Origin of the sequence: Kribbella sp. NPDC050281, assembly GCF_040655855.1 — a bacterium.
GTDB lineage: Bacteria > Actinomycetota > Actinomycetes > Propionibacteriales > Kribbellaceae > Kribbella.
Genome location: NZ_JBFAKS010000009.1, coordinates 115343 through 170763, shown reverse-complemented (window position 1 = coordinate 170763; position 55421 = coordinate 115343). Strand labels below are relative to the sequence as shown.

The window sequence follows — 55421 nt, the reverse complement described above, 5'->3', positions numbered from 1 at the left end:
GCAGCAGCGCGATCGGCTGGGGTGTGCTGACGGCGACGACGCTGAGCTTTCTCGGCCTCGGCGTCCGGCTGCCGGCACCCGACTGGGGGAGCGACTTGGCCGCCGGTGCGACGAACCTGGCCGACGCCTGGTGGCTCTCGACCTTTCCCGGCCTGGCCATCATGGCCACGATCCTGCTGGCCAACTTCGCCGGTGACCACCTGATGCGGGTGCTCGACCCGCGCGAGGGCGTGCGGTTCGGCCGCCTGTTCCGGCTGGTCGCCGCCCGGCGGTCCGCTACCCGCGACGGAAGGGACGACAGATGAGCCTGCTCGAGGTCAGCGGCCTACGGACCGAGATCGACACCCGGCAGGGCCGGATCCGTCCGGTCGACGGGGTGAGCTTCTCCGTCGAGGCGGGTCAGACCCTCGGCCTGGTCGGGGAGTCCGGGTGCGGCAAGACGATGACCGGCCTGTCGATCCTGCGGCTGCTGCCGCCCGGCGGAACCGTCACCGGCGGGTCCGTCCGCCTTGACGGCGAGGAGCTGACCGGCTTGGACGAGCCCGCGATGCGCCGGTTGCGCGGTCGCCGGATGGCGATGATCTTCCAGGACCCGATGACCTCGCTGAACCCGGTCCGCACGATCGGCAGCCAGCTGCGCGAGGCGTACCGGATCCACGTCGGCGGCAGCCGCGCGGCGGCGACCGCGCGGGCCACCGAGGTGCTCGGACTGGTCGGCATGCCACGGCCACGGGAACGGCTGGGTGACTACCCGCACCAGCTGTCCGGCGGGATGCGGCAGCGGGTGATGATCGCGCTCGGCCTGATGTGCGAACCGAAGCTCCTGATCGCCGACGAACCGACCACTGCGCTCGACGTGTCGATCCAGGCGCAGATCCTGACCCTGATCGACGACCTGAAGTCGCAGCTGTCGATGGGAGTGCTGCTGGTCACGCACGACATGGGAGTGATCGCCGAGTACGCCGACCGGGTGGCGGTGATGTACGGCGGCCGGATGGTCGAGCAGGCCGGCGTCCAGCAGTTGTTCGAGGCACCCCGGCACCGCTACACGAAGGCGCTGCTCGCTGCGATGCCGACGCTGGAGCTGGACCGCGGCACAGAGTTGTCCACCATCCCCGGAGCACCGCCGAAGCTGCTGGACCCCGCGCCGCAGTGCCGCTTCGCGCCGCGGTGCGCCTTCGCGCAGGAGGATTGCCGCCGTACGGACCCGGCCCTGGTGGAGGTGACACCGGGCAGCGATCACCTGCACGCGTGTTTCCATCCGACCGCGGAATCCCCTGCGCGGTGGGAGCCGGAGGTACGGCGTGTGCGGAGCGGAGCCGAGCCGCGGACGAGTGAGACCCTGGTCCAGCTCTTCGACGTGCACAAGAGGTTCGGGCTGAAGTCGCAGCGGCCGTTCGGGCCCAGGCGGGCGGTGCACGCGGTGTCCGGGGTGACCTTGAGCATCGGGGCGGGTGAGACACTCGGCATCGTGGGGGAGTCGGGCTGCGGCAAGACCACGATCGGCCGGATGCTGGTCGGGCTCGAACGTCCGAGCAGCGGGTCGGTCACCTTCGACGGCCGCGACTTGACCGCTCAGAGTCCGGCTGTACGACGGCGTCGCCGGCGGGACCTGCAGATGATGTTCCAGGACTCCGCGGCCGCCCTTGACCCTCGGATGACGGTCGCCGGACTGATCGAGGAACCACTGATCGCCCAGGGCGTCGGCACGCGCCGCGAGAGGCGCGACACCGTGCGCGAACTGCTGGACGCGGTGGGCCTGCCGCCCGAGGCCGCGCAGCGCTACCCGCACGAGTTCTCCGGTGGGCAGCGGCAGCGGATCGCGATGGCCCGGGCGCTGGCGCTGCGCCCGCGGGTGATCGTGGCCGACGAGCCGGTGTCCGCGCTCGACGTCTCGGTCCAGGCGCAGATCCTGAACCTGATGCGCTCGCTGCAGGACCGGTACGGCCAGACGTACGTGGTGATCTCGCACGACCTGTCGCTGCTGAAGTACCTCGCCGACCGGATCGGCGTGATGTACCTCGGCCGGCTGGTCGAGCTGGGGCCGAGCGAGGACGTCTACGGTGCGCCTCGGCACCCGTACACGGCAGGACTGATCAAGGCGATCCCGTTGCCACCAGCTGCCAAGGCCGACCAGCCCGAGTCACGTCAGGAGCAGTCGGGACCGGTGCGGTCCGTGGGACTCGGCGGCGAGCTGCCGTCCGCGATCGATCCGCCGAGCGGTTGCCACTTCCGGACCCGTTGTCCACTGGCCACCGAGCGCTGCGCCACGGAAGCACCGGCGCTCACCGCCGGCGACGGCCTGCACGCGGTGGCCTGCCACCACCCCCTGACCACCGAACTCCTGACACCGGCGAGGTAGCGGATGACCATCCACGACACCACCCACAGACTCGACCCCACCCCGCGGACAACTGTCGACGTGTTCACCGCGGAACGTGCACCGGTGCTGACCGTCGACCCGGGCGACACCCTCGTCGTACGGTCGCTGGACGCCTCCGGCTACCTCGAGCCGCAGACTACGCCCGGGGAGAAGCAGCCGACGATGTTCGCCGAGTCGCGCGGGCACTGCCTGACTGGCCCGATCGCGGTGCGGGGTGCGCGGCCGGGCGACCTGCTGGCAGTGCGGCTCCTGTCGCTGACCCCGGATCCGTGGGGCTGGACCGTCGCCGGTGCGCTCGAGTCCCCGATCACCGAACGACTCGGGATCACCGGGCAGCCGCCGTCCTGGCTGCTGTGGGATCTGGACGCCGAGGCCGGCACGGGGACCTGCAACGCCGGCTTCAGCCGGCAACTGGCGCCCTTTCTGGGCGTGATCGGCGTTGCTCCGCGGGCCACCGGCGAGCACTCGACCATCCCGCCCCGCACGGTCGGTGGCGGCAACATCGACTGCAAGGAACTCGTCGCCGGGTCGACGCTCTACCTGCCGCTCGCCGTCGCCGAGGCGATGCTCAGCCTCGGCGACGGGCACGCGGCCCAGGGCGACGGCGAGGTCGGGGGGACCGCTATCGAGTGCCCGATGACCACCACCTTGGCGCTGGACCTGGTCCGCGAGCCGCCGCCGCTGCGGTCGATCCACGCGGAAACCCCGGCGGGACGGATCACCTTCGGATTCGACCCCGATCTCGACGTCGCGATGGGCGACGCGCTGGACGCGATGGTGTGCTGGCTGGAGGTGATCCTCGACGTGGACAAGAGCACCGCCCTGGCCCTTGCCAGCACCGCCGTCGATCTCAGGATCACCCAGGTCGCGAACCAGACTTGGGGCGTGCATGCCGTGCTGCCGACCGGAGTACTGGTGTGATGGCCTGGCCGGTGGAGACCGGGGTGTTCGCGCTGGGGGACCTGCCGGTGGAACGCGGCGGCGTCATCCGCGACGCCGGGCTGGCCTGGCAGACGCACGGCACGCTGGCGCCGAGCCGGGACAACGTGATCGTCTATCCCTGCAGCTACGGCGCGACGCACGAGACGCAGGACTGGCTGATCGGGCCCGACGGGGTGCTCGACCCGGAGCGCTGGTTCGTGGTGATTCCGGACATGTTCGGCAACGGGTTGTCGTCGAGCCCGTCCACCGACCCGGACTACCCCTCGCTGGTGACGATGGCGGACAACGTGCACGCGCAGTACCGGCTGCTCACCGAGGCGTTCGGCATCACCCAGGCGCACGCGGCGTGCGGGTTCTCGATGGGCGCCGGCCAGGCCTACCACTGGGCGGCGCTCTACCCGGACTTCGTCCAGCGGGCGATCGTCGTGTGCGGCAGCGCACGTACGTCGCTGCACAACCGGGTCTTCTTGTCCGGGCTGCTCGGCATCCTGGAGGCGGCGCCGGAACACCTCGGCGACGGGCGGTTCGGCGCGGAGCCGGTCGCGGCGAACAGGGCCTTCGCGCACGTGTACGCCGGCTGGGGCTGAGCCAGGACTTCTATCGCGCCCGGTTGTTCGAGACCCTCGGCTTCGCCGACCTGGACACCTTCCTGCAGGTTGACTGGGTCGACCGGTTCGCGGAGGGACGCGCGGCCGATCAGTACGCCCAGGCCCTGACCTGGCTGGCGGCCGACATCAGCACACCGTACGACAGTGACCTGGACGCCGCGCTGGCGGCGATCACCGCCCGGGTCCTGCTGATGCCTTCGGCAACCGATCTCTACTTCCGGACGGCGGACAACGAGCTGGAGCTGGCCGCGTTGCGCAAGGCGGAGCTGGCCGAGATCCCGAGCGTATGGGGTCACCGGGCCGGATCACCGCGCGACAGCCCGGACGACCTCGCCTTCCTCCGCCGGCACGTACGCGGCTGGCTCGCCGACTGAAAGGACCACCATGAGCATCGCCGACTCGTCTTACCGCATCCTGCCGCCCACGCTGGACGGGCGGATCCCGTTCGCCGACGGTGAGACCTGGTTCCGCGTCACCGGTGACCTGTCCAGTGGCGTTACGCCGCTGGTCGTCGCGCACGGCGGTCCCGGCGCCACGCACCAGTATCTGCTGTCGCTGACCGCATTTGCGGATCCGGATGGGCCTGCGCGGCCGGTCGTGCACTACGACCAGTTGGGCTGCGGGAACTCGACGCACTTGCCCGACGCCGACCCGTCGTACTGGACCGTCGAACTGTTTCTGACCGAGCTGGAGAACCTGGTCGCGCTGCTCGGGATCGCCGACAACTACCACTTGCTGGGTCAGTCGTGGGGCGGCATGCTCGCCGCGGAACACGCCGTACGGCGTCCTGCCGGGCTGAGACGGCTCGTCATCGCGAACTCGCCGGCGTCGATGCCGTTGTGGCTGGAGGCGGCCGCCTCATTACGGGCCGGACTCCCGCCCGTGATCGACCAGACCCTCCGGTCGCACGAGGAGGCCGGGACCACGGACTCCCCGGAGTACGAGGCCGCGATGACGACGTTCTACGACCGGCACGTCTGCCGGGTGGTGCCGAACCCGCCCGAGGTGCGCGCGGCGTTCGCGGCACTGGAGGAGGACCCGACGGTCTACCACACGATGAACGGGCCGAGTGAGTTCCACGTGGTCGGCAGTCTGCGCGACTGGAGCATCGTAGACCGGCTGGCGAACATCGACGTGCCGACGCTGGTGATCTCAGGGGCGTACGACGAGGCGGCACCGGTCGCCGTGATTCCGTACGCGAAGCTGATCCCGGACGTCCGCTGGGAAGTGTTCGAGTACTCCAGCCACATGCCGCACGTCGAGGAGCACAGCCGGTACGTCTCGATGGTCGAGTCCTTCCTGCGCGGCCGTGACTGACTCGAGAGGCTTGAGCTCGACCGCGTTGGCGGCCTCGGCTAAGGGCGCGCTCGGACCCAGGTCTTGTCGGGGGTCAGGTAGTCGGCCAGTGTCAGCCCAGCTTCGGCCAGTTGGGCTGACAGCTGGTCGTCGCTGAGGTTCTGGGTCAGGATCCGCTGCGACCACGAGCGATCGCCGATCGTGTGGGTCAGCGTCGCCGCCTGGCGGCCGCCGGGGAGCTCCTCGACGTCGGAGACGACCAGGCGGCGGTGCTCGTTCTCCATCACGGTGGTGCCACGAATCATCCCGGGGATCTGCTGCTGGAGCAGAACCGCCCCGCTCGGGCGGACGTGGTGAGCGCAGGTGCGCAGGAGGCGCAGGCGTTCGTCGTCATCGGCGACGTTGATCAAATACGACATCATCAGCACTACGTCGAAGCGGCGGTCCAGCCGCAGGTCGCCGATCGTCGAGCAGATCGTCTCGGTCTCGGTGACGCGCGCGACCATGTCCGGTGATTCGTCGACCGCGACCACCCGATGTCCGAGCGCGAGCAGCGGCCGGGTGATCCGCCCGGTGCCGCAGCCGAGCTCGAGGATGCTGCTGCCCGGTTCCATCGCGGCGTTGATCAATTCGTCCTCACCGTGCGCCGGTGTGGCCTCGTAGAGTTCTATTGCGCTGCCGTCCGGTGTGTGCGGCCCAGGTCCGGTCCCACCTTGTCCGACTCTCATGCCAGCAGGCTTCACGAATCGGCCGGGAGTCGCCAGACCTTCGGTCCACACCGAAAGAAGGGGAGAGCGATGCGGCCCGTCGTACCGGTGGAGCTGCTGGCGCACCTGCGCCGTGCCCGGGATGTTGCCGATCGCAACTATGCCGAGCCGCTCGACCTGGCTGGTCTGGCGGCCGCCGCCGGTGTGTCGAAGTACCACTTCCTGCGGTGTTTCGCGGCCGAGTACGGCGAGACGCCGATGCAGTACGTCACCCGCCGGCGGATCGAGCGGGCCACCGATCTGTTGCGGGCGACCAACCTGACCGTGACCGAGGTGTGCGGCCTGGTCGGGTACAGCAGCCTGGGTTCGTTCTCGCAGCGGTTCACCGAGCTGGTCGGGATGACACCGACGCAGTACCAGCGGACCCGGACGGGTGCGCGGATCCCAGGCTGCTTCGTGTTCATGCTCGGACTGAACTCCGCAATTCCGGAGAAGCACGCCGGGGCTCCCGGGGCCTACCGTCGTACCGATGATGAGGAGGAACAGTGATCACCAACGTCAGTTTGGTCACGGTCTATGTCAATGACATCGACGAGGCGAAGGCGTTCTACACCGACAAGCTCGGGTTCGTGGTGGGGGACGACATCACGCTCAGCGAGGACTTCCGGTGGTGCACGGTGCACCAGGCCGACCATCCCGAGCTCGAGCTGGCGCTGATGCTGCCCGGGCCGCCGATGGACTCCGAGTCCGCGGATTCGATCCGCCGGATCATGGCCAAGGGCTCGATGCATGGGTTCGGCATGGCCACCGACGACTGCCACAAGACCTTCGCCGAGCTGGTTGCCCAGGGCGTCGAGTACATCCAGGAGCCGTCCGATCGCCCGTACGGCGTGGAGGCGGTACTGCGCGACAACTCCGGCAACTGGCTGGTCCTGGTCGAGCAGAGGCCCTACACCGCGACGGACTTCACTTGACCTCGAGTCTTTGTGTCAATACATTTGGTACAAAGACTCGAGGGAGACGCAGATGGACGTGGTGTGGCTGGTGGCGATGATGGTGATGGCTACAGGTCTGATGTGGACGCAGCGCCGGAAGGCGGCGCAGACCGAGGTCAACCGGTTGGTCGGCCGCGGCGGTCTGCCGCCCGAGCCCGATCTCGTCGGATGATCATCACGGTTGACCCGGGCGCGGCCAAACCGCCGTACGAACAGGTGAAGGACCAGATCGACGGGCTGATCCGGGCCGGTCAGCTGGCGCAGGGCACGCGGTTGCCGACGGTCCGGCAGTTGGCGGGGGATCTTGGGCTGGCGGTGAACACGGTGGCCCGGGCGTACAAGGAGCTCGAGGCCGATCGTCTGGTCGAGACCCGCGGGCGGAACGGGACGTTCGTGCTCGCCTCCCGCAGCCGGGTCGACGACGAAGAAACCCGCGCCGCCGCCACCGTCTTCGCCCGAGCCGCCCACCGAGCCGGCCTCAGCCAGGCCGAAGCCACCGAAATCCTCCACCGAGCCTGGTAAACGGACCGTGGCAGCCGCGGATGTGGCAGTGTGGAGGTATGGGTGGGGGCGGGCTGGGTACCCTCGGTGCCGCAGTTCCCGGGGCGCAGGAGCGGAAGGCCGATGGCCGGGACGCCCGTCGGCGGGTGTCGCGTCGTTCGCACGGCCAGTGGGAACCGTCACCTGATCGACCCGATCCGCTCGACATTCTTCAGGCCCAGGCCGCTACCCGGGATCCGGTGCTGGTTCCGGTGCGTTACGGCAGGATGCTGGCCTCGCCGTTCGCGTTCTTCCGCGGCGGCCCGGCGATCATGGCGAACGACCTGGCCGGTACGCCGAGCAGCGGCATCACCGTCCAGGTGTGCGGGGACGCCCACCTGGTCAACTTCGGCCTGTTCGGAACACCGGAGCGCGACCTCGTCTTCGACGTCAACGACTTCGACGAAACCCTGCCAGGCCCGTGGGAATGGGACATGAAACGGCTTGCCACCAGCGTCGTCGTCGCCGCCCGGCAGAACGGCTTCACGCTGAAGCAGCAGCGCCAAGCGGCACGCGACACGGTCCGCGAGTACCGCGAAGCCATGATCACGTTCGCCGAGCTGGCGACGCTCGACCTGTGGTACCTGCATCTGTCGTCGGCGCAGCTGATCGACTTCATCGGCCGCCTCGAAACGGAGTTCGGCACCACGGCGCCGAAGCTGACCCCTGCCAGGCTGGACAAGGTGTTCGCCAGGGCGAAGTCGCACGACAACCTGCGTGCGTTCGCCAAACTCTGCGTGCGCAGCGGCGCCGGTGTGCAGCTGGCCAGCCACCCGCCGCTACTCGTCCCGATCCGCGAGTTGTTCACCGCGGCGGACGCAGACCGAATCACTGCCGGCATTCGGGAGGCTGTCGACGACTACCGGCACACGCTGACCGACGACCGCCGAGCTTTGTTCGACCAGTTCGAGATCGTCGACATGGCGCGCAAGGTTGTCGGTGTCGGCAGCGTCGGCACCCGCTGCTACGTCGTACTGCTCCGCGGCAAGGGGGGCCATGACGTGCTGTTCCTCCAGGTCAAGCAAGCCGAGGCCAGCGTCCTGGAGCCGCACGTCGCCGCCAGCGAGTTCCCGCAGCACGGCCGGCGCGTGGTCGCCGGACAACGGCTCCTGCAGTCCCTTCCCGACATCTTCCTGGGCTGGACGACCGGACCACGGGGCTACGACTACTACGTGCGCCAACTGTGGGACATGAAAGGCTCGATCGACCCCGCCAAGCTCACCCCCGGCGGCCTCGGCGTGTACGGCGGGATGTGCGGCTGGACCCTCGCCCGCGCCCACGGCCGGGGAGGCGACGAGATCGCCATCGCCGGCTACCTCGGCAAGTCCGAGGTCTTCGACGAGGCCATCGCCGACTTCGCCCTCACCTACGCCGACATCAACGCCCGCGACCACAACCGCCTCGCCGTAGCAGTAGACGCCGGCACCATCCCCACGATCCGCGAAACCTGACATGTCGGTTGCAGGAGCCGCGTAGCACGCGCGCGGACCCCAGCGCGCGGGCGGTAGGCCGCAACGCGTGGGAGAGAACGCGGTCTCTCGGAAACGATTCCAGATTCTTGGGGGAACGGTGTAGTGAGCTCTGTACACAGTGTCGTGGGGTTGCTACTGTCCCGCCTGATTTGACATCGATGTCAACGACAGGGAGTGGTCACGATGGTGTCGAGACGAACGTTCCTGGCGGGCAGCGGTGCAGTGACCGCGGGTGGGTTCGGACTGGTTCCGGCCCTCGCATCCAGCGCACATGCTGCGACTTCATCGACGTCCGGCAGCCCCGCTCGGCTGCTGCCGGTGTTCAGCCGCCCGAAACACCTGGATTACGGCGACGTCAGCAAACTCAGCGGTGGGGACCAGACATTGCTGACAACGTTGCAAGGCGTCGTCAACCGTACCGAGCCCGAGCTGTACTTCCTTTACGACACGGGAACCATGAGCACGCCGGACGCCAAGTGGCTGGCCGACATGCACGTGCCCACCAAGCTGTACAAGAACCCGCTGGACCTGGTCGCCAAGTACCGCAACCGCGTCCGCGGTGCGATCGTGTACGACCCCGCCGTACCCGACTCGCTCAACGTCGCCACAACCCTGGCCGGCTTGGAGAATGCCGTCGTCGCCGACGCGGACCAGGTCAAGGCGCACGGTCTGCGGATCGTGAAGGACCTGCGCGGGATGTTCGACGAGGACCGGGTGAAGACCTACCGGTGGCAGCTCGACAACCTGTTCCCGCGGGTCACCCACAAGTTGCTCGCCGGCCTGCCACCAACCAGGGTGGTCCCGGTCGAGAACGTCCAGTGGACGGAGATCGCCCGCGAGACCCAGCAGATCCGGGACTCGTCGAACAAGGGCAACTACGACCTCGACGTCTCGGCCAAGCTCGGCAAGGGGGCCGTCTTCGTCCGGTTCCAGGACTCGTTCACCGACGACGGCTGGGGCCCCTCGGTCTCCGAGGTCACGGTCAAGGCGAACGGCACTGAGATCGCGCACTTCCTGCCCGGCACGCCGGAGGAGGAGCCGTACCTGTTCGACGGCGTCAACTCGTCGATCGGCGGGGACGCCAACCGCTTCAGCGACGGCGGTGGCTACTTCATCTACCGGTTCGAGCCACCGGCCGGTACGACGTCCCTGGTGGTGACCGTGACGATGTGGAACCAGTACCTGGTCACGGCCACCGATACTTCGCCCACCCGCATCGAGCCGTTCCCGTACTTCCGCGACTACGTGGTGGCCACCAAAGCCCTGGTGAGCTGGCTGCCACCGGCCGGTGAGACCGGCGAACTGCTCATCGAGCACTTCGCCAAGTGGCCGACACTCGCGCCGTACATGGGCTGGTTCGCCAACGACGTGTCGGGCGAGTGGGACGGTGTCGACCTCGCCTCGCAAGGTGGTTCGCCCGTCATCGCGGCGGACTTCTACATGAACGGCACCGTGCACTCCGGGTTCACGGCGCCGATCTCGGACAAGGTCCGGCCGATCCGGCGGATCAGCAAACCGCAGAACAAGGTCTACCTGACACTGACGTTCGGTGAGGGCGACAACATCCAGTACTGCCAGCGCCACATGCGCGACCTGTGGGACGACCCGAAGCGGGGCGAGGCACCGGCCAACTGGACGATCAGCCCGTTGCTCGCGGAGACCGGGCCTGGGTTGTTCAGCTACTTCCAGCGGACCGCGACCGCCAACGACCTCTTGGTCTGCGGCCCGTCGGGCGCGGGCTACACCTACCCGGGATCATGGGCGGCCGATCAGTTCCCGCAGTACCTGCAGCTGACCGGCTCGATGCTGCGGACCACCGGGATGGACCTGGTGTACTCGTACAGCAGCCGCGAGAACGACAAGTGGATCCTGCTCTCGGAGGAGATCGCCCAGGGATTCGCGAAGTACACCCCGCTGAAGGGGATCATGCAGACCTGGGACGGCGATCTGCTGGCGGTCCGTCAGGGCGGTCTGCCGATCGTCGGGCAGTGGGGTGCTCCCGGCAAGGCAGGGGAGTACAAGGCCGCGCTGGACGCCCGGGTCGCCCAGTGGGACGGCGCGAGTCCGTTGTTCATCTCCGGCGGGATCAACGCGTGGTCGTGGACCCCGTCGGACATCGCGGAGTTGGCCGCTCTGCTCGGCGATCCGTACGAACTGGTCCTGGCGAACGCCTTCTTCGACCTGCTCAACCGCGTGCTGGTGTAGCCGAACGCGACGCGGTCGCCCGGGAGGAGGATCCGGGCGACCGCGGGGGTGGGGTCTGTTACCAGTGGTGTGCGACGTCGAGCACGACTCGGGTGCTGGACCCGGGACCGGCCAGCGTGAAGACGCGGAACGGGAGCCTGGCGCGGACGCCGACGCCGATCGTTGTCTGCCCCTCGAAGCTGCCAGCGATCGCGACCTGGCGGAAGGTGCTGTAGCCCGCCACGTTGGACAACTCGCGCGGCTTGGCCGGGTTGTACGTCGGACGACCGGCCGCGTCGTACGCCGGAGCGCGGACGACGAACTGCAGCTTCGCGCCACCGCGCAGCGGGACGAGGGCGCCCTCGCCGTCGGTGTAGACGTTCGGGACGTAGCGGACGTCGTACCCGGCCACGCGGCCGCGGATGTCGACGACGAGCCGGTCGTAGCAGGCGTGCCGTCCGGTGCGGACGGCGGTGACAGGTGCCTGCGTCATCCTGCTGTTTGCCTCGGGCAACGATCCCCAGCCGCTCGGGCAGGACGTGAGCGCAACGGCTGCGGCCGAGGTGGCGCGGGGGGCGGAGGCCGAGTTGATGACGGCGGGTGCGGCGATCGCGGCCGCGGGGATCGCCATGACGGCGACTGCGGCAAGGATCGTCTTGCGAGTGATGCGGTGGATGTTCATGATGTGTTCCCCCCTTTGAGGACACTTACTTGGACGAGACCAGTGGCCAACTGGTTGGCTTTCGAGCCTGGTGATTTCAGGTAGTCGATCGGGCACTATGTGCGGATGACCCCTGATGAGCTGCTCGACGTGTTCCACCGCCGGATCCGGCTGCCTGACGCGGACACGATCCCCGGCTGGAAACAGGAGCACGACGGTCTGGTGCACCGGTCGTACGTCGAGGGGCCGGACGGGGCCGGGTTCGTCGAGACACCGCGCGGCCTGGGCGACGATCCGGACGCGGTGATCGCCGGCCAGCTGGAGTTCTTCCGCGAGCGCGGCCTGCCGTTCGAGTGGAAGACGTACGCGTACGACGAGCCGGCCGACCTCGGTGACCGGCTGGCCCGGGCAGGGTTCGTCAAGGGCGAGCCGGAGACGCTCATCCTCGGCGAGGTGGACCGGGTCCTGCAGCGGCCGTCCGCGTTGCCGTCGAAGGTGCGGTTGCGGGAGGCCGACGGGCCGGGCGACTACCACCGGATCGCGGTACTGATGGACACGCTGTGGCACAACGGGCTCGAGCGGATCGAGGAGCGGCTCGCGGCCGAGGCGCGGATGTTCCCGGATCGGTTGTCGGTGTTCCTGGTCGAGGACGCCCTGAAGGGACCGGACGGGCCGGCGCTGACCGCGGCGTGGGTTCGGTTCCATCCGGGCACCGGGTTCGCCAGCCTCTGGGGCGGCGGGACGTTGCCGGAGTGGCGGCGGCAGGGGCTGTACAGCGCGGTCCTCGCGCACCGGGCGCGGCTGGCGAAGGAGCGCGGCTACGAATTCCTGCGGGTGGACGCGTCCGAGGACTCCCGCCCGATCCTGCAGAAGCTGGGTCTCTACGGCGTCACGACCACCACGCCGTACGAGTGGGAACCAGGTAGCTGACGGCGCCGGGAGCTGACACCCGGGGGTGTGCTACGGAACGACGGCGCGACGCTGTACGTTGCGGTCATCATGGCACTGAAAATCGCGTCACGCTTCCGCCGGCTGCTGCAGCGCCCCGGTTCGATCGATCTCGGCCCGTACGAGCGGCTCACCCAGCTGGTCGGTGAGGCGGAGGAGTCCGTCCTGGCTCTGACCGACGAGGAGCTCACCGAGGCGGTCGGCGAACTCCGGACGACCGGTGGCCTGCACGAGGACGAGCAGATCGAGTTCCTCGCGCTGGCCCGGGACGCGGGCAACCGGGCGATCGGCGAGCGGGCGTTCGACGGCCAGGTCGTCGGCGCGCTGGCGATGCTGCAGGGCCGCGTGGTGGAGATGGCCACCGGTGAGGGCAAGACGCTGGCCGGTGCGATCGCCGCCGCCGGATACGCGATCGGCGGCCGCAAGGTCCAGATCCTCGCGGTGAACGACTACCTGGCCCGCCGCGACGCCGAGTGGATGGGCCCGGTGTACGAGCTGCTCGGGGTCACCGTCTCGCACATCGGCCAGGCGTCCACGCCGGACGAACGGCGTACGGCGTACGAGGCGGAGGTCTGCTACGTCCCGGTGAGCGAGGTCGGGTTCGACGTACTGCGGGACCGCCTCGTGAACGACGTCGCCGAGCGGGTCACGGCCGAGCTGGACGTGGCGCTCGTGGACGAGGCCGACTCGGTGCTGATCGACGAGGCCCGGGTGCCACTGGTGCTGGCCGGCGCGACCCGGACCGAGGAGCTCGACGAGGACGTCGTCCAGCTGGTCCGGACGCTGCGCGCCGGGGTCGACTACGAGATCGACGGCGACGGCCGGACGGTAGCGCTGACGGACAGGGGCACCGACAAGGTCGAGGCGGCGCTCGAGGGGATCAACCTGTACGAGGACGACAACCTCGACCGGCTGACCCAGATCAACGTTGCGCTGCACGCCGAGGTGCTGCTGCGCAAGGACGTCGACTACCTGGTCCGCGACGGCAAGGTCAGCCTGATCAACAACAACCGCGGCCGGATCGCCAAGCTGCAGCGCTGGCCCGATGGTCTGCAGGCCGCGGTCGAGGCCAAGGAGGCCGTGCCGGTCAGCGACTCCGGTGAGGTGCTGGACAGCATCACCGTGCAGGCGCTGGTCAAGGGCTACAAGACTCTGTGCGGCATGACCGGTACGGCGGTTGTCGTCGGGGAGTCGCTGCAGGAGTTCTACGAGGTCGACGTGGCCGTCGTACCGCCGAACAAGCCGAACATCCGGGTCGACGATCCGGACCGGCTGTATCTGACGGTCGAGCAGAAGAACGTGGCGCTGGTCGAGCACATCGCCGAAGTCCACGAGGCGGGCCGGCCGATCCTGATCGGCACCCACAGCGTCGAGGAGTCGGAGCAGCTGAGCGACCGGCTCGAGGCGGCCGAGATCCCGCACGTCGTACTGAACGCGAAGAACGACGCCGAGGAAGCGGCGATCATCGCCGAGGCCGGCGTACCCGGGACGGTGACCGTGTCCACCCAGATGGCGGGTCGCGGAACCGACATCCGGCTCGGTGGCCGGGACGAATCGCATGACAAGGACAAGGCCATCGAGCTCGGCGGCCTGTACGTCGTCGGCACCGGCCTGCACGCGTCGCGACGGCTGGACGACCAGCTGCGCGGCCGCGCCGGACGCCAGGGCGACCCGGGCGGATCGCTGTTCTTCGCCAGCCTCGCCGACGAGCTCGTCACCCGGTACTCCGTTTCGTCCGGTCTGCGGCCGCATCCCGACGAGGCTGGCCGACTCACCGACCGCAAGTCGCTCGGCGTCCTCGAGCACGCGCAGCGCGTCGCCGACGGCGCCAACGCGGAGCTGCACCGGACCACCTGGTCGTACCACCGGCTCACCGGGCAGCAGCGCGCCATCCTGCTCGACACCCGCGAGAAGGTGCTCACCGAGGATCTCGCCGCCACCGAGCTGGCCGAGAAGGCCAAGGAGCGGTACGACGAACTCGTCGAAGAGGTCGGCGAGGACACGGTCAAGGACGCGGCCCGGCGGATCGCGCTGCACCACCTGGACCGGCGCTGGACCGACCACCTGGCGTACCTGGCCGACCTGCGCGAAGGCATCCACCTGCGGTCGCTGGCCGGCGGCATCGTGCACCTGAAGCCGATCGACGAGTTCAACAAGTCGGCGATCGCGTCGTTCGACACGCTGATCGCGGACTCGTGGACCGACGCGGTCGAGACGTTCAAGACGGCGGAGATCACGTCGGAGGGGCTGGACGAGGCGGCGTCGGGCGTGCCGCGGCCCACAGCGACGTGGACGTATCTGATCAACGACAACCCGTTCGGCACCGAGGCGGACCGGATCCTCGGGCGGCTCCGGAACGCGATCAAGCCCGAGTCCGTGGCTGAGGCCGAGGAGATCCTTCCGGAGGAGTTCGACGAAGACGAACTCCCGGAGGAGTTGCGGGACGCGGACGACGAAGCCGATGACGACGAGCTTCCCGAGGAACTGCGGGACGCCGACGACGAGGAAGAGCCCAAGGACAGCAAGAAGTAACGGGCCCCCCGACTTTGGTCTAAGGCGTGGTCCGAAGGGCTCGGTAGGGGCAGCCGTCGGCCCGATGCCGGGTGATGGCTTCCTGGGCGAGTCTCGGGTCATGTCCTCCCGGTCCGGCCGCCCGTGGCTCCTCGTTCTCGATATTGCGATCCCAGTTGCGCTGTTCTACGGCCTGCGAGCTGCCGGCGTGAGCAACGTGACCGCGCTGCTGATCAGCACCGTGCCGGCGTTGGTCAGCTCGATCGCCTCGCTCGTACGCCAGCGCCGTGCCGACCTGGTGGGTACGGCGGTGATCTTCAGCCTGGTCGGGAGCGCGGTCGTAGCGTGGCTGGGTGGGGATGCTCGCGTCCTGCTCGTGCGCGGGGCCTGGATCAGTCTCCCGTTCGCAGGCGTGACGCTGTGGTCGCTCAGGCATCCTCAGCCGCTCTGCTACACCTTCACCCGGGCGATCATGCCGAGGCGGGCGGCCATCATGGACCGCCTGTACGACGAGGACCCGCGCTTCCGGCTCGCCTGGCGCCGGATCACGGTGCTCTGGGGGATCTTCTCGATCGTCGACGCGGTGATCCGAGTCGTGCTCACGTACACGCTGCCGCTGTCCGTCGTACCGGCGCTCGAGCCGGTGATCACGGTGGCCACCATCGTGGCTCTGCAGATCCCGACCCACGTGCTGCTTCGGCGCAGCGGGACCATCCACTTGGTCTTCGGCCCGCGGCGATTCGTGGACGAGGCGGAGCGCTCCTGACCTCGACCGATCCGAGTGTCGGTGCGGTTCGTTAGGCTCAGGGCGTGAGTGACGGTCTATTCGATCTGCCAGGTGCGCCTGCCCCTGCTCGTGGGGGTGGCAGCCTCGCCGACGTCGACCACACTGCCGCTCCGTTGGCCGTGCGGATGCGGCCGCGAAGTCTGGACGAGCTGGTGGGGCAGCAGCACTTGCTGGCCCCTGGGTCACCGCTGAGGCGGCTGGTCGAGGGTGATCAGCCGATGTCGCTGCTGCTCTGGGGTCCTCCCGGCACCGGCAAGACGACGATCGCGGCGGTCGTGTCGCATCAGACCAACCGGAAGTTCGTCGAGCTGTCGGCTGTCACCGCGGGTGTGAAAGACGTCCGGCAGGTGATCGACGGCGCCCGCCGTGAACTCTCCAAACCCTCGGGAACAGTGGAGACGGTGCTGTTCATCGACGAGGTGCACCGGTTCACGAAGGCGCAGCAGGACGCGCTGTTGCCAGGTGTCGAGAACCGCTGGGTGACGCTCGTCGCCGCGACCACGGAGAACCCGTTCTTCTCTGTCATCTCCCCGCTGCTGTCGAGGTCCTTGCTTCTCACCCTCGAGTCGCTCACCGACGACGACATCGCCGTACTGCTGGATCGGGCGCTGACCGACGAGCGCGGGCTGAATGCCGAGTTCGAGTTGGCCGAGGACTCGCGGGCGCACCTGCTCCGGATGGCCGGGGGAGATGCCCGCCGTGCGCTGACCTATCTGGAAGCTGCGGCCGGTGGTGCACGGGCCAAGGACGCCAAGGTCATCGACCTGAAGACGCTGGAGACGGCGGTCGATCGGGCCGCAGTGCGCTACGACCGGGCCGGGGATCAGCACTACGACGTGGCGTCGGCGTTGATCAAGTCGATTCGTGGTTCGGACGTGGACGCGGCGATGCACTACCTGGCCAGGATGATCGAGGCCGGGGAGGACCCGCGATTCATCGCGCGCAGGCTGGTGATCTCGGCCAGTGAGGACATCGGCATGGGCGACCCGACCGCGCTCGGTGTCGCGGTCGCCGCGGCCGACGCGGTGCAGTTGATCGGTATGCCCGAGGCGCGGATCAACCTTGCCCAGGCAGTCGTCGCGCTCGCCCTGGCGCCCAAGTCCAACGCGGTCATCATGGCCGTCGACGCCGCCATCGCGGATGTGAAGGCGGGGAAGGTCGGCCCGGTCCCTCCGCATCTGCGCGACGCCCACTACGCGGGGGCGAAGAAGATCGGCCACGGCAGCTCGTACCAGTACTCGCACGACGACCCGCGCGGCATCGTCCCGCAGCAGTACGCGCCGGACGTGATCGACGGCACCGACTACTACAAGCCCACCCGTCGTGGGGGTGAAGCGGCGTACGCGGACCGGGTCGCCAACATCCGCAAGATCCTGAGGGAGCGCAAGTGAGCCGGACCACCGAGCACGTGGACGCCTTCAACCACGCCGTCACCAGCGGTGAGTGGGACACGTTCGCCCAGCGTTTCGCCGCCGACGCCCGGATGTCGTTCGTGGGTGTCCCGGCCGGACCGTTCGAGGGCCGTACGGCGATCGCCGCGGCGTACCGGGAGAACCCGCCGACCGAGACGATGACTCTCGACGGAGCGGACGGCGACACCGTGAAGTTCCGCTGGGCCGGCGGCGACACCGGCACGATGGACCTCAGCTGGGCACCCGACGGAACCGTGCAGACACTCACCGTCAGCTTCGACTGACTACGGCGGGGGCCTGCTCAAGCGGATGAACCAGGTCGGTAGGCTTCCAGACGACCTGGGGGTGAAAGGCTCGTCGTTTTGAGGCAGTACAACCCTCCCTTCGCCCGTCATCGAAAAACCGGAAGACCGACCGCACTGAAGATCGCCGGACTCGCGGCGATCGTGCTCGTGCTGGCCGGCCTGCTGATCTTCGCGCCGCTCAAGTCACCTGACTCGACCAGCAGCACACCGTCGATCGCGGCGTCGTCGCCGAGCACCTCCACGCAGACGGCGTCCGAGTCGCCGTACGGCGACTTCACGGGATACCGGCCGCACCACGGACCGGCGAGTCCCATGCAGGAGCCCACGGCCAGCAAGGAGAGACTCGCCAACCCTGCGGCGGGTTGGTTCACCCCGACGCAGCCCGCGGCGACTCCGATTGCACCTGAGCCGCCGTGGTCACCATCAGCGTCGCCGCGGTCGACCTCGCCCGCGCCGACGAAGCCCTCCTCGACACAGCCGCCTGGCCGGCCGGCCAGCCCTGCACCGTCGCAGCCGTCCTCGACCCAGCCGACCACACCGACCCAGCCGACCACACCGAGCCCGAGCACCCCGCCCTCGACCGATCCCGGCACCACTCCAACGGAGCCAAGCACCACGCCGACAGAGCCGAGCACCACTCCAACGGAGCCGAGCCCGAGTACGCCGGAGCCGAGCAACACCCCGGCGGACCCGACGCCGAGCCCCTGACAGCGGCCATGCCAGTGCCATGCCAGTGTCATGCGCACCGACCCGCGGATGACGCGGTTTGGTGGGCGACTGTGATGTGAGGGATGGTGTCCTGGAGCGGAGTGCGACTACGCCGCGCGATAAGGTCGGGCGGTCCACGTGGTCGCAACGGGAAGGTGGATCGTTTCCATGAGCGTCGGTGAAGTCGCCGGGTTGATAGCCGCCTGCGCGCTGCTCATCCTGGTGGGCCTGCTGGCCTATCCGATCCTGAAGCTGGGCAAGGTCTTCGACGAGACCCGGATCCTTGTGAAGGGCGTCTCCGACGAGACCGTCCCGCTGCTCGGTGAGGTGACCACCACCGTGTCGACGACCAACGCTCAGCTGGCCAAGGTCGACACCATCACCGACAACGCGACCACCGTGACCACCAACGCGGCCGCACTGATGTCGCTGTTCTCGGCCACCGCCGGCGGCCCGCTGGTGAAGGCTGCCGCTTTCACGTACGGCGTGCGCCGCGCACTGGGCGAGAGCCAGCGCCGGGATGTGTCCCGGCGGGTGAAGGAAGAGATGAAAGCGGAGCGCAAGGCGCGCAAGCGAGGTGACGTCCGGTGAAGCGGATCTTCTGGTTGATCATCGGCATCGCTGTCGGTGTCTATGCGGTGACCCGGCTGAAGAAGCGGGCCCAGGTGCTCGCGCCGGAGGGCCTGCAGGAGTCCGCGGCCAAGCTGGCGGCGGCGGTCCGGCACTTCGGCGACCAGGTCCGCGAGGGCATGGCCGAGCGCGAGACGGAGCTGCGTGACGCGCTGGGCATCGACACCGCACCCAACCCAACTGACACGACGCAGCGTGAGGATTACCGGTAACACCCATGGAAACCAGTGAGATCAGGCGGCGGTTCCTGAAGTACTTCGAGGACCGGGGCCACACCGTGGTGCCCAGTGCGCCACTGCCGTCGCCGGACCCGAACCTGCTGTTCAACGTGGCCGGCATGGCCCAGTTCGTCCCGTACTTCGTCGGCCAGCAGACGCCGCCGTACCCGCGGGCGACCAGTGTGCAGAAGTGTGTCCGCACCCTCGACATCGACGAGGTCGGCAAGACCACGCGGCACGGCACGTTCTTCCAGATGAACGGCAACTTCTCCTTCGGCGACTACTTCAAGGAGAAGGCGATCGAGTACGCCTGGGACCTGGTCACCCGGTCCCAGAACGACGGCGGCTACGGCTTCGACGAGTCGGTCCTGTACGCGTCGGTGTACTACGACGACGACGAGGCGATCGACCTGTGGAAGCGGATCGCCGGTCTGCCCGACGACCGGATCGTCCGCCTCGGCATGAAGGACAACTTCTGGTCGATGGGCATCCCCGGCCCGTGCGGCCCGTGCTCGGAGATCCTGATCGACCGCGGCCCGGAGTTCGGCGCCGACCGGGACTGGGAGGCGGGCGACCGCTACCTGGAGTTCTGGAACCTGGTCTTCATGCAGAACATCCGCGGCGAGGGCGGCGGCAAGGACGGGTACGAGATCCTCGGCGAGCTGCCGAAGAAGAACATCGACACCGGTCTCGGCCTCGAGCGCGTCGCGTACCTGCTGCAGGGCGTCGACAACATGTACGAGATCGACGAGATCTACCCGGTGATCGAGCGGGCCGCCGACCTGAGCGGCCGCAAGTACGGCGCCGACCACGTCGACGACGTACGGTTCCGGGTGGTCGCCGACCACGTCCGCAGCGCGCTGATGCTGATCGGCGACGGCGTGAACCCCGGCAACGAGCAGGGCGGCTACGTGCTGCGCCGGCTGCTCCGCCGCGCGATCCGCTCGATGCGCCTGCTCGGCTACGAGGACCCGAGCCTGGTCGAGCTGCTGCCGGTCAGCCTCGAGCAGATGAAGAAGTCGTACCCCGAGCTGGAGCCCGACTTCGGCCGGATCAGCCAGGTCGCGTACGCCGAGGAGGAGGCGTTCCGGCGTACTCTCACGGCCGGGACGAGCATCTTCGACGTCGCCGTGCGCGAGACCAAGGCCGGCGGTGCGCACCAGCTCGAGGGCTCGAAGGCGTTCCAGCTGCACGACACCTACGGTTTCCCGATCGACCTCACCGTCGAGATGGCCGCCGAGCAAGGCCTGCAGGTCGACACCGAGGGCTTCAAGTCCCTGATGAAGGAGCAGCGCGAGCGGGCCAAGGCGGACGCGCGCGCGAAGAAGGCCGGTCACGCGGACACCTCGGGCTACCGGGAGCTGCGCGAGAAGGGCGTCACCGAGTTCACCGGGTACCAGGAGCTGTCCAGCGACTCCCAGGTCCGCGGCCTGCTACGTGAGGGCGTCGTCTCCGACGCCGCCGAGCAGGGCGAGACCGTCGAGGTCGTGCTGGAGAAGACGCCGTTCTATGCCGAGTCCGGTGGCCAGATCGCCGACGAGGGCCTGATCGTGGCCGACGGCGTGAAGCTGAAGGTGCTCGACGTCCAGCGGCCGGTCAAGGGTCTGATCGTGCACAAGGTCGAGGTCGTCGAGGGAGTACTGCGGCCCGGCCAGGAGGTGCACGCCGAGGTCGACCACGAGTGGCGCGTCTCCGCCTGCCAGGCACACTCCGGCACGCACGTCGTGCACGCGGCGCTGCGGCAGGTGCTCGGCCCGAACGCGCTGCAGAGCGGTTCCTACAACAAGCCCGGCTACCTGCGGCTCGACTTCGCCTGGTCGTCGGCGCTGGACCAGTCCACCCGGTCCGAGATCGAAGAGGTCGCGAACCTCGCCGTCCGCCAGGACCTCCCGGTCTCTGCGCAGTACATGTCGCTGCCCGAGGCAAGGGATTGGGGCGCGCTGGCGCTGTTCGGCGAGACGTACGACGAATCGGTCCGCGTCGTCGAGATCGGCGGCCCCTGGTCGCGTGAGCTCTGCGGTGGAACGCACGTCAAGCACTCGTCGCAGGTCGGTGCGCTGACCATCACCAGCGAGGCGTCGGTCGGTGCCGGTGTGCGCCGGCTGGAGGCGTTCGTCGGCATGGAGGCGCTGCACTACCTCGGCCGCGAGCGCGCGCTGATCCGGCTGCTCAGCGAGAACCTGAAGACCCGCCCGGAGGAGCTGCCCGCGAAGGTGGCGGACCTGTCCGAGCGGCTGCGGGCCGCGGAGAAGGAGCTCGAGCGGGTCCGGGCCGGCCAGGTCCTGGCCGCCGGCGCCGAGCTCGCGGCGAACCCCAAGGACGTCTTCGGAGTCCAGTACGTCGGCCATCGCGCTCCGGACGGTGTGAACGGTGGCGACCTGCGCAAGCTGGCGCTGGACGTGCGCGGCCGGATGCCGGCCGACAAGCCCGCGGTCATCGCCGTACTCAGCGTGAACGACGGTAAGCCCGGCGTGGTGATCGCCCTCAACGACACGGCCCGCGAGTGGCGGCTGAAGGCGGGCGACCTGGTCCGGGTCGCGGCCGAGAAGCTGGGTGGTCGCGGCGGCGGCAAGGACGACGTCGCACAGGGTGGCGGCACCGATCCGGCGGGTGCCGACGACGCGCTGAGCGCGGTGGAACACACCGTCGGCCAGTTGGTCACGGGTTGACCCTGATGGTCCGATCGGCACACCCGGGGGCACGCTGATGCGCCGGGGCGTGCGGCTCGCGCTGGATATCGGGGACGCCAGGATCGGCGTGGCCAGCAGTGATCCGCACGGAATTCTCGCCACTCCGGTGGAGACGGTCCGCCGTGGCCCCGGGGATCTCGATAGGATCGCTGCACTCGCCGCCGAACTGGAGGCGTTCGAGATCGTGGTCGGTCTGCCCCGCTCCCTGTCCGGGGGCGAGGGGCCGGCGGCGGTGAAGATCCGGGAGACGGCGGAACAGGTGCGAGACAAGGTGCGGGAGGGGAACTCGGGGCCGGAGGTGCGGCTGGTGGACGAGCGATTCACCACCGTCACCGCCGAGCGGATGCTGCGCGAGCGGGGAAAGAAGGGTTCCAAGCGACGCGCGGTGGTCGACCAGGCCGCGGCGGTCGTGATTCTGCAACACGCGCTCGACCTCGAGCGCGAGTCCGGCAACCCGCCCGGGAGGCCCCTGTGAACAGACCATCGCTGGACGAAGATCTGAGCGAGAGCGAAGACCTGGGCGCCGGCCTCGGGCTGCGATCGGAGGGCCGGGTCGAGCGCCGGGCGAACCGCCGTAAGGCCCGCGCGCGGCGCGGGTTCGGCTGCTTCGCCGGACTGGTCTCGCTGCTGGTCGTCGGCGCGCTGGTGGCCGGCGCCGTGATCGGCTTCGGCAAGGGCAAGGACGCGCTCGAGCAGATGTTCGCCGCGCCGGACTACAGCGGCGATGGCACCGGCTCCGTGGTCGTCGAGATCACCCAGGGCCAGAGCTCGCAGTCGATCGCGGACACGCTGGAGAAGAAGGGCGTGGTGAAGAGTGCCCGCGCCTTCGAGCGGGCCGCCCGCGACGATCCGCGGTCGCGTCAGGTGCAGGCCGGGACATACACCCTGCGCAAGGAGATGTCGGCCAAGGCCGCGCTCGAACTGATGCTGAACCCGGCCAAGTCGATCCTGATCACCCGGATCAGCTTCCGCTCCGGCCAGACCAAGGCCGAGGTCAGCGACACCCTGCAGAAGTCGAAGCTCAAGCTGCCGGCCGGCGCCGCCGCGGCAGCGATGGCCAAGCCCGCCGCGCTCGGCCTGCCGGCGTACGCGAAGAACAACCCCGAGGGCTTCCTGTACCCGGGCACGTACGACATCCCGAAGGGTGCGACGGCGTACACGATCCTCAAGCTGATGACGGCGCAGTACGCGAAGAACGCGGCCGCGCTGGACCTGGTGAAGACCGCGCAGCGCAAGAAGCTGGATCCGTACCAGGCGGTCATCGTGGCCAGCATCATCGGTGCCGAGACCAACCGGCCGCAGGACTACGCCAAGGTCGCGCGCGTGATCTACAACCGGCTGCAGGCCGGGAAGATGCTGCAGATGGACTCGACCATCCACTACGTGGTCGGCAGGGACGGCGGGGTGTTCACGTCGTCCGAGCAGCGCGACATCGACTCGCCGTACAACACCTACAAGGTGAAGGGGCTGCCGCCGACGCCGATCAACTCGCCGACCAAGGACACGCTGCGGGCCGCGATCAACCCGGCCGCGGGTTCGTGGATGTACTTCACGCTGGTCAACCTGGACACCGGCGAGACGGCGTTCGCGAGCTCGGCGGACGAGCACCTGCAGAACGTGCAGAAGCTGCAGACCTGGTGCGCGGCGCACAAGGGCCGGTGCTGATGACCCGTTGTGCCGTGCTCGGTTCGCCGATCGCGCACTCGCTGTCGCCGGCGATGCACCGGGCCGCGTACGCCGGGCTCGGCCTGGACTGGGGGTACGACGCCTTCGAGGTCGGGGAAGACGAGTTGCGCGGATTCGTCGCGTCACTCGGGGACGACGTCCGTGGGCTGTCGTTGACGATGCCGCTGAAGCGCGTCGCGCTGGACCTCGTCGACACCGTCGACCCTGTCGCCGAGCTGATCGGCGCGGCGAACACGATGCTGTTCGAGCCGGACGGATCCCGCTCGGCGCACAACACCGACGTCCCCGGGCTGGTGAACGCGTTCGCCGAGCGCGGGATCACCGCCGCGGATTCGGCCGTCGTGCTCGGCGGTGGCGCGACCGCCGCGTCCACGCTGGCCGCGTTGCGCGGACTGAAGGTCAGCGAGGTGACAGTCGTCGTACGCGACCTCTCGAAGGCCGAGCGGCTGCTGGACCTGGCGGCCGAACTCGGGCTGAAGACCTCGGTCGCGGACTTCTCCCAGGTCGAGCAGATCGGCGGGTTCGACCTGTGCGTCTCGACGCTGCCCGGAGGCGCCGTCGATCCGTGGGCCCACCACTTCGCGGGAGTCGCGCCGGTGGTGTTCGACGTGGCGTACCACCCGTGGCCGACGCAGCTCGCGATCGCGGCGCACCGGATCGGTACAGAGCTGTTGAACGGCCTTGATCTCCTCGTGCATCAGGCGATCCTCCAGGTGGAGATGATGACCGGTAGGTCGCCCGCACCACTGGCGGCCATGAGGTCCGCCGCCCGTGAGGAGCTCGACGATCGTGAGCCAGCTTGACCGCCGGACGGTACTGAAGGCAGGCGGTGTTCTCGCCGCCGCCGCGCTGACAAGCTGCACCGACACCAAGGACGCCAGTGCCGGCGCCTCGAACGGCCTGACCGCGGCCGCCCCGAACTGGAACAGCCTCGCCCATTCACTGACGGGCGGCGTGTACCTTCCCACGTCGTCCGGGTACGCCGCCTCGCACCAGCTCTTCAACCCCCGCTGGGACTCCGTCCAGCCGGCCGGTGTGGTCAAGGCCGCGAACGCCACGGACGTGCAGAAATCGATCCTGTTCGCCCGCGACAACAAGCTCGCCCTGGTCCCGAAGGGCGGCGGCCACTCGTACGTCGGTGCGTCCACCATCAGCAAAGGCCTGATGCTCGACCTCGGCGCGATGCGCGGGATGAGCTACGCGAATGGCGTCCTCACCGTCGGCGCAGGGGCACGGCTGTACGACGTGCACGCGTTCCTGGACAAGTACGGACGCTCGCTGCCGACCGGGACGTGTCCGACCGTAGGCGTCGCGGGGCTGGCCCTGGGTGGCGGGATGGGGATCCACACACGGACCTTCGGGCTGACTTGTGACCGGATCGTCTCGATGGATGTGATCACGGCCGACGGCAAGGCGCACAACGTCAGCGCGACCGTCGATCCGGACCTGTTCTGGGCGCTGCGGGGGAGCGGCGGTGGGAATCTCGGGGTGGTCACGTCGTTCCGGATGGCCACGATCCCGGCCGCCAAGATCGGGTTCTTCCGGCTGACCTGGCCGGAGTCGGTGGCGGCGGCTGTGGTCCGCGGCTGGCAGAGGTTCGCCCAGACCGCGCCGGTCACCTCGTGGGGCAACCTGCACATCGATGCCCGAAGCAACGGAACGCTCTCGATCCACGTGCTCGGGATCTCCACCACCGGCAACGCGTCGGCCGCCGCGGCGCAGCTCGAGTCGTTCGTCGGGTCGAAGGCAACGGTCCGGTCGATCACCGTGAAGACGCACCTGGAGGCGGTCAGGTACCTCGGTGGCGGGACTACGAGCCCACGATCGGGGTTCCTCGCCGGATCCGACGTACTCAAAGGGCCGATGGATGCGGCGACGATCACCGCGTTGCTCGGTGCGGTGAAGGCAGCCGCGCGGGCCAAGACGCCGGCGTCGGCGATCATCGACCCGCTCGGTGGGCAGGCGGCCAAGCAGCCGGCCGGCGGCGCGTCCTGGCCGTGGCGGTCCGCGCTCGGCGTGATCCAGTGGTACTCCGGGACGGCAGCGCATCCGAGTACGGCCCAGTTGCGGGTCGCGCAGACCTTCGTCAGCAATGGGCATCGCGCGGTCCAGAAGTGCTCGGCCGGCGGTTATGTGAACTACGTCGAGACCGGCCGCTCCGTGAGCACGTACTACGGTGCGAGCCTGGCGCGGCTGCAGACGGTCAAGCAGAAATACGACCCGGCGAACTTCTTCCACACTGCTTACACCCTCGGCTAGCTACTCTCCCGCCATGAGATTGTGGCGAGTTCTCGCAGGAATGCTGGCGGCCGGATTCTTCGCGGCCGGCGTGACCCCCGCCTGGGCGTGCGCCTGCGGCGGTTACCTGCCCGACGCCCAGTCGCTCGCCCGTGCGTACGGCGAGAACGCCTTGGTCCGGTACGACGCCGGCACCGAGCAGATCACGTTGTCGATGGCGATCAACGGGTCGTCGAAGAAGGCGGCCTGGATCATGCCGGTGCCGGCCGCGGCGAAGGTCGAACTCGGCGACACCGCGCTGTTCGGCCGCCTGGACCACATGACCCGGCCGAAGGTGGTGGTCCGCAAGACCTACTGGCCGTTCCGCAACCTCGGAATCATGGCGGGCGGCGACACGGCCGGTGCCGCGGCACCGGCCTCCGGGGTGAACGTGCGCGAGCAGATGGTGCTCGGCCCGTTCCAGGTCGCGCGGCTCGGCGGATCGACCGGTTCCGCGGTGACCGACTGGCTGCGCACGAACGGGTACGTCGTACCGGCTGGGCTGGCGGCGAACCTGACGCCGTACCTCAGTGAGAACTGGGAGATCGTTGCCGTGAAGCTGGCACCGCGGACCGACGGCGAGACGATGAGTGGTGCGACGCCGCCGCTGCGGCTGACGTTCGCGTCGGACCGCATCGTCTACCCGATGCGGCTGAGCAAGGGCGCGTCGACCGCGCAGACGGTCACGGTGTACGTCGCGTCGGCGCATCGCGTGGACGCGACGACCCTGCCGGACGCGGACGTGCAGCCGGAGCTGCTGTACGCCGGTCGGGTCCAGGACGATGCTATGACGGCGCCGGCCGACTTCCTGACGGCGTACACGGTCACGTACCGCGACCCGAGCAAGATCACCAGCGACTTCACCTTCGACCGGGCGGCGGCCGATGACGAGTTCCAGCGGATCGAGTACGTGACCCGCAACGACGGTTTGCTGAGCACGATCGGCGTCCTGTTCGGCGGCGTACTGCTGATCGGCATCGCTGCCGCGGTGATCGCGCGGATGCTGGTCCGGCGGTCATCCACAGGCCGTCCGGGGCGACCGACCGATATCGTCTAGGCTCCTGGATCGTGCCGGCTGACAACGCGTTGCTCGCCGCAGGGGCCGGTGTGGTCCTCTGCGGACCTGCCGCGTTCGTGCTCGGTCCCTGGTTGCTGCGGCGGATCCCTGAGCCGCTGCTTGAGGAAGGCGATACCAAAATCCCGTACGCCGACCTGGCCGGACCGCGGGCGGCGTACTGGTGTGGTGCGTTGGCGGCCGTGTCCGGTGGGCTGCTCGGGTGGATGCTCGGTACGTCCGCGGTGTTGCCGGCCTGGCTGTTGATGGCGATCTCCGGCGCGGTCCTCGGCTACATCGACGCGAGGACGCGGTTCCTGCCGTCGGCGATCATCTGGCCGACGTACGCCCTGGTCGGCGTCGCGCTGATCGGCGCCTCGGCGGGGTCGGGGGACTGGAGTGCGTTGCGCCGGGCCGTGATCGCGGGCGTGATCGGGTTCGTGGTGTTCTACGTGCTGTGGTTCGTCTTCCCGAGCGGGGTCGGATTCGGCGACGTCCGGTTGTCCGGGCTGCTCGGACTGGCGCTCGGCTGGCTCGGCTGGGGAGAGTTCGTCAGTGGGTTGTACGGGGGGTTCTTCATCGGTGCGCTGGTCGGGATCGTGTTGATCGTGGCACGGGGGATGAAGCGCAAGCAGATGGTTCCGTTCGGCCCGTTCATGCTCATCGGCGCTCTGGGCGGCGTACTGCTCGGCGGTCCGCTGGAGCGGTTGTACGTCGGATAGCTGAGTCGCCGGGTCCACCAGATGGCTGATGCGGTGGCAGCGCGCTCGTCACGCTGTACAAGGGCCTGAGGGGTCCGTCGTACAACGGGCCCGACTCGTCGGTGCTGGTCGTCCCGTACGGAGGCAAGGTGAACACCGTGCCGTCCGACGCGACCGCCACGGCTCAGCGCGACGTGATGTGCAAGATGGTGATGGCCGCTGCATGGACCGACCCGGCCGAGGACTCCAAGCACCTGACCTGGCTGCGGAAGCTGTACGCCGATGTCTACCGCGACACCGGTGGTGTGCCGGTGCCGAACGACACCAACGCCGGGTCGTACATCAACTACCCGGACACGGATCTGGCCGATCCGGCGTACAACAAGTCCGGTGTGCCCTGGCACGACCTGTACTACCTCGGGAACTACCCGCGGCTGCAGCAGCTCAAGGCGAAGTGGGACCCGCGCAACGTGTTCCACCACAAGCTGGCCATTCAACTGCCGACCCCCACCCCACCACCCCGGTCGGTGCAAGCACCTTGATTCACCAGCCTGGGTAGCGCAGCCTCCAGGAGGTGTCAGGTCCGTAGTCGCCGTGCAGGCGGCGGTTGCTGATGAACTCCAGGGCGAAGTCGTCGGCCAGCTGCAGCATGACCGAACGGCCCTCGACGGTGAAGACGAGCTCTGCGGGCAGGGCCGTCTCACCGTGGAGGGCACCCAGGATGTTGCCGCAGATCGCGCCTGTGGAGTCGCTGTCGCCGGTGTGGGTCACCGCGAGTGCGAGGGCGTCGAGGAACTGTTCGGGCGCCGGGTAGGCAAGTGCCGCGTAGACAGCGATGGCCAGTGCCTCCTCGGCGACCCATCCGCCGCCCAGCTCCTGCTCGATCGTCGCCGGTCCGTGCCTTCCGGCAGCCGCGATACGTCGTGCCGCGGCGAGCGCCGTACTGGTCTCTTCGTGGCCTTCGTGCTGGGCGAGCATCGCCATCGTGGTGTCGAGCGCCGCATCGAGGTCGGCTCCGTTGCACACCTCGCGGATGATCGCGGCAAGAGCACCCGATGCGAGCTTGCCGGTCGGATGGCCGTGGGTGTAGCCGGCGGCGGTCGCGGCGGAATCGAAGACCCATTCGGTGCCGTAGATCGCGGGCATCAGACCGAACGGCGCGACTCGCATCACGCCGCCGCAGCCTTTGGAGTCGTTGACGGCCTGGTCGCCGAACTGCCGGATCTTCGGCTGGCCGTTGCGGGCCGACATCAGCGCGTTGAGGCACGTTCTACCGGGCGCACGTCGTACGTAGAGCCATTGCTCGGCCTGCAGCCAGCCGTCGCGCTCACCGCTCGGTCCGCGCAGGGTCTGGGTGTCTAGCCAGCGGTCGTACGCATGGTGCAGCACGGCGACCGTGAAGCCGAGGCCGCGGTCGGTGCGCACGCTGGCCCGGATCAGTCCCTCGACCGTGAACAGGGTCATCTGGGTGTCGTCGGTGATCGTCCCCGGCGGCCAGCCGGCGTCGCCTCCGGCAACGAAGGAACGGACGCCCTTCGGGTGCTTGGCCAGGATCGTCGCGCTGCCCTGGAACTCGACCGGACCACCGAGCGCGTCCCCGATCGCACCGCCCAGCAAGCATCCGCGGACGCGCGCCCGCCACGTCTCCTCTGCCGCCCGAGTCATGCCAAACCCTATCGAGGGTGGTGTCAGCGCTACCCCCAAGACGGGTTCCAAGGCCAGTTCGCCGCGGTCGTCCAACTTCTACGGTCGTTGGTAGGACACAACGATCGCCGAGGAGCAGATCATGACCCCCGCATTCCGTCGTACCGCCGGGCGCCTGGCCGTGGTGGCGCTCGCCACCACCGCCCTGGCCGGCGCCGCGGTCGCCGGTGGTCAAGCAGCCACCACCTCCACCTCTTGCAACACCTCACCCATAGTCAAAACCTTCGACGTCGTCCTCTCTGTCCGCGACGGCCTGACCCAAGAAACCCACTCCTGCCCCTGAGTTGAGCAATTCTGTCCAGTCTGTCTAGACTGTTTCCGAGGTGATGGCGACGATGTCGATCGCGGGACAGTGGCAGCTGCAGGAGGCCAAGCAGCACTTCAGTGAGTTGATCCGGGCGGTCCAGGCGGACGGTCCGCAGTTCGTGACCAAGCACGGCGAGCAGGTCGCGGTGGTGCTGGACATCCTCGACTACCGCCGGATGCGTGGGGAGGAACTCGTGGACTTCAAGGACTTTCTGGCCTCGGCGCCCGATCTGAGTGTTCTCGAGATCGAGCGGTCGACGGCACCGGCGCGCGAGGTCGACCTCGAGTGAGCTACCTGCTGGACACGAACGTGGTGTCGGAGTTCCGGCGGTCGGCGCCGCACACCGCAGCCTCGACCTGGTTCGGGTCGGTGCGCTCGAGTCAGCTGTTCCTGAGTGTCCTGGTCGTCGGTGAGATCAAGCAGGGTATCGAGCGGCTGGCGGCGCGGGATCCGCAGCAGGCGGCCGCGATCGAGGACTGGCGGCAGCGCTTGGTGAACGGGTACGGCGACCGGATCGTCCCGGTGTCGCTGGAGGTCGCCGAGACCTGGGGGCGGCTGAATGCCGGCTCGCCGTTGCCGGTGGTCGACGGGCTCCTCGCCGCCACGGCGCTCGTGCACGACTGGACCCTGGTCACGCGCAACGTCCGCGACGTCGAGCGAACGGGTGTGCGGGTGCTCGATCCCTTCGGCGACTGAGCGGATGAGACCGGCGTCTGGGGAGTGGGATGGGCGTGGGAGGATTGCCGCATGCTGCGCTGGCTCACCGCCGGCGAGTCGCACGGACAAGCGCTCGTCGCCGTACTCGAAGGTCTTCCCGCTGGTGTTCAGGTCACGACTGATGACGTGGCCGACGCCTTGGCTCGTCGTCGGCTGGGCTACGGCCGTGGCGCGCGGATGAAGTTCGAGCGGGACGAGGTGACGTTCGTCGGCGGGTTCCGGCACGGTCTGAGCCTGGGCAGCCCGGTCGCGATCCAGGTCGGCAACACCGAGTGGCCGAAGTGGGAGCAGGTGATGAGCCCGGACCCGGTCGACCCGGAGACGCTGGCGGACCTGGCCCGGAACGCGCCGCTGACCCGCCCGCGCCCCGGCCACGCGGACCTGGCCGGCATGCAGAAATACGGCTTCGACGAGGCGCGCCCGGTGCTGGAGCGGGCCAGCGCCCGCGAGACCGCCGCCCGGGTCGCGCTCGGCGAGGTCGCGGCCCGGTTCCTCGGCCAGGCGTACGGCGTGACGATCGTCAGCCACGTGGTCGAGCTCGGCACCGTCAAGGCGCCGTACGGCGTGATCCCGGCGTACGACGACGTCGCGAAGCTGGACGCGGACCCGGTGCGCTGCCTGGACGCGGATGCGAGCAAGGCGATGGTGGCCGAGATCGACGCCGCGCAGAAGGCCGGCGACACACTCGGCGGCGTGGTCGAGGTGGTCGTGGACGGTCTTCCGCCGGGTCTCGGCAGCTACGTGCACTGGGACCGCCGGCTGGACTCCAAGCTGGCCGGTGCGCTGATGGGTATCCAGGCGATCAAGGGCGTCGAGCTCGGCGACGGCTTCGAGCTCGCCCGGACGCCGGGTTCGCAGGCGCACGACGAGATCGTCGCCGAGGACGGCATGGTCCGTCGGACCAGTGGCCGCTCGGGCGGCACCGAGGGCGGCATGAGCACCGGCGAGACGCTGCGGGTGCGGGCCGCGATGAAGCCGATCGCTACCGTGCCCCGGGCATTGCGCACGATCGACACCAGCACCGGTGAGGCCGCGGCCGCACATCACCAACGCTCCGACGTCTGCGCCGTACCGGCCGCGGGCATCGTGGCGGAGGCGATGGTGGCGCTGGTCCTGGCCGAGGTCGCGCTGGAGAAGTTCGGCGGCGATTCGGTCGCCGAGTCCTCGCGCAACCACAAGTCGTACCTGGCGAGCCTGCCGTCGACCATCACGCCGCGGGAGTGGGCAGAGCAGTGAGTCCGGTTGTCGTTCTCGTCGGCCCGCCTGGTTCGGGCAAATCGACCGTCGCCGCGCTGCTCGCCGAGCGGCTGAAGGCCACCCACCGCGACACCGACACCGATGTCGAGGCCGGCGCGGGCAAGCCGATCTCGGACATCTTCGTCGACGAGGGCGAGCCGCACTTCCGTGCGCTCGAGCGGGCCGCCATCGTCGCCGCGCTGCAGGACGACGGCGAGGTGCTGTCGCTCGGCGGCGGCGCGATCCTCGACGCCGACACTCGCGCCGACCTGGCCGGCCACAACGTCGTCTTCCTCGACGTCAGCGTCGGCGAGGCCGCCAAGCGGGTCGGCCTCGGCGTCGCCCGTCCGCTGCTGCTCGGCAACGTCCGCACCCAGTTGCGCAACCTGATGGAGGCGCGCCGCCCGCTGTACGGCGAGGTGGCCAAGCTGACCGTGCTGACCGACGACAAGACCCCGGAGCAGATCGCCGACGAGATCCAGGAGCAGCTCGGATGACCAGGATCCGGGTGGAAGCCGCAGCGCCGTACGACGTTGTCATCGGCAACAATCTGCTCGGTGAACTGCCGGGACTGCTGGGCGAGGGTGTGCAGCGGGTGGCCGTGGTCCACCCGCGCGCGCTGCGGACCAGCGGTGACGCGATCCGCGACGACCTGACCGGGTCCGGGTACACCGCGCACGCGATCGAGATCCCGGACGCCGAGGACGCCAAGACCGCGGAGGTGCTGGCCTACTGCTGGTCGGTGCTCGGGCAAGCCGGATTCACCCGCTCCGACGCGATCGTCAGCATCGGGGGCGGTACGACGACCGACCTGGCCGGCTTCGTCGCGGCGACCTGGCTGCGTGGGGTGAAGGTCGTGCACATCCCCACCACCCTGCTCGGCATGGTGGACGCGGCCGTGGGCGGCAAGACCGGCATCAACACCGCCGAGGGCAAGAATCTGGTCGGTGCGTTCTGGGAGCCGGCCGGCGTGCTGTGCGACCTGGCCGCGCTGGAGACCCTGCCGCGCAACGACTACATCAGTGGTCTCGCCGAGGTGGTGAAGTGCGGGTTCATCGCGGACCCGGTGATCCTCGACCTGGTGGAGAAGGACCCGGCCGCCGCCTCGAGCCCGTCGTACGACGCGACTGAGGAACTCATTGCGCGGTCGATCCAGGTGAAGGCCGACACAGTCGGTGCGGATCTGCGCGAGCGGACCACGACGGCCGGGGGAGCGATCGGCCGGGAGGCGCTGAACTACGGGCACACGCTCGGCCACGCGATCGAGCGCGTCGAGCGGTACAAGTGGCGGCACGGCGCCGCGATCAGCATCGGCATGGTGTTCGTCGCCGAACTGGCCCGAGCCGCCGGTCGCCTCGACGACGCCACGGCCGACCGGCACCGCGCCGTACTCGAGTCGCTCGGGTTGCCGGTGACGTACCGCGCCGACGCCTGGCCACACCTGCAGGACGCGATGAAGCTCGACAAGAAGACCCGGGCCGACCGGCTCCGCTTCGTCGTCCTGGACGCGCTCGCCCGGCCGGCGATCTTCGAGGCCCCCGACCCCAGCCTGCTGATCGCCGCGTACGCCGAAGTCAGCTGAGCACCCGAAGTCAGCCGAGCACGGAGAGCGGCCGGAAACGGTCAACTCGCGGGCTCGGGTTGTACATCGGTGCATTCCAGCCGAGGATTCTGGGAAAAGGCTTTCCAGCTTCCTGAAGGGCACTCTATGTCTGACCGCAAGCACCGGATCGCAATCGTCGGGACCGGCGGCATCGCCCGCTCCCACGCTCGGGCCGTCACCTCCCAGCCAGACCGCGCTGAGCTGGTCGCGGCCGTCGACGTCGATCTCGGTCGAGCCAAGGAGTTCGCGTCCACCTGGAACATCCCCGCGGCGTATCCGAGCCTGACCGAGCTGCTCGCCGCCGGGGGAGTCGACCTCATCCATCTGTGTACGCCGCCCAACTCCCACGTCCCGTTGGCCGTGGAGTGCCTGGCGGCGGGCGTCGACGTGTTCATGGAGAAGCCCCCGACGCTGTCGCTGGACGAGCTCGACGAACTGATCGACGCGGAGGCCAGGTCGTCCGCGCAGGTCGCTTGCGTCTTCCAGCACCGGTTCGGGTCCGGCGCGGTGCGGTTGCGGCGGCTGGCGGACGAGGGTGTCCTCGGTCGGCCATTGGTTGCCTTGTGCAACACCGTGTGGTACCGGGACGATGCGTACTTCGCCGTACCGTGGCGCGGGACGTTCGAGGTCGAGGGCGGCGGCCCGACGATGGGGCACGGGATCCACCAGTTCGATCTGCTGCTGTCGATCCTCGGGCCCTGGCAGAAGGTGACGGCGCTGGCGGCCCGGCAGGCGCGGCCGACGCAGACCGAGGACGTCTCGATGGCATTGGTGACCTTCGAGAACGGCGCTGTCGCGTCGGTCGTCAATTCGTTGGTGTCGGCGCGGCAGACCTCGCAACTGCGCTTCGACTACGAGAACGCGACGGTCGAGCTCGAACACCTCTACGGCTACAAGGACGAGAACTGGACCGTGACCCCGGCGCCCGGCCAGGACGCGGTCGCCACCGCCTGGTCCGCGGATGCCGTCGACGTACCGAGCGGCCACGCCGCCCAGTACGCCGCCGTCCTGGATGCACTGACCTCCGGTGCCCCGACGCCCGTCTCCCTGACCGAGGCCCGCAACACGCTCGAGCTCGCGGCCGCCATCTACGCCTCGTCCTTCACCGACAAGCCGGTCTATCGCGGTGAGCTGCTCCAAGGCACGCCGTATGCCAGCCGCATGGGCGGGCCGGGCGCCCCCTGGAGCTCCACGCCCTAGCGGAAGTCGATTTCAGCTGGTCCTGAGGCGCTGAGGCGGACGACCTTGCCGCGGTCGACGCGAGTGGTGCCGGGGCTCGGCGTCAGGCCGCCGCCGCCCTTGACGGAGCCGGGAGCGTCGAGCAACCCGCCGCTGTGGTCGAGGACCTGGGTCTCGACCCGGACCTCTTCGCCGAGCTTCAACGCCGCCGACTTGTCCCAGGAGCGGAGGAAGACCAGTCCGTCGGCGGGCTCGGCGACGTACCACGGACCGGGCCTGCCGCGGACGATCCAGCGCTGCCGCATGCTCGCAACCCGTTCGTCGACGCTGTACCAGCCCTCTCCGGCCAGCACATCCGGCTTGGTGTCGAGGTCGACGAAGCAGAACCACGCCTGGCCTTCGGCGGGTGCGGCCGGGTGGGTCGCGTCCGGGTGGGTGATCACGTTCTTGTTTCTGGCCGCGACCGCCGGGTCGCCTCCCACCAGGGCCTGGGTCATCTGCTTGCCGGTGCCCTCACAGCCGAAGCGCAGCCCCTCCGGATCCGCGGTGAACGCGACTGTTGTGCTCGGCTTGCCGCCGCCCCAGCTCATCACCTTCAGGCCGTGCCCGATCTCGGTCGCGGTGTTGTGATTCTCCATCTCGTCCACGCAGTTCTTCGCGGCGGTGGTTCGCTCCGTGGCGGTGAGCGGGCCGAGGTTGATGTGGACGTCGGGCTGAATGGAGATCGAGCGGCGGGCCGACGGTGTGGTGCTGGGCGTGCTCGGTGGGGTGCTGGCAGCCGGTTCGGGCTGGGCCTTGTCGTTGCCGTTCGTCGCGATCAGTACGCCGCCGGCGACGAGCGCGATGGAGGCGGCGGCGCTGACGGGGACGAGCCAGCCGGGGCGGTGCCGGGCCGGGGCTCGGTTGTCGGCGAGGATGCGTTCGAGGATTTCCTGGCGGTGCGGGAGCGGCCGGTCGGCCGGGAGCTTGGTGATCATGTCAGCCTTCCTTGCTGCTCAGGTCGAGGAGGCCGGCGAGGCTGCCACGCGCTCGGGCCAGCCGGGACTTCACGGTTCCTTCCGGTACGCCGAGGACGCGGGCCGCCTCGGCCATCGAGCACTCCGACCAGATGACCAGCTCGACCACCTCGCGTTGTTTCGCGGGCAGCTTGTCGAGCAGGCGGCGGATGTCGCTCATCGCGCGTTCGTCGTCGACCTTGGCGGCCGTCACGGCCGAGTGGTCCGGCGTACTGTCGTGCTCGAGCAGCTCGATCCGGCCGCGCAGCGCGGTCTGCCGTCGCGACGAGCGCAGTACGTTGCTGCATTCGTGCCCGGCCATCACCAGGAGCAGCGGACGCGCCGAGTCGAGGGTCAGGGGGTCGATGCGGCCCGCGCGGGCTCGCCGCCAGACCGCGGTGAAGGTTGCCTGGACGACATCCTCGGCCGCGGACCAGGACGCCGTACGGCGGAACGCGAAGTTGTAGACCGCGTCGCTGTGCCGGTGGAACAGCTCGGCGAGCGCCGGTTCGTCGGCGTCGCGCAGGCGTTCCCACAGGTCCCGGTCCAGCGTGGCCGTCTGCCCCGGACTGCTGCCCATCGTCACCCCCAGGGTCGGTGTGCTCATACCCGGGAGAGTCCGGCTGTCAGGCCTGGGTTCCCTCCAACTGCGACGGAAGGTCGCGGCAGTGCAGCACGTCCAATCTCGACACCGCCCTGGTCAGGATGACGTAGAGCCGGTTCAGGCCGCGCGGCTCGGCCTCGATAATGGTGGCCGGCTCGACCGCGATCGAGGCGTTGCAGCGGCACTTCCTGGCCGGGCTGGAGCTCCCGCGATCCGGTCACCGGGCTGAACGACGTACCTCAGGTGCTCGCGTATCACCGGCTCGTGTTCACGACGCCGGCGCTGTCGACGCGGATGCACGAGTACATGGATGAGGACGAGCAGGCCCTGGCGGAGGCGCTCGGGGGAGACGCGACGGCTGAACTGACGGCTGCCCAGGTCGTGGCGGTCCAGCGCGTGCTGGCCCGGCGCAACTGGTCGGCCATCGACGCCGGCAGCTCTGCGGCGGATCGCTACCCGGCGGCAGTCGCGGAAGCCGACGCGGCCTTCGGGAGGCTGACCACTAGGGTGGTGCCGTGACTGATGTGAGTGGGCGGCGGGTGCTGGTACTGAACGGGCCGAACCTCGGGCGGCTCGGGTCGCGCGAGCCCGATGTGTACGGCGCGACGACGTTCGCCGACCTGGTGGCCGACTGCGAGAAGACCGGCGCCGAGCTCGGGCTGGACGTCGAGGTGCGGCAGACCGACGACGAGGCCGAGCTGGTCCACTGGCTGCACGAGGCCGCCGACGGCAAGATCCCGGTGGTGCTGAACCCGGCAGCCTTCACCCACTACTCCTACGCGCTGCGCGACGCCTGCTCCCAGCGCACGGCCCCCCTGATCGAGATCCACCTGACCAACCCCGCCACCCGCGAGGAGTTCCGCCACACCAGCGTCGTCGCCGGCGTCGCCACCGGCACGATCGCCGGATTCGGCGCCGATTCGTACCGCCTCGCGCTCCGCGCGATCACCTCACTCACCGCCTGATTCGAACCAAAGTGCCCTTTCGGGCATCTAGGGAGTGTGTGGGGCCGGCCGGGGGCGGCGATGCGGCCAAGAGATCAGGCTGAGATGCCGGTGAAATGTGGATGCCTCACGCTAGGGATCGGGTCGTGTTGTGGCCGTCACCAGTTCTTAAGGCTGGCTGAAGGCCAGGGGTCACGATCGGAATCGACGATGTGGGGGCTTCGTGTGACTTCGGATTCGGTCCGTTCGGTTCATCAACGCTCTGGGGGAGTGACAAGAATGACGACGCAACAACGTATTCCGGTCTGGGTGAAAGCGCTGGACCCGCTGTCGCAGTTCGGGCTCGTGCACGCGCTCAGGCAGCGGCCGGAGATCGCGATGATCAACGAGACCGACCTGGCCGCGCTGCAGAGCCAGTCGACCGACCAGCGCACCGCCCCGCCGGCGGTTGCCTTGATCGCCGTCGACTCGCTGGACGCAGCCGCGGTCCAGGTGCTCCGGTCGGCCACTCAGCGGGGGTGCCGCCGGACTGTGCTGATCGGCAGCGTGATCGACGACGACGCGCTGATGACTGCGGTCGAGTTGGGGGTGTCCGGCGTACTGCGGCGGACCGAGGCGACGGCCGACCGCATCGTGCACCTGGTGCAGTCCGCCGCCGCGGGTGACGGCAGCCTGCCACCCGATCTGCTCGGCCGGTTGCTCGGTCAGGTGTCGCGGATGCAGCGGCACGTGCTCGCACCGCGCGGGCTGTCGCACACCGGGCTGTCGGACCGCGAGACGCAGGTACTGCGCCTGGTGGCCGACGGCAAGGACACCCAGGAGATCGCCCGGGAGCTGTCCTACTCCGAGCGGACGGTGAAGAACGTCCTGCACGACGTCACCAGCCGCCTGCAACTGAGGAACCGCTCGCACGCCGTCGCCTACGCCTTGCGTGAGGGCCTGATCTAGCCCGCTCGGGTCGGCGCGCGACTACGCTGGATGCATGACAGATCAGCGCAGCGACGCGGCCCAGGCCGATGCGCTGCGTGCGGCGCTGACCCGGCATCTGGTTGCCGAAGGCACCATTCGGGACGAGCGGGTGGCGGCGGCCTTCGCCAGCGTGCCACGGCATCTGTTCGTCCCCCGGAGCAGCCTCGACATCGCCTACGCCGACGACGTCGTACTGATGAAGCGCAACGCGGCCGGGGTGGTGATCAGCTCGGTGTCGCAGCCGAGCATCGTCGCGCTGATGCTGGAGCAGGCCGAGGTCCGTCCCGGCGATCGCGTGCTGGAGATCGGTTCCGGCGGCTACAACGCCGCGCTGCTGCGCGAACTGGCCGGGCCGAAGGGCGCCGTGACGACGGTCGACATCGACCCCGAGGTCACCGACCGGGCCCGGGTCGTGCTCGACGATGCCGGGTACGGCGATGTCCGTGTGGTCGAGGCCGACGGGGAGTTCGGCGTGCCGGAGGACGCGCCGTACGACCGGATCGTGGTGACCGTGACGGCGTGGGACATCGCGCCGGCCTGGAGCGATCAGCTCGGCGCCGGCGGCCGGATCGTCGTACCGCTGCGACTGCGGGGGCAGACGCGGTCGATCGCGTTCGACCGCGTGGACGAGCATCTGGAGAGCCGGTCGACGACGCCGTGCGGTTTCGTCTCCATGCAGGGAGCGGGGGCGAACTACGAGCGGCTGATCTCGATCCGGGGTGACGCGGCGAGTGTGAGCTTCGACGAGGACCAGGTGCCGGAGGAACACCCGTTCGACGGGGTCCTGGACCAGCCGCGCGAACAGGTCTGGTCAGGCGTCGTGGTCAACCGCGAGGAACAGCTGTCGGACCTCCAGCTCTGGCTGGCCAGCACACTGCCCGGGTACTGCGTTCTGTCCGCGGAGCGATCGCTCCAGGAGGAAGGCGTGGTCACGCCGTCGCCGCACTGGGGAGCGGCGGCGGTGGCAACCGGCGACAGCGTGGCGTATCTGACGTCGTGTCCGGCCAAGCGGCGGCCGGAGTCGCACATGGAACTCGGGGTGAACGGCCACGGCCCGGACGCGGACGACCTGATCGACCGGCTGATCGACCAGGTGCGGATCTGGAACCGCCGGCTTCGGCACGGTCCCGGGCCGCGCTACCGGGTCGACGCGGCCGGGACTGAACCGCCCGCCGGTTTCCACATCGACCGGCGGCACAGCAGCGTCACCGTCAACTGGCCGGGGTAGTCCCGGGGCGCGCCGCGTTCCGGACCGTCTCCCAGAGCTCGTCGATGTCCGAACGGTCGTCGGGCTCGGGCTTGTCGACCCAGCCGCTGGCCCAGGTCTCCTCGTCGCGGTCCAGGTCGAAGATCGACTCGGCGAACGCGGCCGAGCCGACGTACCGGGTGTCCTCGTCGGCCTCAGGCTCAGGGGTCTCCGGCGCCGGCTTGTCCTGTGCGGGTTTGCTCGCGGTTCCCGCTGGATTGGCGGTTGGAGCGATCAGGGCGCGGGCGTACTCCTGCGCTTCCAGGAGGCCCATGTCCTGCTCGTCGGAGAGCAGCCGGACCGCGCTCACCTCGTGGCCCGCCATCATCAGCTCCCGCACCCGGGCATCCGTGTCCTGCCGCGGCGGCGTCTGATGCCGGGCCGCTTGGTACTGCGACTGCTCGTACGGACCCGGTTGGTACGGCTGGTACTGGGCCGACTGGTATTGCGGCGCCTGTGCGGGCTGGGCGGGCTGCGTGTACTGGGCGTACTTCGGCCCGAGCTGGAGCGGCGGGCCGCCGTTCTTCTGCACCTCGGTCTGGATCCGGTTGATCACCGCCTGGACGCGGGCGTTCGGCGTACCGCTTCCCTTGCTCTGCTGCTTGGCCTTGGCGACCAGGCTGACGATGATCATGATCACGACGAAGATCGCGAACTCCACGGCTGACCTCCTGTCCCGGTGTCCCGATGGTCCAGCCTACGGGCCACCGGGGGCCGTCCGCCGCCACGGAATCGGAGGATGCGGGGTGTGACCGCTACAATCCACTGTTACCGCTGATCGATTTCGAAGGGCATACCCGCGTGGCAACGACGAACGACCTCAAGAACGGCATGGTGCTCGACCTGGACGGGCAGCTGTGGTCCGTGGTCTGGTTCCAGCACCACAAGCCGGGTAAGGGCGGCGCCGTGGTCCGGACGAAGCTGAAGAACGTGCTGTCCGGCAAGGTGGTCGACAAGACCTTCAACGCCGACGTCAAGGTCGAGGTGGCCACGGTCGACAAGCGCGACATGACCTACCTGTACAACGACGGCTCGGCGTACGTCTTCATGGACAAGTCCACCTACGACCAGCTGCAGATCCAGCCCGAGGTGGTCGGCGACGCCTCCCACTTCCTGCTGGAGAACCAGGACGCGATCGTCGCGGTGCACGAGGACCTGCCGCTGTACGTCGAGCTCCCCGCCTCGGTCGAGCTCACGGTCGAGTACACCGAGCCGGGTCTGCAGGGCGACCGCTCCAGCGGTGGCACCAAGCCGGCCAAGCTGGAGACCGGCTACGACATCCAGGTCCCGCTGTTCCTGACCACCGGCGAGAAGGTCAAGGTCGACACCCGCACCGGGGACTACCTCGGCCGCGTCACCTCCTGACGTTCGAGAGAGCTGACAACAGAACATGTCTGCCCGTAGCAAGGCCCGTAAACGCGCACTCGACGTGCTGTTCGAGTCCGAGGTCAGGGGACTGCCGGTCGGCGGCACCCTGGCCGACCGGGTGGCGGACAACGACCCGCCGGTGAACGAGTTCACCGTGGCGCTGGTCGAGGGTGTCGCGAAGCACATCGACGTGATCGACGATCTGCTGCAGACGCACTCGGTGGGCTGGTCCCTGGACCGGATGCCCGCGGTCGACCGCAACATCCTGCGGATCGGGACCTACGAGCTGCTGTTCGACGACCAGGTGCCGGATGTGGTCGCGGTGAGCGAAGCGGTCGCGATGGCGCGCGACCTGTCGACGGACGAGTCGCCGGCGTTCGTGAACGGCCTGCTGGCCAGACTGCTGCAGTTGAAGCCCACCCTCGGCGTCTGAGGAACGAGGGGGGCGAGCCCTCCGGGGTATCGGGCCCGGTGACCGTCTCGGTACGGTCCCGGGCCGGCTTGTCGTCCCCGTGGTGTGGCGCGGGGGGAACGGCCCCGGCCTGGTGCGGCGGGTGAGGTGGTGCCCGCCACTGGTCCCGCAGCTTCAGTACTGCCTCTTCTGTACTGCGTTCCTGCTTGTTCTGGTCAAGCCCGGCCCCGGAAGGGAGCGGGCGGGCGGCCGCGGGCCAGCTGCTACGAGCCCCGACCGTCTCTCACGCCTCGCTTCAGGCGCCGGCTACCTCGGACTCCTCGACGTCGCCCTTCGCCTCCGGGTTCAGTACTCCCCAGGAGATGAAGCGCTCGGTCAGAGTCGTCGGCGACTCGTCGTAGATCACCGCGAGCGTGCGCATGTCGTCCTGACGGATCGACAGCACCTTGCCGTTGTAGTCCCCGCGCTGAGCCTGGATCGTGGCCGCGTACCGCGTCAGCGGACCGGCCTCGCTCGCGTCGAGGTGTTGCAGAGCCTCCAGGTCGAGGATCAACCGGGGCGGAGCGGCAGCCGCAGCGGCCGCGCTGGCGGAACCAGGCAGCAGTTCACGGATCGGCACGCCGTAGAAATCGGCGAGCTCCGCGAGCTTCTGGACCGTGACGGCCCGATCGCCGCGCTCGTACGAGCCGACGACGACCGCCTTCCAGCGACCCTTGGACTTCTCTTCCACGCCATGCAGCGACAGTCCCTGCTGCTGGCGGATGGCACGTAGCTTGCCACCCAGTGTCTTCGCGTATTCGCTAGGCACGCTGGTTCTTCCCTCCGACTAGTTTCGTCTGGTCCGGCCTGCCGGAACGGGCCGGTCGGTGAAACCCCCTCGATTACACAGAGTAACAATATTCCGGGCCAGAGGCCAGCGTCAAGACGGCGTGTCACATCCGATACCATGTCAAGCGGTCCGAACGTCCTTTAAAGACCCGTCCAGAGAGGCGGGAAAGGAGGAACGGTAGCGATGAGCCCTGCCCACAGCGCAGAGTCCCCAGACGTCACGGCCGCGCCGAAGCGCAGCAGCCGTACGGTCCTGGACGCTTCCGACATTTCCCGGGCATTGACCCGGATCGCGCACGAGATCCTCGAGCGCAACCGCGGTGCCGACCCGGTCGTCCTGCTCGGCATCCCCACCCGAGGCGTCGGCCTGGCCCGGCGTGTCTCCGACCGGATCGCCGCGGTCGAGGGGCAGAGCGTACCGACAGGGTCACTCGATGTGACCATGTACCGCGATGACATCCGGCTCAAACCACCCCGTGGCCTGGAGCACACCGACATCCCGCCCGGCGGCATCGACGGCAAGGTGGTGGTGCTGGTCGACGACGTGCTGTTCTCCGGCCGCACCATCCGGGCCGCGCTGGACGCGATCGGCGACATCGGCCGGCCGCGCGCGGTCCAGCTCGCGGTCCTGGTCGATCGCGGCCACCGCGAACTGCCGATCCGCGCCGACTACGTGGGCAAGAACCTGCCGACCTCCCTGGTCGAGCGCGTCACCGTCCACCTCACCGAGTACGACGGAGCCGACGCGGTCCTGATCGCGGACAAGACCGGAACGGGGGCGAAGGCATGATGAGGCATCTGCTGAGTGCGGGGGATCTGAGCCGGGACGAGGCGAATCTGATCCTGGACACCGCCGAGGAGATGCGGTCGCTGGCCGACCGCCCGATCAAGAAGCTGCCCGCGCTGCGCGGCCGGACCGTGGTGAACCTGTTCTTCGAGGACTCCACCCGGACCCGGATCTCGTTCGAGGCGGCGGCCAAGCGGCTGTCCGCCGACGTGATCAACTTCTCCGCCAAGGGCTCCAGTGTGAGCAAGGGCGAGAGCCTGAAGGACACCGCGCTCACCCTGCAGGCGATGGGTGCCGACGGCGTGGTCTGCCGGCACGGCTCGTCCGGCGCGCCGCACCTGCTCGCCACCTCGGGCTGGATGACCGGCTCGGTGGTCAACGCGGGCGACGGCACCCATGAGCACCCGACCCAGGCGCTGCTCGACGCGTTCACGATGCGCCGTCACCTCGGCTCGCTGGAGGGTCGCCGGATCACGATCGTCGGCGACGTACTGCACTCCCGCGTCGCCCGGTCCAACGTGCTGCTGCTGTCCACGCTCGGCGCGGACGTCACCGTGGTCGCGCCGCCGACACTGCTGCCCGTCGACATGACGAGCTGGCCGTGTGTCACGTCGTACGACCTGGATGCGGCGCTGCCGAAGAGCGACGCGGTGATGATGCTGCGAGTGCAGCGGGAGCGGATGAACGACGCGTTCTTCCCGAGCGCTCGCGAGTACACCCGCCGCTACGGGCTCGATGTGCACCGGATGGCGCAGTTGCCGGACGAGGCGATCGTGCTGCACCCCGGCCCGATGAACCGCGGCATGGAGATCAGCGCCGATGTCGCGGACTCGACCCGCTCGGTCATCGTCGAGCAGGTCACCAACGGAGTGGCCATCCGCATGGCCGTGCTGTACCTACTGCTGTCCGGCAGCAACGAAACCACTGAGGAGCAGACCGCATGAGCTCGTACCTGATCACCGGAGCGAGGATCGTCGGCGGTGAGGTGGCGGACCTGCTGATCGACAACGGCGAGATCGTTGCTGTCGGCACCAACCTCGAGACGCCGGCGGACGTGGAGACGATCGACGCCAAGGGCCTGATCGCGCTGCCCGGGCTGGTCGACCTGCACACGCACCTGCGCGAGCCCGGCCGCGAGGACGCCGAAACCGTCCTCACCGGCACCCGCGCCGCCGCGCTGGGCGGGTTCACCGCGGTGTTCGCGATGGCCAACACCGACCCGGTCGCCGACACCGCAGGCGTCGTCGAGCAGGTCTGGCGCCTCGGCCGCGAGGGCGGGTACGCCGATGTGTTCCCGATCGGCGCGGTCACGGTAGGCCGGCAGGGGTCGCAGCTCGCCGAACTGGGCGCGATGGCGGACTCGGCGGCGCGCGTGCGGGTGTTCTCCGACGACGGCGACTGTGTCTGGGACGCCGCGCTGATGCGCCGGGCGCTGGAGTACGTGAAGGCGTTCGGCGGCGTGATCGCCCAGCACGCGCAGGAGCCGCGGCTCACCCAGGGCGCGCAGATGAACGAGGGAGCGCTCTCCGGCGTCCTCGGCCTGACCGGCTGGCCGAGTGTCGCGGAGGAGGCGATCATCGCCCGCGACATCCTGCTGAACGCGCACGTCGGTTCGAAGCTGCACATCTGCCACCTGTCCACCAAGGGCTCGGTGGAGATCGTCCGGGCGGCGAAGCGACGCGGTCTCGACGTGACCGCCGAGGTCACCCCGCACCACCTGCTGCTGACCGAGGACCTGGCCGCCTCCTACAACCCGGTCTACAAGGTGAACCCGCCGCTGCGGACCAAGCAGGACGTCGAGGCGGTCCGCGAGGGTCTGGCCGACGGGACGATCGACATCGTCGCCACCGACCACGCGCCGCACCCGATCGAGGACAAGGACTGCGAGTGGAGCGCGGCGTCGCCCGGCATGATCGGTCTGGAGACCGCGCTGAGTGTGGTCCAGCACGCGATGGTCGATACCAAGCTGCTGACCTGGGCCGAGGTGGCCGACCGGATGAGCTACCGCCCGGCCGAGATCGGCCAGATCGGTGACCACGGCCGTCCGCTCGAGGCCGGTGCACCGGCGAACGTCGTACTGATCGACCCGGCGGTCGAGCGGACCGTCGTACCGGGGGAGTCGGTGTCGCTGTCGCGGAACACGCCGTTCGAGGGGATGACCCTGCCGGGCCGGGTGGTGGCCACGTTCCTGCGCGGTACGCCGACCGTCCTGGACGGAAAGCCGGCCCGGTGAAGGCCTTCCTGGGCATCCTCGGCACGCTGCTGGTGCTGGCGCTGGCGTACTACGGCATGCTCCGGGGCTGGCGGAACCGCCAGGCCCGGCAGGCCGAGCTGGCACCGCTGCCCGCAGTGCCCGAGAACGACAAGAACTTGTTCAATCAGCGGGGCGTGGAGGGCATCTACGTCGCCACCACCTCGGCCGGCGACTGGATGGACCGGATCGCCGTGCACGAACTGGGCGTCCGCAGTATCGCGGACCTGGCCGTCAGCGAGGCCGGCCTGATCTTCCACCGGCAGGGCGCGGCGGATGTGTTCATCCCCGCGGACCACCTGACCGCCGTCCGGACCGACCGTGGCATCGCCGGCAAGGTGACCGCGGAGAAGTCCGGCCTGGTGGTGGTCACCTGGAACCACGACGGTCGCGAGCTCGACACCGGCTTCCGTCCCCGCCGCAAGGCAGACACCGCACCGCTGACCGAAACCATCGCGACCCTGATCGGAGTCGAGCAAAGATGAGCCAGCCCGCACTGCTGGTCCTGGAGGACGGCCGGTCATTCACCGGTACGTCGTACGGGGCGACCGGCGAGACGTTCGGCGAGGCGGTGTTCACCACCGGGATGACCGGCTACCAGGAGACGCTGACCGACCCGTCGTACCACCGCCAGATCGTCACCCAGACCGCACCGCACATCGGCAACACCGGGGTGAACGACGAGGACGACGAGTCCCAGCGGATCTGGGTCGCCGGGTACGTCGTTCGCGACCCTGCCAGGGTGCCGTCGAACTGGCGCGCCACCCGCTCGCTGGACGACCAACTCAAGGGCCAGGGCATCGTCGGGATCTCCGGCATCGATACCCGGGCACTGACCCGGCACCTGCGCGAGCGCGGCGCGATGCGGGCCGGGATCTCCACCGAGATCCTCGACCCGGACGCGCTGCTGGAGAAGGTCCTGGAGCAGCCACCGATGGTCGGTGCGGACCTTGCCTCCGAGGTCACCACGTTCGAGCCCTACGTGATCCCGGCCGAGGGCGAGAAGCGGTTCACCGTGGTCGCGCTCGACCTCGGGATCAAGTCGATGACGCCCAAGCGGATGGCCGAGCGCGGCATCGAGGTGCACGTCCTGCCGGCCACCGCGACGCTGGAGGAGGTGCTGGCGGTGAACCCGGACGGCATCTTCATGAGCAACGGACCGGGCGACCCGGAGACCACCGAGCACCCGACGGACCTGCTCAAGGCCCTGCTGCAGCGGGGCAAGCCGTACTTCGGGATCTGTTTCGGCAACCAGGTGTTCGGCCGGGCGCTCGGACTGGGCACGTTCAAGCTCAAGTACGGGCACCGCGGGATCAACCAGCCGGTGCTCGACCGGGCCACCGGCAAGGTGGAGATCACGGCGCAGAACCACGGCTTCGCGGTGGACGCGCCGATCGAGCAGACGGTCGAGACCGAGTATGGAACGGCTGAAGTCAGCCATGTTTCCCTCAACGACAACGTGGTCGAAGGGCTGAAGCTCACCGGGAAGGACGGCCGGGTGCTGGCGTTCTCGGTGCAGTACCACCCTGAGGCGGCGGCCGGTCCGCACGACTCCGCCTACCTCTTCGACCGGTTCGTTCAGCTGATGGAAGGGCGGGCCTGATGCCGCGGCGTACAGACATCGAGTCGGTCCTGGTGATCGGCTCCGGCCCGATCGTGATCGGTCAGGCCTGCGAGTTCGACTACTCCGGGACCCAGGCCTGCCGGGTGCTGCGCGAGGAGGGGTTCCGGGTCGTGCTGGTCAACTCCAACCCGGCCACGATCATGACGGACCCGGAGTTCGCCGACGCCACCTACGTCGAGCCGATCACCCCGGAGTACGTCGAGAAGGTGATCGAGAAGGAGCGCCCGAACGCGCTGCTCGCGACGCTGGGCGGCCAGACCGCGCTGAACGCGGCGATCGCCCTGCACGAGAACGGCGTACTGGAGAAGTACGGCGTCGAGCTGATCGGCGCGTCGGTCGACGCGATCCAGCGCGGCGAGAACCGCGAGTCGTTCAAGCACATCGTCGAGAGCCTCGGTGCGGAGGTCGCGCGGTCACGGATCTGCCACACGCTGGACGACGTGTTCGGTGCGGCGGCTGAGCTCGGCTACCCGCTGGTGGTGCGGCCGTCGTTCACGATGGGCGGCGTCGGCTCCGGGATGGCGTACGACGAGGCGGACCTGCGCCGCATCGCGGGCGCCGGACTGCAGGCCAGCCCGACCACCGAGGTGCTGATCGAGGAGTCGATCCTGGGCTGGAAGGAGTACGAGCTGGAGGTGATGCGCGACAAGGCCGACAACGTCGTGATCATCTGCTCGATCGAGAACGTCGACCCGATGGGCGTGCACACCGGCGACTCGGTCACGGTCGCGCCGGCGATGACGCTGACCGACCGCGAGTACCAGGTGATGCGGGACCTTGCCATCGGCATCATCCGCGAGGTCGGCGTCGACACCGGCGGCTGCAACATCCAGTTCGCGGTGAACCCGGCCGACGGCCGGCTGATCGTGATCGAGATGAACCCGCGGGTGTCGCGCTCGTCCGCGCTGGCCTCCAAGGCGACCGGCTTCCCGATCGCCAAGATCGCCGCCAAGGTGGCGATCGGCTACACCCTGGACGAGATCCCGAACGACATCACCCGGCAGACGCCGGCCAGCTTCGAGCCGACGCTGGACTACGTGGTGGTGAAGGTGCCGCGGTTCGCGTTCGAGAAGTTCCCGGCCGCGGACGCCACGCTGACCACGCACATGAAGAGCGTCGGCGAGGCGATGGCGATCGGCCGCAACTACACCGAGGCACTGCAGAAGGCGCTGCGCTCGCTGGAGAAGCCGGAGGCCCGGTTCTCCTGGGCCGGCTCGCCCGCGACCGACCTCGAACCGTTGCTGGAGGCCATCAAGACGCCACACGACGGCCGGCTGCGGACGATCATGGACGCGATCCGGGCCGGGGCGACGCCGGAGCAGATCTTCGATGCGACGAAGATCGACCCCTGGTTCGTGGACCAGCTCTACCTGATCCACGAGATCGCCCTGCAGACCGCGGCCGCGCCGCGGCTCACGCCGGAGGTGCTGCGACTGGCGAAGCGGCACGGGTTCTCGGACCTGCAGCTGGCCGAGATCCGCGGGCTGACGGAGGACGTCGTCCGCGGGGTCCGGCAGGCGCTCGGGATCCGGCCGGTCTACAAGACGGTCGACACCTGTGCGGCCGAGTTCAAGGCCGAGACGCCGTACCACTACTCGTCGTACGACGAGGAGACCGAGGTCGCGGCGCGGACCGAGCCGGCGGTGCTGATCCTGGGGTCGGGGCCGAACCGGATCGGGCAGGGGATCGAGTTCGACTACTCCTGTGTGCACGCGTCGATGGCGCTGCGCGACGCGGGCTACTGCACGGTGATGGTGAACTGCAACCCGGAGACGGTCTCGACCGACTACGACACCTCGGACCGGCTGTACTTCGAGCCGCTCACCTGCGAGGACGTGCTCGAGATCGTGTACGCCGAGATGCAGGCCGGACCGGTCGCCGGGGTGATCGTGCAGCTCGGCGGGCAGACGCCACTGGGTCTGGCCCAGCGGCTCGCGGACGCCGGCGTACCGATCGTGGGTACGTCGCCGGAGGCGATCCACCTGGCTGAGGAGCGGGGCGCGTTCGGGAAGGTGCTCGCGGACGCGGCGCTGCCGGCGCCGAAGCACGGTACGGCGATGTCGGCCGACGAGGCGCGTGAGGTCGCCGAGGAGATCGGGTTCCCGGTGCTCGTGCGGCCGTCGTACGTGCTGGGCGGCCGCGGGATGGAGATCGTCTACAGCGAGGCCGAACTGACCGCGGCGCTGGGACGGCTGAGCGGTGGCACAGGATCGTGGGAGCATCCGGTGCTGATCGACCGGTTCCTCGACGACGCGGTCGAGATCGACGTGGACGGGCTGTTCGACGGCGAGGAGTTGTTCCTCGGTGGCGTGATGGAGCACATCGAGGAGGCCGGGGTGCACTCCGGTGACTCGTCCTGCGCGCTGCCGCCGATCACGCTCGGGAACGCGGACATCGAGAAGATCCGCCAGTCGACCGAGGCGATCGCGCGCGGCGTCGGCGTACGGGGTCTGCTGAACGTGCAGTACGCGCTCGCCGGTGACGTGCTGTACGTGCTGGAGGCGAACCCGCGGGCGTCCCGGACGGTGCCGTTCGTGTCGAAGGCGACCGCGACGCCGCTGGCGAAGGCGGCGGCCCGGGTGATGCTCGGTGCCACGATCGCGTCGCTGCGCGACGAGGGCATGCTGCCGGCCGAGGGCGACGGCGGGACGCTGCCGACGTCCACGCCGATCGCGGTGAAGGAAGCCGTGATGCCGTTCAACCGGTTCCGGACGGTCGACGGCCGGTCGGTGGACACCGTGCTCGGGCCGGAGATGCGCTCGACCGGTGAGGTGATGGGTATCGACGACACGTTCGGTACGGCGTTCGCCAAGTCGCAGGCAGGCGCGTCGCAGCCGCTGCCGGGCGCCGGCAAGGTGTTCGTCTCGGTGGCGAACCGGGACAAGCGGCACATGATCTTCCCGGTGAAGCGGCTGGCCGATCTGGGCTTCGAGATCTACGCGACCGACGGGACGGCCGACGTACTGCGCCGCAACGGGGTCGAGGCGATCACGGTCCGCAAGAACAGCCAGGGTCCGGGCCCGAACGGCGAGCCGACCATCGTCCAGATGGTCCACGACGGCGAACTCGACCTGATCGTCAACACCCCGATCGGGATCACCCAGGGCGGCTCGCCCCGGCTGGACGGATACGAGATCCGCAGCGCCGCGGTGGCCCGGAACATCCCGTGCATCACCACGGTGCAGGGGCTGGCGGCCGCCGTGCAGGGGATCGAGGCGCAACGGGCCGGTGACATCGGCGTACGGTCGCTGCAGGACTGGGTGCCGAGGATCCGCGGTGTATAGCCGCGTCGTCCGGCCGGTCCTGTACCGGCTGGGGAAGGGCGACGCCGAGGTCGCGCACGAGCGGACGCTCAACGCCCTGCGACGGCTGGGCCGCGTTCCGGGTGCCGTCCGCTTGATGTCGCGTTTCCAGACCGGCTCGGAGCGGACGGTCTTCGGCGTGCGCTTCCCGGGTGCCGTCGGCCTGGCCGCGGGCATGGACAAGAACGGGATCGCGCTGCCGGCCTGGCGGGCGCTCGGGTTCGCGTTCGTCGAGGTCGGCACCGTCACCGCGCACCGGCAGCCCGGGAACGAGAAGCCCCGGCTGTTCCGGCTGGTCGAGCACGAGGCCGTGATCAACCGGATGGGGTTCAACAACCTGGGCTCCGAGGCCCTCGCTGCCCGGCTGGCGGCGTACGGACCGCTCGGCTACCCGCTGGGCGTCTCGATCGGGAAGTCGAAGGTGACCCCGCTCGAGAATGCCGTCGAGGACTACGTGACGTCGCTGCGGCGGCTCTACCGGTACGGCGACTACTTCGCGGTCAATGTGTCGTCGCCGAATACGCCGGGGCTGCGCTCCCTGCAGGATGCCGGGCACCTCCGCGAGCTGCTGACAGCGCTGCGGGCTGAGGCTTCGTCGTTGAGCGTCGGCGGTCTGGACGGGAAGCCGATCCTGGTGAAGATCGCGCCGGACCTGACCTCGTCGGCGATCGACGAACTGCTGCAGGTCTGCACCGAGGTCGGCATTGCCGGGATCATCGCCACCAACACCACGATCAGCCGGCCCGGGGTGGAGTCGCACCCGCTGGCGTCCGAGACCGGCGGCCTGTCCGGGCGACCGCTGACCGAGACGGCGGCCAAGACGGTCGCCCACATCCATGCGGAGACCGGGGGAACCCTGCCGATCATCGGTGTCGGCGGCATTCTCGACTCCGCCGACGCGGCCCGGCTGTTCGACGCCGGCGCCAGTCTCGTCCAGATCTACACCGGGCTGATCTACCGCGGCCCCGGCCTTGTCCGTCAGATCAATCGGGGAGTGAGATGAGCAACCAACCCTTCGGCGCCCGGCTCCGGGCCGCCATGGACACCCGCGGCCCGCTGTGCGTGGGCATCGACCCGCACGCGCATCTGCTGGCCGCCTGGGATCTGCCCGACGACCCGGACGGCCTCGCGTCGTTCACGTACGGCGTAGTGGACGCGCTGGCGGACCGGGTCGCGGTGTTCAAGCCGCAGTCGGCGTTCTTCGAGCGGTTCGGCTCGGCCGGGATCGCCGTTCTCGAGCAGGCGACGATCCGGCTGCGGGAGGCCGGTGCGCTGGTCGTCATCGACGCCAAGCGCGGTGACATCGGCTCGACCATGGATGGGTACGCGGCGGCGTACCTGGCGGAGAAGGCGCCGCTCGCGTGCGACGCCTTGACGGTCAGCCCGTACCTCGGGTTCGGGTCGCTGCAGCCGGCCATCGATGTGGCCCGGGAGTCCGGCGCCGGTCTGTTCGTGCTCGCGTTGACCTCGAATCCGGAGGGACCGCAGTTCCAGTCGGCCCGGACCGCGGACGGTCCGACGGTGGCGGGCGCGGTACTGGACGGGTTGCGATCGCTCAACGCCGGCGCTGATGGGCTGGGGTCGTTCGGTGCGGTCGTTGGCGCGACCATCAAGCCGACCGAGGAGGTCCTCGACATCAACGGTCCGCTGCTGGCGCCCGGGCTCGGCGCCCAGGGTGGCACCGCCGAGGGCCTGGCGGCCGTGTTCGGGTCGGCGGTGCGCAACGTCGTACCGTCCAGCTCGCGGGAGATCCTCGGTGCCGGTCCAAGCGCTGGTGCGTTGCAGGACGCGGCCGACCGCGCCAACGACGCGTTCCGGACGGTGCTGGGGTACTGACAAAGGCCGATTTGTTCGATAGAATTTGATTTACCAAATGGCGCGATGAATTTCGCGCCATTTGGTGTTTTTTCTTGAATTCCGTGGCTCTGGCGTGCGATCTTTTCGGCATGTTCATTTCTGGGTTGGAGTTGAGCCGGCGGTTTTATCAGGAGAAGGTGCGACCGGTGGTCGACGTGCCACACAGTGCGGGGCTGATGGGACGCGGCTCGGAGGTGCTCGGGTTCGACGACGAGATGTCGGGGGACCACGACTGGAACCCCCGGGCGCTGGTGTTCGTTCAGGACGGCGTCATGCTGGAGCCGGACGTGCCGGACGAGTTCGAGGGGCGGCGCTCCTTCGTCGAGGTCCACACGCTCCGGTCGTACTACCAGAAGCAGTTGGGATTCGATCCGGATCAGGAACTCGCGGTCCGGGACTGGCTGACGTTTCCGGAGTCTTTCCTGCGGATGCAGACCGCCGGTGGTGTCTTTCACGACGACTTGGGGTTGCAGACCGTGCGGGACCGGTTGAATTACTATCCGCCGGACGTATGGCGCTATTTGCTGATCGCGGCCTGGTGGCGGGTGCATCCGGAAATGAATCTGGTCGGCCGGTCCGGGTACGTCGGGGACGAGCTCGGGTCGGCGGTGATGGGTGCGCACCTCGTCCACGACCTGATGCAGCTGTGTTTCCTCATGGAGCGCGAGTACGCGCCGTACCGGAAGTGGTTCGGTACTGCGTTCAGCCGGCTGCCCTGCGGTCCGGCGGTCGGACCGCTGCTGCGCGAGGTGCTGCGGGCCGAGACCTGGCAGGAGCGGGAGGCGGCGCTGATGGAGGCGTACCGGGCGTTGGGTGAACTGCACAACCGGCTGGAGATCACTCCGCCCATCAAGCTCGGAGTCGAGCAGATGTGTGGCCGGCCGTTCAAGGTGGTCTGGGGCGACTTTCCGGGCGCCCTCGCGGCGGGGATCGAGGATCCGGAGGTGAAGCGGATCGCCGAGCGCTGGCCGGTGGGCGGGATCGAGCGGGTTCGGGAGGCCTTCTGGGGTGTGAACGACCGCCGTCAGTTGGTCGAGCTCCTGGACCGGTGATACAGGCCGGACAGTAGGTCGACTGCCGCCTGGGTCGCGGGGTGCGGGTCCTGACGGTGCCAGATCAGGTGGACGTCGACCGGCGGTGCGTCGCGGAGCGGACGGTAGACGACACCGTCCCGGCGGTACTGCGTTGTCGTCGCCTGCGGAGTGACACCCACGCAACGGCCGGAGGCGATGGCGGACAACCAGTCGTCGACGTCGTGCGTGTACTCGATCCGTGGGCGTGCTTCCTCGGGCCAGAGATCGGCCGTCGTACTGCCGGTCCTTCGGTCGATGACCAGGACGCGGTCGCGGAGTTGGCCGAGGGTGACCGTGCGCTTGCGGGCGAGCGGGTCGTCGGCGGGCATGGCGCAGTACCGGCGTTCCTGGGCGACTGTGGTGTGCGCGAACCGGCGCAGGTCGATGTGGGTGCGGACGACCGCGAGATCGCACAGTCCTTCCGCGAGCCCGCCGGTCGACGTGTTGGTCCGGATCAGCTGCAGTTCGATCTCTGGATGCTCGGCGGCCCATCGCCGCTGGAACTCGGCCGTATGACGTCCCATCGCCGACCAGGCATGCCCGATCCGCAACCGCGTGTGCCCGGTCGTCGCTTCAGTCACCAACTCGTCGACGTCGTTGAGGATCTGGCGAGCCCGTGCCAGCACCTGCACGCCCGCGGTCGTCGGCGTCACTGACCGGCTCGTCCGGTACAGCAGCCGAACACCCAGCCGACCCTCCAGCGCCAACAGATTCCGCGACACCGCGGCCTGGGAGACGCCCAGCTCGATCGCCGCGTCGGTGAACGTCCCGGTGTCCACCACGGCGACCAGGCACCGCAGGTGCCGGAGCTCGAGATCCATAACCCCAGCGTATAGATCGCTGCGCCGATGCATTTTGCCGAAGGCGCGGCGGCACGGAACCTCTGAGCATGGAGAGAGGTCGGCTGGGTGGGGTAGCGATGATGCTCGGAAGCGGGCTGTCGACTCAGGTGGGTGCGTCGGTCGCCGCGCTCGCGTTTCCCGTCATCGGACCGGTCAGCGTGGTGGCTGTCCGGCAGTGGATGGCCGGGGCGGTGCTGCTCGCGGTCGGGCGACCGAAGCTGCGGGCGATCACCAGGCGGCAATGGCGTGCGGTGCTGGCGCTGGCCGCCGTGTTCGCGGTGATGAACCTGTCGCTTTACACGGCGATCGACCGGATCGGCCTCGGGCTGGCCGTGACGCTGGAGTTCCTGGGGCCGTTGGCGGTCGCGTTGATCGGGTCGCGGCGGATAGTCGATCTGCTGTGTGCGCTGACTGCCGCACCCGCGGTCCTGCTGCTGACCCGGCCGCAGGCGACGTCGGACTACGTCGGCATCGGACTCGGATTGCTCGCGGCTGTCTGCTGGGCCTGCTACATCCTGCTGAACGGGGTCGTCGGGCGCGAGCTGCCAGGCGCGACCGGATCGGCCGCGGCAGCAGGTGTGTCCGCTCTGGTGTACGTCCCGATCGGTGCGTTCGTGCTCTGGCAGCACCCACCGACGGTTGCGGCGGTGTCATACGCGCTGGTCGCCGGGGTGCTGTCGTCGGCGGTCCCGTTCCTGGTGGACCTGCTGACGCTGCGCCGGGTGCCGGCTCAGTTCTTCGGCGTCTTCATGAGCGTGAACCCGGTGCTGGCCGCCCTGGTCGGCCTGGTCGTACTCGATCAGCACCTCGGCCCGATCGACTGGATCGCGATCGCGGTGATCGTGACCGCGAACGCCGTCGCGATCCTGATCCGGCCGTTTGACCCCGCCGTCCGGAAGGGTGTCCGCTGACGGGGAGTGACGGTCTCCTCCCAGCAGAGTAAGGAATGCAATTGCGTAAGGTGGCGGCCCTCGCGGCGGTAATGACCCTGGGTGTCGGCGCGCTGACGGCGTGCTCGGGTGGCGACTACTGCAGCGAGCTCCAGAACTACGCCGAGGCGGCCAAGAACCTCGACATCAAGGACTCCGAGGCGGTCGGCAAGATGCTCGACGAGGCGAAGAAGGTGTCCAAGTCGGCGCCGGACGATCTGAAGGACGACTGGAAGATCGTGCTCGACTACGCCGAGAAGGCCCAGGACGCGAACGGCGACATGGACAAGCTGACCGAGCTGGCCAAGAGCGACGGCGAGAAGATCACCCCCGCGATGGAGGCGATCGGCAAGCAGGCCAAGGACACCTGCAAGGTCACCATCGACGGCTGACCCGCCAGGACGGCGGCCGTCCCCGCCGTCCTCTTCCGCGCCGTCCTGTTCCGCGCCGTCCGGTCCGCGCGGCTGCGGAAAGTATTCGTTTCTGATAATTTGATCACCGCCGGTAGCCTCGGCAGGCATGAAGCGCACCCTCGCCCTGGCCGCCACCGTCATCGCCGGTACCGCCACGCTGACCGCCTGCACCGAGGAGCAGGCCTACTGCGTCGACCTCGCCGGGTACGCCGCCAACGCGGTGAACGTCGACCCGCAGAAGCCGGCCGACTACGTGAAGATCCTCGAGGACGCCAAGAAGCTGCGCGAGTCTGCCCCCGCGGACGTGAAGGACGACTGGGGCGTCGTGGTCGGCTTCGCCGAGAAGGCTCAGAAGGCGGGCTCGGACCGGGTCGAACTGGCTCGGCTGAGCAAGGAGACCGGCACCGTCATGACGGCGTACAAGGCGATCAGCACGCACGCGAAGGACTCCTGCAAGGTCGACGTCCCGGCGCTGAACTGACCCTCTGATCGGTCCAATCCGCCGCCGGGCCGGTG

At 69.1% G+C, this 55421-nt stretch carries 61 protein-coding genes (1 of these 61 cut by a window edge); 52 read left to right on the top strand and 9 right to left on the bottom strand.

Annotated elements, in window-relative coordinates:
* The 6 genes in view from AB0I34_RS12645 to AB0I34_RS12620 are tightly spaced (at most 23 nt apart) and all read left to right on the top strand, a layout consistent with a single transcriptional unit that may run on beyond the window.
* Window positions 1-305, top strand: the 3' portion of a protein-coding gene (locus AB0I34_RS12645; protein WP_360443955.1) for an ABC transporter permease. 652 nt of this gene lie to the left of the window's left edge; 305 of the gene's 957 nt are visible here — the last part of the coding sequence; its start codon lies beyond the left edge, outside the window; its stop codon occupies window positions 303-305.
* Complete coding sequence (locus AB0I34_RS12640; protein ID WP_360443952.1) at window positions 302-2362, top strand: ABC transporter ATP-binding protein; 2061 nt, start codon at window positions 302-304, stop codon at window positions 2360-2362. Before AB0I34_RS12645 ends, AB0I34_RS12640 begins: the two co-directional genes overlap by 4 nt.
* A gap of 3 nt (window positions 2363-2365) precedes the next feature.
* Window positions 2366-3304 (top strand): acetamidase/formamidase family protein, encoded by a 939-nt coding sequence (locus AB0I34_RS12635; RefSeq protein ID WP_360443949.1) that lies wholly within the window; start codon window positions 2366-2368, stop codon window positions 3302-3304.
* Window positions 3304-3912, top strand: coding sequence for an alpha/beta fold hydrolase (locus AB0I34_RS12630; RefSeq protein ID WP_360443946.1), 609 nt, complete (start codon window positions 3304-3306; stop codon window positions 3910-3912). The genes AB0I34_RS12635 and AB0I34_RS12630 overlap by 1 nt, the downstream gene beginning before the upstream one ends.
* 23 nt (window positions 3913-3935) lie before the next feature.
* Window positions 3936-4307: a hypothetical protein gene (locus tag AB0I34_RS12625; RefSeq protein WP_360443943.1), complete on the top strand. Its 372-nt coding sequence runs from the start codon at window positions 3936-3938 to the stop codon at window positions 4305-4307.
* Window positions 4308-4317: 10 nt separating this feature from the next.
* Window positions 4318-5250 (top strand): proline iminopeptidase-family hydrolase, encoded by a 933-nt coding sequence (locus tag AB0I34_RS12620; RefSeq protein ID WP_360443940.1) that lies wholly within the window; start codon window positions 4318-4320, stop codon window positions 5248-5250.
* Between the two features lie 38 nt (window positions 5251-5288).
* On the opposite strand, the gene AB0I34_RS12615 is transcribed toward AB0I34_RS12620, so the two are convergent.
* A complete protein-coding gene (locus tag AB0I34_RS12615) occupies window positions 5289-5957 on the bottom strand; it encodes a class I SAM-dependent methyltransferase (RefSeq protein WP_360443937.1) in 669 nt (222 codons plus the stop codon).
* Between the two features lie 69 nt (window positions 5958-6026).
* Between AB0I34_RS12615 and AB0I34_RS12610 the strand changes: the two genes are divergently transcribed.
* The 6 genes from AB0I34_RS12610 to AB0I34_RS12585 all read left to right on the top strand — a co-directional run bounded on the left by AB0I34_RS12610 (window position 6027) and on the right by AB0I34_RS12585 (window position 11148).
* Window positions 6027-6485, top strand: coding sequence for a helix-turn-helix transcriptional regulator (locus tag AB0I34_RS12610; RefSeq protein ID WP_360443934.1), 459 nt, complete (start codon window positions 6027-6029; stop codon window positions 6483-6485).
* Window positions 6482-6910, top strand: coding sequence for a VOC family protein (locus AB0I34_RS12605; protein ID WP_360443931.1), 429 nt, complete (start codon window positions 6482-6484; stop codon window positions 6908-6910). Before AB0I34_RS12610 ends, AB0I34_RS12605 begins: the two co-directional genes overlap by 4 nt.
* A 52-nt stretch (window positions 6911-6962) precedes the next feature.
* A complete protein-coding gene (locus AB0I34_RS12600; RefSeq protein WP_360443928.1) occupies window positions 6963-7103 on the top strand; it encodes a hypothetical protein in 141 nt (46 codons plus the stop codon).
* Window positions 7100-7453, top strand: a complete 354-nt coding sequence (locus tag AB0I34_RS12595; protein ID WP_360443925.1) for a GntR family transcriptional regulator — start codon at window positions 7100-7102, stop codon at window positions 7451-7453. The genes AB0I34_RS12600 and AB0I34_RS12595 overlap by 4 nt, the downstream gene beginning before the upstream one ends.
* Before the next feature lie 20 nt (window positions 7454-7473).
* Window positions 7474-8922, top strand: coding sequence for a DUF2252 domain-containing protein (locus AB0I34_RS12590; RefSeq protein ID WP_360443922.1), 1449 nt, complete (start codon window positions 7474-7476; stop codon window positions 8920-8922).
* A gap of 204 nt (window positions 8923-9126) precedes the next feature.
* Entirely contained in the window at window positions 9127-11148 is a 2022-nt protein-coding gene (locus AB0I34_RS12585; RefSeq protein WP_360443919.1) for a GxGYxYP domain-containing protein, read from the top strand.
* A gap of 58 nt (window positions 11149-11206) precedes the next feature.
* Here AB0I34_RS12585 and AB0I34_RS12580 read toward each other — a convergent pair whose 3' ends face one another.
* The gene (locus AB0I34_RS12580) at window positions 11207-11809 is read right to left on the bottom strand and encodes a hypothetical protein (protein ID WP_360443916.1); all 603 of its coding nucleotides are present in this window, start codon (window positions 11807-11809) and stop codon (window positions 11207-11209) included.
* Window positions 11810-11914: 105 nt separating this feature from the next.
* Between AB0I34_RS12580 and AB0I34_RS12575 the strand changes: the two genes are divergently transcribed.
* From AB0I34_RS12575 to AB0I34_RS12555, 5 genes are all read left to right on the top strand, one after another.
* Window positions 11915-12718, top strand: coding sequence for a GNAT family N-acetyltransferase (locus AB0I34_RS12575; protein WP_360443913.1), 804 nt, complete (start codon window positions 11915-11917; stop codon window positions 12716-12718).
* Window positions 12719-12787: 69 nt separating this feature from the next.
* Window positions 12788-15268 carry an accessory Sec system translocase SecA2 gene (gene secA2, locus AB0I34_RS12570; protein ID WP_360443910.1) on the top strand — a complete coding sequence of 827 codons (2481 nt, stop codon included), beginning with the start codon at window positions 12788-12790 and terminating at the stop codon, window positions 15266-15268.
* 100 nt (window positions 15269-15368) lie between these two features.
* Window positions 15369-16013: a VC0807 family protein gene (locus tag AB0I34_RS12565; RefSeq protein ID WP_360443907.1), complete on the top strand. Its 645-nt coding sequence runs from the start codon at window positions 15369-15371 to the stop codon at window positions 16011-16013.
* Window positions 16014-16057: 44 nt separating this feature from the next.
* Window positions 16058-17425, top strand: coding sequence for a replication-associated recombination protein A (locus AB0I34_RS12560; protein WP_360443904.1), 1368 nt, complete (start codon window positions 16058-16060; stop codon window positions 17423-17425).
* The gene (locus tag AB0I34_RS12555; RefSeq protein ID WP_360443901.1) at window positions 17422-17730 is read left to right on the top strand and encodes a nuclear transport factor 2 family protein; all 309 of its coding nucleotides are present in this window, start codon (window positions 17422-17424) and stop codon (window positions 17728-17730) included. Before AB0I34_RS12560 ends, AB0I34_RS12555 begins: the two co-directional genes overlap by 4 nt.
* Window positions 17731-17837: 107 nt before the next feature.
* Here the strand turns inward: AB0I34_RS12555 and AB0I34_RS12550 are convergent, their stop codons facing one another.
* On the bottom strand, window positions 17838-18491 hold the full coding sequence (locus AB0I34_RS12550) for a hypothetical protein (protein ID WP_360443898.1): 654 nt from the start codon (window positions 18489-18491) through the stop codon (window positions 17838-17840).
* A 136-nt stretch (window positions 18492-18627) separates the two neighbouring features.
* Between AB0I34_RS12550 and AB0I34_RS12545 the strand changes: the two genes are divergently transcribed.
* The 10 genes from AB0I34_RS12545 (at window position 18628) to AB0I34_RS12500 (ending at window position 28257) form a co-directional block, all read left to right on the top strand.
* A complete protein-coding gene (locus AB0I34_RS12545; protein ID WP_131514861.1) occupies window positions 18628-19050 on the top strand; it encodes a DUF948 domain-containing protein in 423 nt (140 codons plus the stop codon).
* Window positions 19047-19301 carry a DUF6167 family protein gene (locus AB0I34_RS12540; protein ID WP_360443894.1) on the top strand — a complete coding sequence of 85 codons (255 nt, stop codon included), beginning with the start codon at window positions 19047-19049 and terminating at the stop codon, window positions 19299-19301. The genes AB0I34_RS12545 and AB0I34_RS12540 overlap by 4 nt, the downstream gene beginning before the upstream one ends.
* A 5-nt stretch (window positions 19302-19306) precedes the next feature.
* Window positions 19307-21976: an alanine--tRNA ligase gene (gene alaS / locus AB0I34_RS12535; RefSeq protein WP_360443891.1), complete on the top strand. Its 2670-nt coding sequence runs from the start codon at window positions 19307-19309 to the stop codon at window positions 21974-21976.
* A 37-nt stretch (window positions 21977-22013) separates the two neighbouring features.
* Complete coding sequence (gene ruvX, locus AB0I34_RS12530) at window positions 22014-22472, top strand: Holliday junction resolvase RuvX (protein WP_360443888.1); 459 nt, start codon at window positions 22014-22016, stop codon at window positions 22470-22472.
* Window positions 22469-23662, top strand: a complete 1194-nt coding sequence (gene mltG / locus AB0I34_RS12525; RefSeq protein WP_360443885.1) for an endolytic transglycosylase MltG — start codon at window positions 22469-22471, stop codon at window positions 23660-23662. The genes ruvX and mltG overlap by 4 nt, the downstream gene beginning before the upstream one ends.
* Window positions 23662-24486: a shikimate dehydrogenase gene (locus tag AB0I34_RS12520; RefSeq protein WP_360443882.1), complete on the top strand. Its 825-nt coding sequence runs from the start codon at window positions 23662-23664 to the stop codon at window positions 24484-24486. The genes mltG and AB0I34_RS12520 overlap by 1 nt, the downstream gene beginning before the upstream one ends.
* Window positions 24473-25942 (top strand): FAD-binding oxidoreductase, encoded by a 1470-nt coding sequence (locus tag AB0I34_RS12515; protein ID WP_360443879.1) that lies wholly within the window; start codon window positions 24473-24475, stop codon window positions 25940-25942. Before AB0I34_RS12520 ends, AB0I34_RS12515 begins: the two co-directional genes overlap by 14 nt.
* A gap of 13 nt (window positions 25943-25955) precedes the next feature.
* Complete coding sequence (locus AB0I34_RS12510) at window positions 25956-27017, top strand: DUF2330 domain-containing protein (protein ID WP_360443876.1); 1062 nt, start codon at window positions 25956-25958, stop codon at window positions 27015-27017.
* 11 nt (window positions 27018-27028) lie between these two features.
* Window positions 27029-27736, top strand: a complete 708-nt coding sequence (locus AB0I34_RS12505; RefSeq protein WP_360443873.1) for an A24 family peptidase — start codon at window positions 27029-27031, stop codon at window positions 27734-27736.
* 128 nt (window positions 27737-27864) lie between these two features.
* Window positions 27865-28257: a BBE domain-containing protein gene (locus AB0I34_RS12500; protein WP_360443870.1), complete on the top strand. Its 393-nt coding sequence runs from the start codon at window positions 27865-27867 to the stop codon at window positions 28255-28257.
* 1 nt (window position 28258) lies between these two features.
* Here AB0I34_RS12500 and AB0I34_RS12495 read toward each other — a convergent pair whose 3' ends face one another.
* The gene (locus tag AB0I34_RS12495) at window positions 28259-29380 is read right to left on the bottom strand and encodes an ADP-ribosylglycohydrolase family protein (RefSeq protein WP_360443867.1); all 1122 of its coding nucleotides are present in this window, start codon (window positions 29378-29380) and stop codon (window positions 28259-28261) included.
* 121 nt (window positions 29381-29501) lie between these two features.
* On the opposite strand from AB0I34_RS12495, the gene AB0I34_RS12490 reads away from it, so the two are divergent.
* The 7 genes from AB0I34_RS12490 to AB0I34_RS12460 all read left to right on the top strand — a co-directional run bounded on the left by AB0I34_RS12490 (window position 29502) and on the right by AB0I34_RS12460 (window position 34482).
* Window positions 29502-29702, top strand: coding sequence for a hypothetical protein (locus AB0I34_RS12490; RefSeq protein ID WP_360443864.1), 201 nt, complete (start codon window positions 29502-29504; stop codon window positions 29700-29702).
* 52 nt (window positions 29703-29754) lie between these two features.
* Window positions 29755-30015 (top strand): type II toxin-antitoxin system Phd/YefM family antitoxin, encoded by a 261-nt coding sequence (locus tag AB0I34_RS12485; RefSeq protein ID WP_360443861.1) that lies wholly within the window; start codon window positions 29755-29757, stop codon window positions 30013-30015.
* Window positions 30012-30422: a type II toxin-antitoxin system VapC family toxin gene (locus AB0I34_RS12480; protein ID WP_360443858.1), complete on the top strand. Its 411-nt coding sequence runs from the start codon at window positions 30012-30014 to the stop codon at window positions 30420-30422. The genes AB0I34_RS12485 and AB0I34_RS12480 overlap by 4 nt, the downstream gene beginning before the upstream one ends.
* Before the next feature lie 51 nt (window positions 30423-30473).
* Window positions 30474-31679 (top strand): chorismate synthase, encoded by a 1206-nt coding sequence (aroC, locus tag AB0I34_RS12475; protein ID WP_360443855.1) that lies wholly within the window; start codon window positions 30474-30476, stop codon window positions 31677-31679.
* Window positions 31676-32176, top strand: coding sequence for a shikimate kinase (locus AB0I34_RS12470; RefSeq protein ID WP_360443852.1), 501 nt, complete (start codon window positions 31676-31678; stop codon window positions 32174-32176). The genes aroC and AB0I34_RS12470 overlap by 4 nt, the downstream gene beginning before the upstream one ends.
* A complete protein-coding gene (gene aroB, locus AB0I34_RS12465) occupies window positions 32173-33261 on the top strand; it encodes a 3-dehydroquinate synthase (RefSeq protein WP_360443849.1) in 1089 nt (362 codons plus the stop codon). The genes AB0I34_RS12470 and aroB overlap by 4 nt, the downstream gene beginning before the upstream one ends.
* Before the next feature lie 126 nt (window positions 33262-33387).
* Window positions 33388-34482 carry a Gfo/Idh/MocA family oxidoreductase gene (locus AB0I34_RS12460; protein WP_360443846.1) on the top strand — a complete coding sequence of 365 codons (1095 nt, stop codon included), beginning with the start codon at window positions 33388-33390 and terminating at the stop codon, window positions 34480-34482.
* On the opposite strand, the gene AB0I34_RS12455 is transcribed toward AB0I34_RS12460, so the two are convergent.
* Together AB0I34_RS12455 and AB0I34_RS12450 are read right to left on the bottom strand one after the other, a co-directional pair.
* Complete coding sequence (locus AB0I34_RS12455; RefSeq protein ID WP_360443844.1) at window positions 34479-35438, bottom strand: hypothetical protein; 960 nt, start codon at window positions 35436-35438, stop codon at window positions 34479-34481. The two genes, AB0I34_RS12460 and AB0I34_RS12455, sit on opposite strands and share 4 nt — an antisense overlap.
* Window position 35439: 1 nt before the next feature.
* A complete protein-coding gene (locus tag AB0I34_RS12450) occupies window positions 35440-36063 on the bottom strand; it encodes an RNA polymerase sigma factor (protein ID WP_360443841.1) in 624 nt (207 codons plus the stop codon).
* Window positions 36064-36324: 261 nt separating this feature from the next.
* On the opposite strand from AB0I34_RS12450, the gene AB0I34_RS12445 reads away from it, so the two are divergent.
* The 4 genes from AB0I34_RS12445 to fxlM all read left to right on the top strand — a co-directional run bounded on the left by AB0I34_RS12445 (window position 36325) and on the right by fxlM (window position 39201).
* Complete coding sequence (locus AB0I34_RS12445; RefSeq protein ID WP_360443838.1) at window positions 36325-36579, top strand: hypothetical protein; 255 nt, start codon at window positions 36325-36327, stop codon at window positions 36577-36579.
* A complete protein-coding gene (aroQ, locus tag AB0I34_RS12440) occupies window positions 36576-37025 on the top strand; it encodes a type II 3-dehydroquinate dehydratase (RefSeq protein WP_131514875.1) in 450 nt (149 codons plus the stop codon). Before AB0I34_RS12445 ends, aroQ begins: the two co-directional genes overlap by 4 nt.
* A 258-nt stretch (window positions 37026-37283) precedes the next feature.
* Entirely contained in the window at window positions 37284-37952 is a 669-nt protein-coding gene (locus AB0I34_RS12435; RefSeq protein WP_360443834.1) for a response regulator transcription factor, read from the top strand.
* Window positions 37953-37986: 34 nt separating this feature from the next.
* Entirely contained in the window at window positions 37987-39201 is a 1215-nt protein-coding gene (gene fxlM, locus AB0I34_RS12430; RefSeq protein ID WP_360443831.1) for a methyltransferase, FxLD system, read from the top strand.
* On the opposite strand, the gene AB0I34_RS12425 is transcribed toward fxlM, so the two are convergent.
* A complete protein-coding gene (locus AB0I34_RS12425) occupies window positions 39185-39880 on the bottom strand; it encodes a hypothetical protein (RefSeq protein WP_360443828.1) in 696 nt (231 codons plus the stop codon). The genes fxlM and AB0I34_RS12425 overlap by 17 nt on opposite strands.
* Before the next feature lie 140 nt (window positions 39881-40020).
* On the opposite strand from AB0I34_RS12425, the gene efp reads away from it, so the two are divergent.
* The gene (gene efp / locus AB0I34_RS12420; protein ID WP_360443825.1) at window positions 40021-40584 is read left to right on the top strand and encodes an elongation factor P; all 564 of its coding nucleotides are present in this window, start codon (window positions 40021-40023) and stop codon (window positions 40582-40584) included.
* Between the two features lie 25 nt (window positions 40585-40609).
* Window positions 40610-41020, top strand: a complete 411-nt coding sequence (gene nusB, locus AB0I34_RS12415) for a transcription antitermination factor NusB (protein ID WP_131514879.1) — start codon at window positions 40610-40612, stop codon at window positions 41018-41020.
* A gap of 274 nt (window positions 41021-41294) precedes the next feature.
* Here nusB and AB0I34_RS12410 read toward each other — a convergent pair whose 3' ends face one another.
* Window positions 41295-41807, bottom strand: a complete 513-nt coding sequence (locus AB0I34_RS12410; protein WP_131353620.1) for a transcriptional regulator — start codon at window positions 41805-41807, stop codon at window positions 41295-41297.
* Window positions 41808-42011: 204 nt separating this feature from the next.
* Here AB0I34_RS12410 and pyrR point away from each other — a divergent pair, with 204 nt between their 5' ends.
* The 9 genes from pyrR (at window position 42012) to AB0I34_RS12365 (ending at window position 52700) form a co-directional block, all read left to right on the top strand.
* Window positions 42012-42617: a bifunctional pyr operon transcriptional regulator/uracil phosphoribosyltransferase PyrR gene (pyrR, locus tag AB0I34_RS12405; RefSeq protein WP_360443820.1), complete on the top strand. Its 606-nt coding sequence runs from the start codon at window positions 42012-42014 to the stop codon at window positions 42615-42617.
* Window positions 42617-43558 carry an aspartate carbamoyltransferase catalytic subunit gene (locus tag AB0I34_RS12400; RefSeq protein ID WP_360444093.1) on the top strand — a complete coding sequence of 314 codons (942 nt, stop codon included), beginning with the start codon at window positions 42617-42619 and terminating at the stop codon, window positions 43556-43558. Before pyrR ends, AB0I34_RS12400 begins: the two co-directional genes overlap by 1 nt.
* Window positions 43555-44847 (top strand): dihydroorotase, encoded by a 1293-nt coding sequence (locus AB0I34_RS12395; protein ID WP_360443817.1) that lies wholly within the window; start codon window positions 43555-43557, stop codon window positions 44845-44847. The genes AB0I34_RS12400 and AB0I34_RS12395 overlap by 4 nt, the downstream gene beginning before the upstream one ends.
* On the top strand, window positions 44844-45350 hold the full coding sequence (locus AB0I34_RS12390) for a hypothetical protein (protein WP_360443814.1): 507 nt from the start codon (window positions 44844-44846) through the stop codon (window positions 45348-45350). The genes AB0I34_RS12395 and AB0I34_RS12390 overlap by 4 nt, the downstream gene beginning before the upstream one ends.
* Complete coding sequence (carA, locus tag AB0I34_RS12385) at window positions 45347-46468, top strand: glutamine-hydrolyzing carbamoyl-phosphate synthase small subunit (protein ID WP_360443811.1); 1122 nt, start codon at window positions 45347-45349, stop codon at window positions 46466-46468. The genes AB0I34_RS12390 and carA overlap by 4 nt, the downstream gene beginning before the upstream one ends.
* Complete coding sequence (gene carB / locus AB0I34_RS12380; RefSeq protein WP_360443808.1) at window positions 46468-49773, top strand: carbamoyl-phosphate synthase large subunit; 3306 nt, start codon at window positions 46468-46470, stop codon at window positions 49771-49773. The genes carA and carB overlap by 1 nt, the downstream gene beginning before the upstream one ends.
* Entirely contained in the window at window positions 49766-50794 is a 1029-nt protein-coding gene (locus AB0I34_RS12375; RefSeq protein ID WP_360443805.1) for a quinone-dependent dihydroorotate dehydrogenase, read from the top strand. Before carB ends, AB0I34_RS12375 begins: the two co-directional genes overlap by 8 nt.
* Window positions 50791-51627 (top strand): orotidine-5'-phosphate decarboxylase, encoded by an 837-nt coding sequence (gene pyrF / locus AB0I34_RS12370; RefSeq protein WP_360443802.1) that lies wholly within the window; start codon window positions 50791-50793, stop codon window positions 51625-51627. Before AB0I34_RS12375 ends, pyrF begins: the two co-directional genes overlap by 4 nt.
* Before the next feature lie 110 nt (window positions 51628-51737).
* On the top strand, window positions 51738-52700 hold the full coding sequence (locus tag AB0I34_RS12365) for a DUF4037 domain-containing protein (protein ID WP_360443799.1): 963 nt from the start codon (window positions 51738-51740) through the stop codon (window positions 52698-52700).
* Here the strand turns inward: AB0I34_RS12365 and AB0I34_RS12360 are convergent.
* Complete coding sequence (locus AB0I34_RS12360) at window positions 52673-53542, bottom strand: LysR family transcriptional regulator (RefSeq protein ID WP_360443796.1); 870 nt, start codon at window positions 53540-53542, stop codon at window positions 52673-52675. The two genes, AB0I34_RS12365 and AB0I34_RS12360, sit on opposite strands and share 28 nt — an antisense overlap.
* Before the next feature lie 68 nt (window positions 53543-53610).
* On the opposite strand from AB0I34_RS12360, the gene AB0I34_RS12355 reads away from it, so the two are divergent.
* The 3 genes from AB0I34_RS12355 (at window position 53611) to AB0I34_RS12345 (ending at window position 55386) form a co-directional block, all read left to right on the top strand.
* The gene (locus tag AB0I34_RS12355; RefSeq protein ID WP_360443793.1) at window positions 53611-54474 is read left to right on the top strand and encodes an EamA family transporter; all 864 of its coding nucleotides are present in this window, start codon (window positions 53611-53613) and stop codon (window positions 54472-54474) included.
* Window positions 54475-54524: 50 nt separating this feature from the next.
* Window positions 54525-54884 (top strand): hypothetical protein, encoded by a 360-nt coding sequence (locus tag AB0I34_RS12350; RefSeq protein ID WP_360444090.1) that lies wholly within the window; start codon window positions 54525-54527, stop codon window positions 54882-54884.
* A gap of 127 nt (window positions 54885-55011) precedes the next feature.
* A complete protein-coding gene (locus AB0I34_RS12345) occupies window positions 55012-55386 on the top strand; it encodes a hypothetical protein (RefSeq protein ID WP_360443790.1) in 375 nt (124 codons plus the stop codon).
* Window positions 55387-55421 lie beyond the last annotated feature (35 nt).

Coding starts and splice junctions, on each gene's coding strand:
- AB0I34_RS12365 (WP_360443799.1), top strand. CDS start 51,738: ATGTTCATTTCTGGGTTGGAGTTGAGCCGGCGGTTTTATCAGGAGAAG.
- AB0I34_RS12510 (WP_360443876.1), top strand. CDS start 25,956: ATGAGATTGTGGCGAGTTCTCGCAGGAATGCTGGCGGCCGGATTCTTC.
- AB0I34_RS12550 (WP_360443898.1), bottom strand. CDS start 18,491: ATGACACTGGCATGGCACTGGCATGGCCGCTGTCAGGGGCTCGGCGTC.
- AB0I34_RS12580 (WP_360443916.1), bottom strand. CDS start 11,809: ATGAACATCCACCGCATCACTCGCAAGACGATCCTTGCCGCAGTCGCC.
- AB0I34_RS12460 (WP_360443846.1), top strand. CDS start 33,388: ATGTCTGACCGCAAGCACCGGATCGCAATCGTCGGGACCGGCGGCATC.
- AB0I34_RS12360 (WP_360443796.1), bottom strand. CDS start 53,542: ATGGATCTCGAGCTCCGGCACCTGCGGTGCCTGGTCGCCGTGGTGGAC.
- AB0I34_RS12345 (WP_360443790.1), top strand. CDS start 55,012: ATGAAGCGCACCCTCGCCCTGGCCGCCACCGTCATCGCCGGTACCGCC.
- pyrF (WP_360443802.1), top strand. CDS start 50,791: ATGAGCAACCAACCCTTCGGCGCCCGGCTCCGGGCCGCCATGGACACC.
- AB0I34_RS12490 (WP_360443864.1), top strand. CDS start 29,502: ATGACCCCCGCATTCCGTCGTACCGCCGGGCGCCTGGCCGTGGTGGCG.
- AB0I34_RS12450 (WP_360443841.1), bottom strand. CDS start 36,063: ATGAGCACACCGACCCTGGGGGTGACGATGGGCAGCAGTCCGGGGCAG.
- AB0I34_RS12435 (WP_360443834.1), top strand. CDS start 37,284: ATGACGACGCAACAACGTATTCCGGTCTGGGTGAAAGCGCTGGACCCG.
- AB0I34_RS12565 (WP_360443907.1), top strand. CDS start 15,369: ATGTCCTCCCGGTCCGGCCGCCCGTGGCTCCTCGTTCTCGATATTGCG.
- AB0I34_RS12635 (WP_360443949.1), top strand. CDS start 2,366: ATGACCATCCACGACACCACCCACAGACTCGACCCCACCCCGCGGACA.
- AB0I34_RS12400 (WP_360444093.1), top strand. CDS start 42,617: ATGAGGCATCTGCTGAGTGCGGGGGATCTGAGCCGGGACGAGGCGAAT.
- secA2 (WP_360443910.1), top strand. CDS start 12,788: ATGGCACTGAAAATCGCGTCACGCTTCCGCCGGCTGCTGCAGCGCCCC.
- ruvX (WP_360443888.1), top strand. CDS start 22,014: ATGCGCCGGGGCGTGCGGCTCGCGCTGGATATCGGGGACGCCAGGATC.
- AB0I34_RS12595 (WP_360443925.1), top strand. CDS start 7,100: ATGATCATCACGGTTGACCCGGGCGCGGCCAAACCGCCGTACGAACAG.
- AB0I34_RS12455 (WP_360443844.1), bottom strand. CDS start 35,438: ATGATCACCAAGCTCCCGGCCGACCGGCCGCTCCCGCACCGCCAGGAA.
- pyrR (WP_360443820.1), top strand. CDS start 42,012: ATGAGCCCTGCCCACAGCGCAGAGTCCCCAGACGTCACGGCCGCGCCG.
- AB0I34_RS12630 (WP_360443946.1), top strand. CDS start 3,304: ATGGCCTGGCCGGTGGAGACCGGGGTGTTCGCGCTGGGGGACCTGCCG.
- nusB (WP_131514879.1), top strand. CDS start 40,610: ATGTCTGCCCGTAGCAAGGCCCGTAAACGCGCACTCGACGTGCTGTTC.
- carA (WP_360443811.1), top strand. CDS start 45,347: ATGAGCCAGCCCGCACTGCTGGTCCTGGAGGACGGCCGGTCATTCACC.
- carB (WP_360443808.1), top strand. CDS start 46,468: ATGCCGCGGCGTACAGACATCGAGTCGGTCCTGGTGATCGGCTCCGGC.
- AB0I34_RS12545 (WP_131514861.1), top strand. CDS start 18,628: ATGAGCGTCGGTGAAGTCGCCGGGTTGATAGCCGCCTGCGCGCTGCTC.
- AB0I34_RS12600 (WP_360443928.1), top strand. CDS start 6,963: ATGGACGTGGTGTGGCTGGTGGCGATGATGGTGATGGCTACAGGTCTG.
- AB0I34_RS12620 (WP_360443940.1), top strand. CDS start 4,318: ATGAGCATCGCCGACTCGTCTTACCGCATCCTGCCGCCCACGCTGGAC.
- AB0I34_RS12640 (WP_360443952.1), top strand. CDS start 302: ATGAGCCTGCTCGAGGTCAGCGGCCTACGGACCGAGATCGACACCCGG.
- AB0I34_RS12575 (WP_360443913.1), top strand. CDS start 11,915: ATGACCCCTGATGAGCTGCTCGACGTGTTCCACCGCCGGATCCGGCTG.
- AB0I34_RS12610 (WP_360443934.1), top strand. CDS start 6,027: ATGCGGCCCGTCGTACCGGTGGAGCTGCTGGCGCACCTGCGCCGTGCC.
- alaS (WP_360443891.1), top strand. CDS start 19,307: ATGGAAACCAGTGAGATCAGGCGGCGGTTCCTGAAGTACTTCGAGGAC.
- AB0I34_RS12585 (WP_360443919.1), top strand. CDS start 9,127: ATGGTGTCGAGACGAACGTTCCTGGCGGGCAGCGGTGCAGTGACCGCG.
- AB0I34_RS12355 (WP_360443793.1), top strand. CDS start 53,611: ATGGAGAGAGGTCGGCTGGGTGGGGTAGCGATGATGCTCGGAAGCGGG.
- aroC (WP_360443855.1), top strand. CDS start 30,474: ATGCTGCGCTGGCTCACCGCCGGCGAGTCGCACGGACAAGCGCTCGTC.
- AB0I34_RS12590 (WP_360443922.1), top strand. CDS start 7,474: ATGTGGCAGTGTGGAGGTATGGGTGGGGGCGGGCTGGGTACCCTCGGT.
- AB0I34_RS12395 (WP_360443817.1), top strand. CDS start 43,555: ATGAGCTCGTACCTGATCACCGGAGCGAGGATCGTCGGCGGTGAGGTG.
- AB0I34_RS12495 (WP_360443867.1), bottom strand. CDS start 29,380: ATGACTCGGGCGGCAGAGGAGACGTGGCGGGCGCGCGTCCGCGGATGC.
- AB0I34_RS12520 (WP_360443882.1), top strand. CDS start 23,662: ATGACCCGTTGTGCCGTGCTCGGTTCGCCGATCGCGCACTCGCTGTCG.
- aroB (WP_360443849.1), top strand. CDS start 32,173: ATGACCAGGATCCGGGTGGAAGCCGCAGCGCCGTACGACGTTGTCATC.
- AB0I34_RS12485 (WP_360443861.1), top strand. CDS start 29,755: ATGTCGATCGCGGGACAGTGGCAGCTGCAGGAGGCCAAGCAGCACTTC.
- AB0I34_RS12615 (WP_360443937.1), bottom strand. CDS start 5,957: ATGAGAGTCGGACAAGGTGGGACCGGACCTGGGCCGCACACACCGGAC.
- fxlM (WP_360443831.1), top strand. CDS start 37,987: ATGACAGATCAGCGCAGCGACGCGGCCCAGGCCGATGCGCTGCGTGCG.